Origin of the sequence: Glutamicibacter sp. JL.03c (assembly GCF_025854375.1) — a bacterium.
Classification (GTDB): domain Bacteria; phylum Actinomycetota; class Actinomycetes; order Actinomycetales; family Micrococcaceae; genus Glutamicibacter.
The window spans coordinates 2,812,980-2,868,301 of sequence record NZ_CP107575.1 but is presented as its reverse complement, the minus strand read 5'-3'; the positions used below and the strand labels follow the sequence as shown (position 1 = coordinate 2,868,301).

Annotated in this window: 59 protein-coding genes, 1 tRNA gene and 1 pseudogene (2 of these 61 cut by a window edge); 40 read left to right on the top strand and 21 right to left on the bottom strand. The window is 61.5% G+C overall.

Annotation, left to right across the window (positions count from 1 at the left end):
- From OF385_RS13305 to OF385_RS13255, 11 genes are all read left to right on the top strand, one after another.
- Positions 1–772: the 3' portion of an ABC transporter ATP-binding protein gene (locus tag OF385_RS13305; protein WP_264275786.1), read on the top strand. Its footprint begins 302 nt before the window's first position; only the last 772 of its 1,074 coding nucleotides appear in the window; its start codon lies beyond the left edge, outside the window; the stop codon is at positions 770–772.
- A complete protein-coding gene (locus tag OF385_RS13300) occupies positions 735–1,493 on the top strand; it encodes a sulfite exporter TauE/SafE family protein (protein ID WP_264275785.1) in 759 nt (252 codons plus the stop codon). The genes OF385_RS13305 and OF385_RS13300 overlap by 38 nt, the downstream gene beginning before the upstream one ends.
- 79 nt (positions 1,494–1,572) lie before the next feature.
- Positions 1,573–2,490 (top strand): N-acetylglucosamine kinase, encoded by a 918-nt coding sequence (locus OF385_RS13295; protein ID WP_264275784.1) that lies wholly within the window; start codon positions 1,573–1,575, stop codon positions 2,488–2,490.
- 68 nt (positions 2,491–2,558) lie between these two features.
- Positions 2,559–2,876 carry a non-heme iron oxygenase ferredoxin subunit gene (locus OF385_RS13290; RefSeq protein ID WP_264275783.1) on the top strand — a complete coding sequence of 106 codons (318 nt, stop codon included), beginning with the start codon at positions 2,559–2,561 and terminating at the stop codon, positions 2,874–2,876.
- Positions 2,877–4,016, top strand: a complete 1,140-nt coding sequence (locus OF385_RS13285; protein WP_264275782.1) for an NAD(P)/FAD-dependent oxidoreductase — start codon at positions 2,877–2,879, stop codon at positions 4,014–4,016.
- Complete coding sequence (locus OF385_RS13280; RefSeq protein WP_264275781.1) at positions 4,016–5,272, top strand: MFS transporter; 1,257 nt, start codon at positions 4,016–4,018, stop codon at positions 5,270–5,272. Before OF385_RS13285 ends, OF385_RS13280 begins: the two co-directional genes overlap by 1 nt.
- Complete coding sequence (locus OF385_RS13275) at positions 5,269–5,787, top strand: DedA family protein (protein WP_264275780.1); 519 nt, start codon at positions 5,269–5,271, stop codon at positions 5,785–5,787. The genes OF385_RS13280 and OF385_RS13275 overlap by 4 nt, the downstream gene beginning before the upstream one ends.
- Before the next feature lie 54 nt (positions 5,788–5,841).
- Positions 5,842–6,330: an Lrp/AsnC family transcriptional regulator gene (locus tag OF385_RS13270; protein ID WP_264275779.1), complete on the top strand. Its 489-nt coding sequence runs from the start codon at positions 5,842–5,844 to the stop codon at positions 6,328–6,330.
- A gap of 199 nt (positions 6,331–6,529) precedes the next feature.
- Positions 6,530–6,769, top strand: a complete 240-nt coding sequence (locus OF385_RS13265; protein WP_264275778.1) for a hypothetical protein — start codon at positions 6,530–6,532, stop codon at positions 6,767–6,769.
- A gap of 264 nt (positions 6,770–7,033) precedes the next feature.
- Positions 7,034–7,405, top strand: a complete 372-nt coding sequence (locus OF385_RS13260; RefSeq protein ID WP_264275777.1) for a hypothetical protein — start codon at positions 7,034–7,036, stop codon at positions 7,403–7,405.
- A 165-nt stretch (positions 7,406–7,570) separates the two neighbouring features.
- Positions 7,571–7,759, top strand: coding sequence for a hypothetical protein (locus OF385_RS13255; RefSeq protein ID WP_264275776.1), 189 nt, complete (start codon positions 7,571–7,573; stop codon positions 7,757–7,759).
- On the opposite strand, the gene OF385_RS13250 is transcribed toward OF385_RS13255, so the two are convergent.
- Entirely contained in the window at positions 7,756–7,977 is a 222-nt protein-coding gene (locus OF385_RS13250; RefSeq protein ID WP_264275775.1) for a LapA family protein, read from the bottom strand. The genes OF385_RS13255 and OF385_RS13250 overlap by 4 nt on opposite strands.
- On the bottom strand, positions 7,974–8,627 hold the full coding sequence (locus OF385_RS13245; RefSeq protein ID WP_264275774.1) for a TetR/AcrR family transcriptional regulator: 654 nt from the start codon (positions 8,625–8,627) through the stop codon (positions 7,974–7,976). The genes OF385_RS13250 and OF385_RS13245 overlap by 4 nt, the downstream gene beginning before the upstream one ends.
- Positions 8,628–8,733: 106 nt before the next feature.
- On the opposite strand from OF385_RS13245, the gene OF385_RS13240 reads away from it, so the two are divergent.
- The 5 genes from OF385_RS13240 (at position 8,734) to OF385_RS13220 (ending at position 14,352) form a co-directional block, all read left to right on the top strand.
- Positions 8,734–10,164 (top strand): flavin monoamine oxidase family protein, encoded by a 1,431-nt coding sequence (locus OF385_RS13240; RefSeq protein ID WP_264275773.1) that lies wholly within the window; start codon positions 8,734–8,736, stop codon positions 10,162–10,164.
- Positions 10,165–10,167: 3 nt separating this feature from the next.
- Positions 10,168–11,040 carry a universal stress protein gene (locus OF385_RS13235; RefSeq protein WP_264275772.1) on the top strand — a complete coding sequence of 291 codons (873 nt, stop codon included), beginning with the start codon at positions 10,168–10,170 and terminating at the stop codon, positions 11,038–11,040.
- Between the two features lie 118 nt (positions 11,041–11,158).
- The gene (locus OF385_RS13230; RefSeq protein WP_264275771.1) at positions 11,159–12,682 is read left to right on the top strand and encodes an APC family permease; all 1,524 of its coding nucleotides are present in this window, start codon (positions 11,159–11,161) and stop codon (positions 12,680–12,682) included.
- A 63-nt stretch (positions 12,683–12,745) separates the two neighbouring features.
- Positions 12,746–13,150 (top strand): low molecular weight phosphatase family protein, encoded by a 405-nt coding sequence (locus tag OF385_RS13225; protein ID WP_264275770.1) that lies wholly within the window; start codon positions 12,746–12,748, stop codon positions 13,148–13,150.
- Positions 13,151–13,242: 92 nt separating this feature from the next.
- Entirely contained in the window at positions 13,243–14,352 is a 1,110-nt protein-coding gene (locus OF385_RS13220; protein WP_264275769.1) for an MFS transporter, read from the top strand.
- A gap of 14 nt (positions 14,353–14,366) precedes the next feature.
- On the opposite strand, the gene OF385_RS13215 is transcribed toward OF385_RS13220, so the two are convergent.
- Positions 14,367–14,855 carry an Lrp/AsnC family transcriptional regulator gene (locus OF385_RS13215; protein WP_022876091.1) on the bottom strand — a complete coding sequence of 163 codons (489 nt, stop codon included), beginning with the start codon at positions 14,853–14,855 and terminating at the stop codon, positions 14,367–14,369.
- A gap of 269 nt (positions 14,856–15,124) precedes the next feature.
- On the opposite strand from OF385_RS13215, the gene OF385_RS13210 reads away from it, so the two are divergent.
- Positions 15,125–15,289 (top strand): helix-turn-helix domain-containing protein, encoded by a 165-nt coding sequence (locus OF385_RS13210; RefSeq protein ID WP_413468015.1) that lies wholly within the window; start codon positions 15,125–15,127, stop codon positions 15,287–15,289.
- On the opposite strand, the gene OF385_RS13205 is transcribed toward OF385_RS13210, so the two are convergent.
- Positions 15,286–16,074 carry a MerR family transcriptional regulator gene (locus tag OF385_RS13205; RefSeq protein ID WP_264275768.1) on the bottom strand — a complete coding sequence of 263 codons (789 nt, stop codon included), beginning with the start codon at positions 16,072–16,074 and terminating at the stop codon, positions 15,286–15,288. The two genes, OF385_RS13210 and OF385_RS13205, sit on opposite strands and share 4 nt — an antisense overlap.
- A 570-nt stretch (positions 16,075–16,644) precedes the next feature.
- Here OF385_RS13205 and OF385_RS13200 point away from each other — a divergent pair.
- The 6 genes from OF385_RS13200 to OF385_RS13175 all read left to right on the top strand — a co-directional run bounded on the left by OF385_RS13200 (position 16,645) and on the right by OF385_RS13175 (position 21,932).
- A complete protein-coding gene (locus tag OF385_RS13200) occupies positions 16,645–17,463 on the top strand; it encodes a hypothetical protein (protein WP_264275767.1) in 819 nt (272 codons plus the stop codon).
- A gap of 69 nt (positions 17,464–17,532) precedes the next feature.
- Positions 17,533–18,186, top strand: a complete 654-nt coding sequence (locus OF385_RS13195; protein WP_264275766.1) for a peptidyl-tRNA hydrolase — start codon at positions 17,533–17,535, stop codon at positions 18,184–18,186.
- 87 nt (positions 18,187–18,273) lie between these two features.
- Entirely contained in the window at positions 18,274–19,230 is a 957-nt protein-coding gene (hutG, locus tag OF385_RS13190; protein WP_264275765.1) for a formimidoylglutamase, read from the top strand.
- A 124-nt stretch (positions 19,231–19,354) separates the two neighbouring features.
- Positions 19,355–20,308 (top strand): metal ABC transporter substrate-binding protein, encoded by a 954-nt coding sequence (locus tag OF385_RS13185; protein WP_413468014.1) that lies wholly within the window; start codon positions 19,355–19,357, stop codon positions 20,306–20,308.
- Positions 20,305–21,060 (top strand): metal ABC transporter ATP-binding protein, encoded by a 756-nt coding sequence (locus OF385_RS13180; protein ID WP_264275764.1) that lies wholly within the window; start codon positions 20,305–20,307, stop codon positions 21,058–21,060. Before OF385_RS13185 ends, OF385_RS13180 begins: the two co-directional genes overlap by 4 nt.
- The gene (locus OF385_RS13175) at positions 21,057–21,932 is read left to right on the top strand and encodes a metal ABC transporter permease (protein ID WP_264275763.1); all 876 of its coding nucleotides are present in this window, start codon (positions 21,057–21,059) and stop codon (positions 21,930–21,932) included. Before OF385_RS13180 ends, OF385_RS13175 begins: the two co-directional genes overlap by 4 nt.
- A gap of 55 nt (positions 21,933–21,987) precedes the next feature.
- Here the strand turns inward: OF385_RS13175 and OF385_RS13170 are convergent, their stop codons facing one another.
- Positions 21,988–22,818: an HNH endonuclease family protein gene (locus OF385_RS13170; protein ID WP_264275762.1), complete on the bottom strand. Its 831-nt coding sequence runs from the start codon at positions 22,816–22,818 to the stop codon at positions 21,988–21,990.
- 335 nt (positions 22,819–23,153) lie between these two features.
- Positions 23,154–23,831, bottom strand: coding sequence for a metal-dependent transcriptional regulator (locus tag OF385_RS13165; RefSeq protein WP_264275761.1), 678 nt, complete (start codon positions 23,829–23,831; stop codon positions 23,154–23,156).
- A gap of 264 nt (positions 23,832–24,095) precedes the next feature.
- Between OF385_RS13165 and OF385_RS13160 the strand changes: the two genes are divergently transcribed.
- From OF385_RS13160 to rbsD, 6 genes are all read left to right on the top strand, one after another.
- Positions 24,096–25,130 (top strand): LacI family DNA-binding transcriptional regulator, encoded by a 1,035-nt coding sequence (locus tag OF385_RS13160; RefSeq protein ID WP_264275760.1) that lies wholly within the window; start codon positions 24,096–24,098, stop codon positions 25,128–25,130.
- An 18-nt stretch (positions 25,131–25,148) separates the two neighbouring features.
- Complete coding sequence (locus tag OF385_RS13155; protein WP_264275759.1) at positions 25,149–26,663, top strand: sugar ABC transporter ATP-binding protein; 1,515 nt, start codon at positions 25,149–25,151, stop codon at positions 26,661–26,663.
- Complete coding sequence (locus OF385_RS13150; protein WP_264275758.1) at positions 26,664–27,632, top strand: ABC transporter permease; 969 nt, start codon at positions 26,664–26,666, stop codon at positions 27,630–27,632.
- A 40-nt stretch (positions 27,633–27,672) separates the two neighbouring features.
- Positions 27,673–28,611: a substrate-binding domain-containing protein gene (locus OF385_RS13145; RefSeq protein WP_264275757.1), complete on the top strand. Its 939-nt coding sequence runs from the start codon at positions 27,673–27,675 to the stop codon at positions 28,609–28,611.
- Between the two features lie 75 nt (positions 28,612–28,686).
- Positions 28,687–29,589, top strand: a complete 903-nt coding sequence (locus tag OF385_RS13140; RefSeq protein WP_264275756.1) for a ribokinase — start codon at positions 28,687–28,689, stop codon at positions 29,587–29,589.
- A gap of 35 nt (positions 29,590–29,624) precedes the next feature.
- Positions 29,625–30,008: a D-ribose pyranase gene (gene rbsD, locus OF385_RS13135; RefSeq protein ID WP_264275755.1), complete on the top strand. Its 384-nt coding sequence runs from the start codon at positions 29,625–29,627 to the stop codon at positions 30,006–30,008.
- A gap of 10 nt (positions 30,009–30,018) precedes the next feature.
- Here rbsD and OF385_RS13130 read toward each other — a convergent pair whose 3' ends face one another.
- Positions 30,019–31,014, bottom strand: coding sequence for a carbohydrate kinase family protein (locus OF385_RS13130; protein WP_264275754.1), 996 nt, complete (start codon positions 31,012–31,014; stop codon positions 30,019–30,021).
- A gap of 25 nt (positions 31,015–31,039) precedes the next feature.
- A pseudogene (locus tag OF385_RS13125) lies at positions 31,040–31,146 on the bottom strand (sugar ABC transporter ATP-binding protein); the annotation flags it as partial.
- 89 nt (positions 31,147–31,235) lie between these two features.
- On the opposite strand from OF385_RS13125, the gene OF385_RS13120 reads away from it, so the two are divergent.
- Together OF385_RS13120 and OF385_RS13115 are read left to right on the top strand one after the other, a co-directional pair.
- Positions 31,236–31,646, top strand: coding sequence for a GH32 C-terminal domain-containing protein (locus OF385_RS13120; RefSeq protein WP_264275753.1), 411 nt, complete (start codon positions 31,236–31,238; stop codon positions 31,644–31,646).
- A 36-nt stretch (positions 31,647–31,682) separates the two neighbouring features.
- On the top strand, positions 31,683–32,495 hold the full coding sequence (locus OF385_RS13115; protein ID WP_264275752.1) for an oxygenase MpaB family protein: 813 nt from the start codon (positions 31,683–31,685) through the stop codon (positions 32,493–32,495).
- Between the two features lie 6 nt (positions 32,496–32,501).
- On the opposite strand, the gene OF385_RS13110 is transcribed toward OF385_RS13115, so the two are convergent.
- Positions 32,502–32,981 carry a DUF6328 family protein gene (locus OF385_RS13110; RefSeq protein WP_264275751.1) on the bottom strand — a complete coding sequence of 160 codons (480 nt, stop codon included), beginning with the start codon at positions 32,979–32,981 and terminating at the stop codon, positions 32,502–32,504.
- A 167-nt stretch (positions 32,982–33,148) separates the two neighbouring features.
- On the opposite strand from OF385_RS13110, the gene OF385_RS13105 reads away from it, so the two are divergent.
- Positions 33,149–33,541: a hypothetical protein gene (locus tag OF385_RS13105; RefSeq protein ID WP_264275750.1), complete on the top strand. Its 393-nt coding sequence runs from the start codon at positions 33,149–33,151 to the stop codon at positions 33,539–33,541.
- 94 nt (positions 33,542–33,635) lie between these two features.
- Here OF385_RS13105 and panD read toward each other — a convergent pair whose 3' ends face one another.
- From panD to OF385_RS13090, 3 genes are all read right to left on the bottom strand, one after another.
- The gene (gene panD / locus OF385_RS13100; RefSeq protein WP_264275749.1) at positions 33,636–34,058 is read right to left on the bottom strand and encodes an aspartate 1-decarboxylase; all 423 of its coding nucleotides are present in this window, start codon (positions 34,056–34,058) and stop codon (positions 33,636–33,638) included.
- 105 nt (positions 34,059–34,163) lie between these two features.
- On the bottom strand, positions 34,164–35,705 hold the full coding sequence (hutH, locus tag OF385_RS13095) for a histidine ammonia-lyase (protein ID WP_264275748.1): 1,542 nt from the start codon (positions 35,703–35,705) through the stop codon (positions 34,164–34,166).
- A 125-nt stretch (positions 35,706–35,830) separates the two neighbouring features.
- The gene (locus OF385_RS13090; RefSeq protein WP_264275747.1) at positions 35,831–36,325 is read right to left on the bottom strand and encodes a DUF3060 domain-containing protein; all 495 of its coding nucleotides are present in this window, start codon (positions 36,323–36,325) and stop codon (positions 35,831–35,833) included.
- An 822-nt stretch (positions 36,326–37,147) separates the two neighbouring features.
- Between OF385_RS13090 and OF385_RS13085 the strand changes: the two genes are divergently transcribed.
- Positions 37,148–37,657: a Dps family protein gene (locus OF385_RS13085; protein WP_264275746.1), complete on the top strand. Its 510-nt coding sequence runs from the start codon at positions 37,148–37,150 to the stop codon at positions 37,655–37,657.
- Positions 37,658–38,143: 486 nt separating this feature from the next.
- Here the strand turns inward: OF385_RS13085 and hutU are convergent, their stop codons facing one another.
- Entirely contained in the window at positions 38,144–39,814 is a 1,671-nt protein-coding gene (gene hutU, locus OF385_RS13080) for a urocanate hydratase (RefSeq protein WP_264275745.1), read from the bottom strand.
- Positions 39,815–40,079: 265 nt separating this feature from the next.
- On the opposite strand from hutU, the gene OF385_RS13075 reads away from it, so the two are divergent.
- Positions 40,080–40,382, top strand: coding sequence for a hypothetical protein (locus OF385_RS13075; RefSeq protein WP_264275744.1), 303 nt, complete (start codon positions 40,080–40,082; stop codon positions 40,380–40,382).
- A 2-nt stretch (positions 40,383–40,384) separates the two neighbouring features.
- Here OF385_RS13075 and OF385_RS13070 read toward each other — a convergent pair whose 3' ends face one another.
- Genes OF385_RS13070 through cobA form a run of 4 tightly spaced genes read right to left on the bottom strand, consistent with a single transcriptional unit; the run spans position 40,385 to position 44,224 of the window.
- The gene (locus tag OF385_RS13070; RefSeq protein ID WP_264275743.1) at positions 40,385–41,158 is read right to left on the bottom strand and encodes an IclR family transcriptional regulator; all 774 of its coding nucleotides are present in this window, start codon (positions 41,156–41,158) and stop codon (positions 40,385–40,387) included.
- A gap of 9 nt (positions 41,159–41,167) precedes the next feature.
- Positions 41,168–42,076, bottom strand: a complete 909-nt coding sequence (locus OF385_RS13065; protein ID WP_264275742.1) for a carbohydrate kinase family protein — start codon at positions 42,074–42,076, stop codon at positions 41,168–41,170.
- 37 nt (positions 42,077–42,113) lie between these two features.
- Positions 42,114–43,214 (bottom strand): uroporphyrinogen-III synthase, encoded by a 1,101-nt coding sequence (locus tag OF385_RS13060; RefSeq protein ID WP_264275741.1) that lies wholly within the window; start codon positions 43,212–43,214, stop codon positions 42,114–42,116.
- Positions 43,214–44,224: a uroporphyrinogen-III C-methyltransferase gene (gene cobA, locus OF385_RS13055; RefSeq protein WP_264275740.1), complete on the bottom strand. Its 1,011-nt coding sequence runs from the start codon at positions 44,222–44,224 to the stop codon at positions 43,214–43,216. Before cobA ends, OF385_RS13060 begins: the two co-directional genes overlap by 1 nt.
- A 296-nt stretch (positions 44,225–44,520) precedes the next feature.
- Between cobA and OF385_RS13050 the strand changes: the two genes are divergently transcribed.
- The gene (locus OF385_RS13050; protein WP_264275739.1) at positions 44,521–45,189 is read left to right on the top strand and encodes an alpha-ketoglutarate-dependent dioxygenase AlkB family protein; all 669 of its coding nucleotides are present in this window, start codon (positions 44,521–44,523) and stop codon (positions 45,187–45,189) included.
- A 2-nt stretch (positions 45,190–45,191) separates the two neighbouring features.
- Here OF385_RS13050 and OF385_RS13045 read toward each other — a convergent pair whose 3' ends face one another.
- Positions 45,192–46,133 carry an endonuclease/exonuclease/phosphatase family protein gene (locus OF385_RS13045; RefSeq protein ID WP_264275738.1) on the bottom strand — a complete coding sequence of 314 codons (942 nt, stop codon included), beginning with the start codon at positions 46,131–46,133 and terminating at the stop codon, positions 45,192–45,194.
- Positions 46,134–46,276: 143 nt separating this feature from the next.
- Here OF385_RS13045 and OF385_RS13040 point away from each other — a divergent pair, with 143 nt between their 5' ends.
- The gene (locus OF385_RS13040; RefSeq protein WP_264275737.1) at positions 46,277–47,503 is read left to right on the top strand and encodes an MFS transporter; all 1,227 of its coding nucleotides are present in this window, start codon (positions 46,277–46,279) and stop codon (positions 47,501–47,503) included.
- A 3-nt stretch (positions 47,504–47,506) separates the two neighbouring features.
- On the opposite strand, the gene OF385_RS13035 is transcribed toward OF385_RS13040, so the two are convergent.
- Complete coding sequence (locus tag OF385_RS13035) at positions 47,507–47,932, bottom strand: VOC family protein (protein ID WP_264275736.1); 426 nt, start codon at positions 47,930–47,932, stop codon at positions 47,507–47,509.
- Positions 47,933–48,124: 192 nt separating this feature from the next.
- On the opposite strand from OF385_RS13035, the gene OF385_RS13030 reads away from it, so the two are divergent.
- Positions 48,125–48,197, top strand: a tRNA-Ala gene (locus OF385_RS13030).
- Between the two features lie 310 nt (positions 48,198–48,507).
- Here OF385_RS13030 and OF385_RS13025 read toward each other — a convergent pair.
- Positions 48,508–50,016 (bottom strand): DUF222 domain-containing protein, encoded by a 1,509-nt coding sequence (locus OF385_RS13025; RefSeq protein WP_264275735.1) that lies wholly within the window; start codon positions 50,014–50,016, stop codon positions 48,508–48,510.
- A 152-nt stretch (positions 50,017–50,168) separates the two neighbouring features.
- Entirely contained in the window at positions 50,169–50,747 is a 579-nt protein-coding gene (locus OF385_RS13020; protein WP_264277934.1) for a GntR family transcriptional regulator, read from the bottom strand.
- A gap of 207 nt (positions 50,748–50,954) precedes the next feature.
- On the opposite strand from OF385_RS13020, the gene OF385_RS13015 reads away from it, so the two are divergent.
- The 3 genes in view from OF385_RS13015 to OF385_RS13005 are tightly spaced (at most 11 nt apart) and all read left to right on the top strand, a layout consistent with a single transcriptional unit that may run on beyond the window.
- On the top strand, positions 50,955–52,172 hold the full coding sequence (locus tag OF385_RS13015) for a sarcosine oxidase subunit beta family protein (protein WP_264275734.1): 1,218 nt from the start codon (positions 50,955–50,957) through the stop codon (positions 52,170–52,172).
- Between the two features lie 11 nt (positions 52,173–52,183).
- The gene (locus OF385_RS13010; protein ID WP_058256911.1) at positions 52,184–52,483 is read left to right on the top strand and encodes a sarcosine oxidase subunit delta; all 300 of its coding nucleotides are present in this window, start codon (positions 52,184–52,186) and stop codon (positions 52,481–52,483) included.
- Positions 52,480–55,322 carry the 5' portion of a sarcosine oxidase subunit alpha family protein gene (locus tag OF385_RS13005; RefSeq protein ID WP_264275733.1) on the top strand. 55 nt of this gene lie beyond the right edge of the window, so only the first 2,843 of its 2,898 coding nucleotides appear in the window; it begins with the start codon at positions 52,480–52,482; its stop codon lies beyond the right edge, outside the window. Before OF385_RS13010 ends, OF385_RS13005 begins: the two co-directional genes overlap by 4 nt.

The following is a 55,322-nucleotide window of genomic DNA, read 5'->3' as shown; positions in this document are numbered from 1 at the left end:
CTTCCAGGACCCGTTCGCCTCGCTGAACGCGCGGATGACCGCGGGGCAGATCATCACCGAGCCCTTTGCCACGCATAAGGACCTGTACCCCGGGTCGGCGGCCCGCAACCAGCGGCTGGGCGAGCTGATGGACCTGGTCGGGCTGCGGCGCACCGATGCGGCCAAATCACCGCAGGAATTCTCCGGCGGCCAGCGCCAGCGCATCGGCATCGCCCGGGCGCTGGCACTGAATCCGGATTTGATCATCCTCGACGAGCCGGTCTCGGCGCTGGACCTCTCGGTGCAGGCCCAGGTCCTGAACCTGCTCAATGAGCTGCAGCAGCGGCTGGGCGTGTCCTACATCTTCATCTCCCATGATCTGTCGGTAGTCCGCCACGTCACCGACCGGGTGGCCGTGATGTACCTGGGCCGCATCATCGAGACCGGCACCACCGAGCAGGTCTTCGACGCGCCCATGCACCCCTACACCGCCTCGCTCATGTCCGCCTCCCCGAAATTGGATCCTGCTCAGCGTCCCGCCGAGCGCATCGTCCTGGCCGGCGAGCTGCCTTCGCCGCTGGATCCGCCTTCCGGCTGCCGGTTCCGCACCCGCTGCTGGAAAGCCCAGCCGATTTGCTCGGCACAGCAGCCCGGCGAGCAGGTGCGCGGGCAGGACGGGGCGATCAGCCTGGGCATGCCCGGCCGGGCCGGGGAGGCGGACCTGCAAAGCGCGCTATGCCACTTCCCGGTGGCCAATGCACGGGAGGCGGGCCTGGTTCCGGCCGGAGCCTAGCGTGTCGCCGGCCGAGTACGCGATCCTGGCCTTAACGCTGTGCGCGGCGGCCGGACTGCAGGGATCCATTGGATTTGGCGCTGGCCTGGTCGCGGCGCCGGTGGTGGGGATCGTGCAGCCCTCGCTGCTGCCGGCGTTCGTGATCTGCCTCGGCGCGGTCATCGGGCTGCTGTCGGTGCTCCGGGAGCGCGCCAGCGTCGACGTCCCGGGGGCCGGCTGGGCACTGGCCGGGAGGATACCGGGCAGCCTGCTGGGCACGTGGCTGGTGGTCATCCTGCCGCTGGAACTGCTGACCTGGGCTGTGGCGTTGAGCGTGCTCGGCGCCGTTGCGGCCTCATTCATCGGCTGGAAACCGGTCGCCCATCGGCGCGCCCTGCTGGCCGCCGGGGCCCTCTCGGGAATCATGGGCACCGCGACCTCCATCGGCGGCGCCCCCATGGCACTGGTCCTGCAAGGCCAGGAGCCGGCGCGCGTGCGCGGCACGCTCAGCGCCTTCTTCCTGGCCGGCTCCGTCATCTCCCTGCTCATGCTGGCCCTCGCGGGGCAGGTGCGCGCCGAGGTGCTGGCCACCCTGGCCGCCTTGTGCCCGATGGTGCTCGCGGGCTTCCTGCTCTCCGGGTGGATCAACCGTGCCATCGATGCCCGCCGCCAGCGGATGCTGGCCCTGGGATTTTCGGTGCTCGGCTCGCTGGTATTGATCGCCGGTCTGCTGCTGCCCTAGCAGGGGGGATAATCTGGGATCCGGCAGCCGGCATGCTCGTGGCAGCGGGCTGGGACATCAAGGAGCGGGGAGCGGGAGCATGCAATTGCCAATGATGGCCGTGGATGGCGGCCAAACCGGGACGAAAATCCGTGCTGTGGACGAGAGCGGGAGCAGCCGCGAAGTCACCGGGCCGGGGATCCGCACCGATGAGCCGCTGCTTGCCCAGGTGGCCGGCGCGGTGCGCCAGGCGATGGAATCCACTTCGCTCGCCCCGCGGGTGATCGCCGTTGGGCTCTCCGGGCTGACGCGGGCGCAGCACGATGCGGCCGCGCTGCGAGATGAGCTGGCGGTGGCCGGGGTCCAGCGGGTGCTGCTGGCCCACGATTCGCTGACCTCCTATCTCGGCGCGCTGGGCAGCGGTCCCGGCGCAGTGATTGCTGCTGGCACCGGCGTGGTCGCCCTGGGTGTGGGCCGCGAGGCCGTGGCCCGGGTCGATGGCTGGGGCCACATCATGGGGGATGCCGGCAGCGGGTACTGGATCGGGCGCCGGGCGCTGGACGCGGTGATGCGCGCCCATGACGGACGCGGAGCGGACACCTTGCTCAGCGGCGCCGTGCGCGAGCACTGGCCAGAGCTCGATGAAGCCTATATCCAGCTGCAGTCCTCGCCCGGCATGGTCAGCGAGGTGGCCTCCCTGGCGCGGGCGGTGGCCCGCTGGGCCGGCAGCGACCGGATTGCCGCGCAGATCAGCCGCGATGCGGCCCGGGAGCTGGCTTTCAGCGCGGTCACCGCGGCGCACCGCGCCCACGCGGCAGAAGATGGCTCGTGCCGGATCGCCGCGATGGGCGGGGTGTTCGGCAACCAGGTGCTGCGCGCGGAGTTCGCTCGCCAGCTGCAGGCGTTGGATCCATCCGTGGACCTGGTCCCGGCGGCCGGCAGCGGACTGGACGGGGCGCAGCTGCTCGCCTCGCTGACCACAGACCATGCGCTGTGGCCGATGATCCGCGTGAGCTAGCTGGCAATGCGCGGTCCGTGGATCAATGACAAGATAGGAAGGATGATGCCAAGCAATAAGGAGTGATCTTGAGCTATCGAGTCGGTTCCGCGGAACTAGTTCCCCAGGGAGAATCGTTGCTGGTCAGCGCCAGTGACAGCGGTGCAAGCGAAGACATTGCGATTTTCCATGCCGAGGACGGCAACTTCTACGCCTTGCAAGATGAGTGCCCCCACGAGGTTGCCTCGCTGTCTGAAGGATGGATCGAGGACTGCTCGGTGGAATGCCCGCTGCACTCGTCGACCTTCGACCTGAAGACCGGCCGGGTCCAGTGCCTGCCGGCGACCGTGGACGCGCGCAGCTACCCGGTGAATGTGGTGGACGGATTCCTGGAGCTCGACTTCTAGATGCCTTCGGTCCATATCATCGGCGGCGGCGTGGCCGGCTACACGCTGGCGAGGGAACTGGTGCGCCAGCACTACGCCGGCACCATCATCATCAGCGAGCCCCAGGGCCTGCCCTATGACCGGCCGCCGCTGAGCAAATCGCTGCAGATCGAGCCCTTCGTCCCGGCCGCCTGGTACGCCGAGCACGGCATCGAGCTGCGGCAGGAGAAGATCGCGCAGCTGCCCTTGCCTGCCGCACCGGACGACTGGGTCGTGCTGGCCACCGGCACCACCCCGGAGCTGCTGGAGGTTCCCGGAGCAGGGCATGCGCGCACGCTGCACACCGCAGCGGATGCCGCCGCGCTGGCCCAGGCACTGGATGACTCGATGTTCGGGCTGGAAGTCCTGGTCATCGGGGCGGGGCTGATCGGAGCAGAATTCGCTTCCACTGCCAGCATGCTCGGCGCGCAGGTGACCCTCGTATCCAACTCCGAGGCCCCGCTGGCGCCGGTCCTCGGCCACGAGCTCGCCGCGCAATTGCATGCAGATCATGGACAGCGGGGGATCAGGACCATCACCGGAACCGTGGAACGCATTGCAGCGGACCACGTCCTGGTTGATGGCCAGCGCCTCGAGGCCGAGGTGATCCTCAGCGCGATCGGGGTGCGCCCGGACACCGCGCTGGCCTCCGCCCTGGGGCTCGAGGTGGATGACGGAATCCTTGTCGATGCCCAGCAACGCGCGCTGGGCCACCGCCAGGTCCTGGCCATCGGCGATGCCGCCCGGCACCAGGGCGCTCGCCGAACAGTGCACTGGGAAGCGGCGATGGAAGATGCCGCCCAGGCGGCGGCCACGATCCTGGGGGCCGCCCCGGTGCAGCGTTCGGTGCCCTGGTTCTGGACGGACCGACACGAGATGCATGTGGAAACCGTGGGGGACTTCCGCCAGGCGGCTTCCACCGTGCTGCGGCGCAACCGCCGCGGCAAGCTCCAAGCCGTATTCGGCCTGGATGCCCACGGCGTGCTGGTGGCAGCCAGCATGGTTGACGGGGGCCTGATGGCCAAGGCTGTCAAGCGCCTGGTCGCGCGGGGCTCCGCACCGAGCATCGAGCACCTGGAAGACCCGAGCGTGGGTCCTCGCGAACTAGGACGGAGCGATTGATGAACACCGCTGAACCAGCGAAGCTCCCACTGGCGCTGCAGGCGCCCACCCTACGGGTCAGCCGCGGCTGGATCGCCGCCGTGGTCACCGTCCATATCGGCATCAACGTCGGGTTCTTCGCGCCGATCCAGGTACTGCTTGGGCTGCATGCCGAGCAGCTTGATGCCAGCCAGAAGGGGGCCATCCTCTCGCTGGTCACCGGGGTGGGCGCCGCGGTCTCGCTGGTGGCGAACCCGCTCTTTGGCGCCCTGAGCGACCGGAGCACCTCAAGGTTCGGGCGCCGCATTCCATGGGTGTTCTGCGGAACCATCTGCGGCGCGCTGGCGCTGCTGCTGATGTCCACCGCGCATACCGTTGGGCTTCTGGTCCTTGGCTGGGCGCTGATGCAGGCCGCGGGAAATGCCGCGGTGGCAGCCATTTTCGCGGCGATACCGGATCGAGTGCCCGTCGAGCAGCGCGGAGTGGTCGGCGGACTCGTCGCCTTGGGCCAGACCTGCGGCTCGCTGATCGGTGCCGTGATCGGCATGGTGGCCGCGGGCAATCTGGTGTTCGGGTATGCGCTCGTTGCCTTGGCCGTGGCACTATGCGCGGTGCCCTTCGTGCTGATGCGCCAGGACACCCCTTTGCCCAAGGGCGCACTGGAACCGCTCACGCCCCTGCAATTCGCACGCAGTTTCTGGATCAATCCGCTCAAGCACAAGGACTTCGGGTGGGCGTGGCTGACCCGATTCCTGCTGTACCTCGGAAGCCAACTGTGCCTGGTGTATCTCCTGTACTTCCTGCAGGATGCCATCGGCCATCCTGAACCCGCCCAGGGCGTGCTGGTGCTGACGGCGATCTATGCCTTCTGTGTCATCTTCTCCTCCGTCATCTCCGGCAAGCTCTCGGACCGGGACGGGCGCCGCAAGAAGTACGTCATCATCTCCTCGGTGATTGTTGCCGCGGCCGCTGGCGTGATGGCCATGTCCTCGACCTTCACCATGGCCATTATCGCCGCGGTGCTCCTGGGGCTTGGATTCGGGGCCTACCTTGCCGTGGATTTCGCGTTGCTCACCCAGGTGCTGCCGACCGCTGATTCGCGAGGCAAGGATCTGGGCATGATCAATATCGCCAATTCCCTGCCCCAGGTAGTGGCACCACTCGTCGCGTGGCTGGCAGTGACCTGGCTTGGCGGCTATCCCACCCTGTTCCTGTGCTCGGTGGCGGTGAGCTTGCTAGGGGCGGTGCTGGTGCGCAAGATCAAGAGCGTGCCATGATCATCGCCGAGTCCATTTCCTGGCTGATCAACGATGCGCCGTTTGGCGTGACGTTCATCTTCTTCTTCCTTGGGGCCTTTGCCAGGGGCAACGCCACCTATTGGGTGGGCCGCGGACTCGCCAAGGGCGTGGAGCACACCCGGTTCCAGAAGCATCTGCATGGGCCGGTCTACCGCAGGGCGCAGAAATTCATTGGACGTTGGGGCCTCTTCGCCATCCCGCTGAGCTTCCTCACGCTCGGAATCCAGAGTGCGGTCAACGCTTCGGCAGGGATCAGCCGCATGCCGTTGCGCCGCTACCTCCCGGCCGTGGCCGTGGGCGCGCTGCTATGGTCCACTATTTACACCACAGTGGGGCTAGCCGTATTTTATGCCTGGCTGGCTTTGGATTGGCCATGGGTTGCAGGCGGTCTGGCGCTGATCGGCGTGGTCGTGTTGATCGTCTTGCGGCGGCGGGCCCGCACGCGGTCTGCCCAAGAATCAGCGCCCCCGGAATCATCCGAAATCAATTGCTAGGCGGTCGTATGATGATTTCAGCGATCCACGGAATCAGAGAGCAGGTGCGGCGACATGTCGTTGAATCTATCGAAGCGCGAGAACCGCACCGTGCAACTCGATGAGATTGATCGCAGGCTCCTGGCATTGCTCAGCAAGAATTCTCGGCGGACCAATAATTCGCTGGCTGAAGAGCTGGGGATTGCGGCCTCGACATGCCTGGCGCGCTTGAACGCCCTGCGCGACTCCGGGGTGATCACCCGGTTCACCATCGAGGTGGACCCACAGGTTCTCGGCCGCGAGCTCGAAGCCCTGATCTTCGTGAAGATCCGCCCGGGAGCCCGCCATCTCATGGCCAATTTTGCCAGCGAGATGAAAACCAAACCTGGAGTTCGACAGCTGTTTTTCCTCGGCGGCGCCGATGACTTTGTCCTGCATGTGGCAGTGCGCAACTCGGCTGACGTCCGCCAATTCGTCCTGGATAACCTCTCGGCGAACCCGGCGGTCGCGACAACTCAGACGTCGCTGGTCTTCGAACATGGGCAGGGGCACGGGGAGTTCTAGCTTCATCCAGTACTTGGCCTCGATGACCCTTTTGTCGTAGGAGTCAGCGATACCTGTGGGCGCTCTTCGAAGAAATATGCTAAACTTGTTGTTCTTCTCTTAGCAATACTGCGGTCCCTCGGCCGTCGGACGAAGTTCTCCGGCTAAACGAGCGGGCCAAATGCAGCAGCGACTGAAAAATGGGGAGGCCGAGAAGATTATGACTCTGGAAACTACGATTCTGACTGCAGTGGTGACTCTGATTGTCTTGGCGATCGTGAGCGTCTTCATGGTGATCCGCTACAAGAAAGACCACCAAGCCGAAATTCGCCAAGCCCTGGTAGCCAAGGCCTACCGGCGCGGTGTCGCTTCACCCGAAGATCTGTCGAACCATGATCTGGGCATTCAAATCCGCGAGGCCAAGCGACAGCAAAAGAACAACGACTTGAAGACCGCATAAGCGATTTCAAGACCGGCGAAAAATACCCGAGGGAACTCATGCCCTCGGGTTTTTTCTTGCCGGAAACGATTATGGGCCAGCATGGCGAATTTGTTCTCGGCTATGTCCCCGGTCACCTGAAAAGTCGATTTTGCCCCAGAATCATGCGGATTGCATCACAGGAGCATGTGTGGTTCTCGACAAAAGGGTTACGGGGATAAAACGTTTCAGAAATCATTGATAGTGCTGGAAAGACGTGATGGAAATTAACTAGGAGCACAAGCAATGGCAACGATCCCGCTCGGTGAAGATATTCTCTTGGCCCGCCATGGCGCCAACATCGTGAAGCTTCGCCAGGATCGCAGGAACCGAGCCACCATTGCGATCCTCCGCGACGGCCAGACCGACTCCGCATCAAATCTGCTGACCCTTCCTGCTCGTGCCTTGACCCCAGCTGCCAGCTTCAGCCAGGGCGCAGCCAAGTACCTCAACGATGAAGCTGAAGTCAGTCGCGGAGAAGTGCGTTCGCTGGTCAAGATCTCGCTTGGCTTCAGCGCTGCCATGGGCATTGTATTCGGCGGCCTGGTCTTGGCCCTGTACAAGGTGGGCGGCAACGAAGCGCTCCAGTCATTGGCCTACATGGGTGGCGTCCAGTAGCTGCCCGCTGCACCCTCCGATAGCGAGAATCCAAGGCTCCTTGGGCGCTCGCTATTTTTCTATCTGATCCCACTGAATTTTCACGACGGCGCGCTCTCGGCAACTCTCGATTTTCGTCGTGCTCGGGCATAGGATGGCGGCAACCGGAAGAACTAGGAGCGGGCCATGCGTTTTGTTTTGGAAGTCAATTTTGATACCGAGAACATGCAGCTCAAGCCGATGGAGGAGCTTCAACGCATTTTGAGCGACTGGTCGCAGCGCGTGGCCATGTACCCGCTGGAACCCGGCGCCCAGGAGGATGTCTACGACTCGCAGAATGAAGAAGTCGGCGAGTGGGCCATTTTGGAAGACTAGTCTCTCCGTTTTGAGAACCAGCCAATGGCGTAGCCTGCCGCCAGGGTCACCAGCAGGACCAGCCACAGCGGCGCAGCTGTGTGGATGAGGAAGAACTCCACGCGCACGTAGGTCAGATTCTGCAAGATGAAAACCAGCGCTACGATCACCAGGGCGATGGCTGCCCACTGCCGGGGAATCAAAGCGAAGCGCCGCGGCTTGCGTTCCTTTCCACTCATGACGCGCTGCCGGTGCTCAGCAGGCCGGCAATCATGGCCGAAAGTCCTCGCTGGAAGGAATCGTCGCTGGTGTTCAGCTGGGTTTTCCGTTGCGCGGCCACCGCCTGGGTGAAGTGCGGGGTGAGGTCCTTGTGATTTGTCGTATCAAAAATATCGTGCGGTGCCGCGGTGTCCATCGCGGAGCCGAAGATGAATGACTCCAAGGCAACGATGCTTGGAATGATCTCGTTTTCAGCCAGGCCGTAGTCCTTCAGAGCCTCGGCGACCCGCTCGTACATGCTCAGGGTGCGCGGGGAATCCGAGACCGGAAGCACTGCGATGATCGGGATCAATGGGATATGTCGGGCGAACACATCGCGGTAGCTCGTCGCCCACTGGACCAGGGCTTCGGTCAGTGGCTCAGTATCAAAAATTGTGGTGTCGATATCGGTCATGACCAATTCCTGGATCCACTGCATCAAGTCATGTTTTGAGTCCACATGGTTATACAAAGCCGACGGGGAAACACCCAGCGACTTGGCCAGACGTTGCATGGTCAGGTGCTCGTACCCGCTGTCGGAAACCAGTTCTAGCGCGTTCGCGGTGATGCGTTCGCGAGTGAGTACCGCTTTGCGCGGTCTTCCAGCGCGCCGGGTGCCCGATTCGGTCATGCGTTTCACTTCCTGACGTGGGTTGCTTCACAAGTCGATGTTCTTCCCCTATGCTATATGACAAGTAAATGAACTGAATTCATTTTATTGTTTGAGGGAGCTGTTCATGGAACATCTGGAACGCGACGTAGTAGTCATCGGTGCCGGCCCATCGGGTCTGACCGCAGCCTACGAGCTGAACAAGGCAGGCAAATCCGTTGCCGTGCTCGAAGCCCGCGACCGCGTCGGCGGACGCACCTGGACCGACGTCATGGACGGGGCCACCATCGAAATCGGAGGCCAATGGATCAGCCCTGACCAGACCGGCCTGTACTCGCTGATCGAAGAGCTGGGCATCGAGACCTTCGAGCGCTACAAGCAAGGCAAGAGCGTCTACCGCACCGAAGCCGGCGAATCGATCATCTACGAGGGCGACGACTTCCCGGTGGCAGAGTCCACCGTGGCCGAAATGAACAAGCTGATCGAGCTGATGAACCAGCTGGCAGCTCAAATGAACCCGGACAAGCCATGGGAGCACCCGCGCGCGGCGGAACTGGACACCATCTCCTTCCATCACTTCCTGCGCAGCAACTCCGATGACGAGACCGCCTGCAACAACATCGGCCTGTTCATCGCCGGCGGCATGCTCACCAAGCCAGCCCATGCCTTCTCCGCGTTGCAGGCAGTGCTCATGGCCTCGTCAGCAGGCTCCTTCGACAACCTGGTCGATGAAGACTTCATCCTTGACCGCCGCATGAAGACCTCCATGCAGGGCGTCTCCATCGAGGTCTCCAAGCGCCTGCCAGAAGGCTCGGTGTACCTGAACAACCCAGTGCTGAAGCTGGAATGGAGCGAAGAAGGAGTTGTGGCCCACGGCAGCGATGTCACCGTGAAGGCCAAGAAGGTTGTTCTTGCGGTGCCGCCGAACCTGTACAGCCGCATCAGCTACTTCCCGCCGTTGCCGCGGTGGCAGCAGATCACCCACCAGCACCAGTCCATGGGCCTTGTCATCAAGGTGCACGCGGTCTACGACACCCCGTTCTGGCGCGAAGAAGGGCTCTCGGGGACCTGCTTTGGTCCGAACCACCTGGTCCAGGAAGTCTACGACAACACCTTCGACGGGGAAGAGACCGGCACCCTGGTCGGCTTCATTTCCGACGTGGAAGCCGACAAGGTCTGGTCGCTGGCATCGGACGAAGAGCGCAAGGACGTCGTGCTCAAGGCCATGGCCGAGTTCCTGGGCGAGAAGACCCTGGATCCCAAGGTCTTCTACCTTTCGGACTTCGGCTCCGAAGAGTGGACCCGAGGAGCCTACGCCACCAGCTACGACCTGGGCGGACTGCACCGTTTCGGCCCGACCCAGAACGATAATGTCGGCCCGATCTTCTTCAGCTCCTCGGATTTGGCGGGCGAAGGCTTCCAGCATGTTGACGGCGCAGTGCGCATGGGCCGCCGCTCCGCGGCGCGCATCATCGCAGAGCTCGATGGCACCAGCTACGACGAAAACTACGACGGCGTGCAGACCCTGACCGCGGTCGACGACAAGATCAGCGCGTAGACCATGAAACTGCTCGTAGGCTACACCGCGGATGAGCGGGGCGCCGAGGCCATCGAATTGGCCAGCGCACTGGTGTCGGGATACCCCGAAGGGTCCTTGCGGATCGCCATCGTGCTGCCTGCAGCTGCACCGTTCAACGCGGTCTACCCGGGCGGGGACCACGGATACTCCAGTATCCTCTCCGCCCAGGTCGACCAGTGGGCTGAACACGCACTGGCCTTGGTTCCAGCCGGGATCAAGGCCAGCGTAGTGGCCCGCTCGCTGCCCTCGATAGCCGAAGGGCTGATCGCCCTCGCCCAGGAACACCAGGCTGATGGCATTGTGCTCGGCGGACGCAAACGCCACCGCGCCGGATTCTTCCTGCCCGGCGCGATTGCCAACGCGCTGCTGCACTCCTCGCCGGTCCCGGTCTACATGTCCTCGCCCGCGGCAATGGAGACCCTGAGGTCAGCGGACGGCAAGCTGACGAGGATCACCGCATTCGTAGGGGATCGCCCCGGAGCGAAGGGTGTCATCGAGCATTCTGCGCGGCTGGCTGCCGGCGGTGCAGTGCCCCTGCGCGTGGTGACGCTGGTCTTGCCCTTCGACGTCCAGGATCCGGAACGAGACCTGCAGGCGCACGTGGAAAGCACCAGCGCGGAACTGCGCGAACTGGCTGGTTCCATGGATCTCGAGGCCAGCATCGACGTGGTGGTGGGACGCAGCCTGGATGAAGCCGCCGGGCAACTCTCCTGGCAGGCCGGCGACCTGGCCCTGTTCGGGTCGGCCAGGCTGGCAGCTGACCGCCGGCTCTTCATCGGTCCCAAGGCGCAACGCATCCTCGGCAAGCTCTCTGTGCCCCTCGGAGTCATTGCGCATCCTGGACCGCGCAACTAGCCACGCCAGCGGACACCCGCTGGCGGCACCCCTCACTGTTCAACCGTACTGATGGAAAGGTGGCGCGGTACTTCTGACCGACGCACTATCGCCTCACTCAAGCTAAAGGTTTACCAACATGTCGCACGACCTGAGCCAGGATGCCCATCCTGCCGCCGCCGCAAGCGGGTTGCACGAAAAAGGCCTGTCCAAGGGCACCGTCGGTGTTCTCGGGCTGATTGTCATAGGCATCTCCTGCATCGCCCCGGCCTATACCCTGACCGCCGGGCTCGGCGCCACCGTGGCAGAGGTCGGCACCAGCCTCCCGGCCATCTTGATTGCCGGGTTCATCCCCATGCTCCTCGTGGCCCTTGGCTACCGGGAGCTGAACAATTCCATGCCCGATTCGGGAACCTCGTTCACCTGGGCCACCCGCGCTTTCGGCCCCATGATCGGATGGATGGGCGGCTGGGGACTGATCGCCGCCACGGTGATCGTGCTCTCCAACCTGGCGGCCGTCGCTGTGGACTTCTTCTACATCTTGCTGGCCCAAGTCACCGGCCAGCCGGCGATCGCGGAGCTGACCGAGAACCTGTGGATCAACATCCCCACTACGCTCGTGTTCATCGCTGCCGCCGCCTACATTTCCTACCGCGGCATGAACGCCACGAAGATCTTCCAATATGTGCTGGTCGGCTTCCAAGTTGGCGTCCTGCTGCTGTTCTCCATCATGGCGTTCACCTCCAGCACACCTTATGATCCGACCCCCATCACCTGGGAGATGTTCAACCCTGCGGGAGTCGAGACGTTCACGTCCTTCGCCGCTGGCATCTCCTTGTCAATTTTCGTCTTCTGGGGCTGGGACGTGACCCTGACCATGAATGAGGAAACCACAGATCCCAACAAGGTTCCCGGTCGTGGCTCGACATGGACCGTGCTGATCATTATCGCCCTGTATCTGGCCGTTGCCACCGCCGTGCTGTATTTCGCGGGAGTTGGGACGACCGGGCTCGGCGCGGGAAATCCGGAGAATCAGGAATCCATCTTCGCCGTCCTGGCCGGACCCGTCATGGGACCCCTGGCCATGCTGATGTCGCTTGCGATCATGTCCTCCTCAGCGGCCTCGCTGCAGTCGACGATGGTTTCACCAGCCCGCACCTTGTTGGCCATGGGATACTACAAGGCCTTGCCGAGCCGATTTGCGAAGATCTCCCCGAGGTTCATGTCCCCGTCCGTGGCGACGGTCGTGTCTGCCGGCGCAGCGGCGGGATTCTACGTGGTGACCCGGTTGCTCTCGGAAAACGCGCTGTGGGATACCATCACAGCTTTGGGACTCATGATTTGCTTCTACTACGGCCTGACCGCCCTGGCCTGCGTCTGGTATTTCCGTGGCGAGCTGTTCAACAGCGCCAGGAACTTCTTCTTCAGATTCCTGGCACCACTTCTCGGAGGTGTCATCCTGCTGGTGATGTTTTTCGTTACGGCGGTTGATTCGCTGGATCCAGGCTATGGCTCGGGATCTGAAATCGGTGGCATCGGGATGGTGTTCATCCTGGGCGTCGGAGTACTGCTCCTGGGCGTCGCCGTGATGATCTACATGCGCATCACCCAGCCTGCCTTCTTCAAGGGGGAAACCATCAAGACCTATAAGGTGCTGAAGTAATCAGTCGATGATTTCCCAGTCGTGAACCACCCGTGAGCCCATCACGGGTGGTTCAATAGGTTCATGGCTAACTCGGTACTTTTCATTTGCTCTCGCAATGCCGGCAAATCGCAGATGGCTGCCGCATTGATGGACTATATTTCTGGCGGAAAGATCACCAGCTACTCCGCGGGGACCAATCCGGGCTCGGGGATCAATCAGGAATCGGTGGCCTCTCTGGCACAGGCCGGGGCAGATATGTCTGGCGGGACGCCCAAAGGAATCGACCCGAAGGTCGTCCAAGGAGTCGACCGGGTCATCATCCTCGGCACCGATGCCCATCCGCAGCTGGGCCCGTCGGTCAACGTCGAACGCTGGGTCACCTACGAACCAAGCGAAGACGGCATCACCGGTGCCGAACGCATGAATATCATCAGGGATGAGATCGCCGAGAAAGTGCGTGGTCTTTTCCACGAGTTGGAGCAGTAGCCATTTCACGACGACCCCTGTTCACCGGCACCGCTCCGTGGTGGTTGCCGGGCATCTGCCTGGTGCTCACCGGCTGGTGCGCTAACCAATACGTGTCCCTGATCAACTGGTATCAGCAGTTCCGCGACCTGAGTGAATTCGAAGCCATGCTGGTCATGGGCAGCTACCTGGTGGGCATGATTCCTGCGCTGGCCTTCGGTGGACCGTTGGCCGACCGCTTCGGACGCAAGCCCTTCTCCTTGATCGCCCTGGCCAGTTCCATCCTCGGATCATTGGTCATGGCTGCCGGGGCGCTGAATGTTGCCGGACTTTATGCAGGCCGAGCCTTCACCGGGTTCGGAATGGGCCTGGCGATGGTGGCTATCACCAGCTGGGTGAAGCTGCTGAGCCCCGGCGCCGCCGGCGCAACCCGGGCGGCCCTGTGCACATCGTTGGGGTTCGCGGTCGGGCCAATTATTTCCGGGGCCATCGTCGGTGCAAGCGCGCATCCAGAAATCGCCTACGCGGTACATGCTGTGACCACGATTGCTTGGCTGATCTTGATTGCAGTGGCCGCAGGGGAACCGCGAGTGGCGTTCGCCGGTCCTGCCGGGGCAGGCAGCCCGACGACGCCCGAGAATCGACGACGCTTCAATCGAATTGTTCTGCCGTCCGCGCCGTGGGTCTTTGGCATGGCGGCTACAGGATTCGCAGTGGTTCCCGCGCTGAGTGACGGCGCCGGAGGATCCAATCTGCTCTACTCCACCGTTGCCGTTGCGGTAACCATGGGCATGGGAACCATCATCCAGCCGTTTGTCCGGAGGTTCAACGACGTTCGAAAGATCTCGTTGCTGATGGCCGGACTGGCGACTGCGCTGGCGGGCTTGCTGCTGATGATGGCTGTCTCCTTGACCGGTTCCGAGGTGATGGGAGTACTCGCCTTTATTCTTTCGGGCGCCGCCAACGGCATCTTGCTGGTGGCGGGGTTGAGCCAGGTGCTGGATCTGGCCGGCTCAGCGGATGTCGGAAAATTAACCGGTCGTTTTTACATGGTGTGTTTCATCGGGTTCACGTTCCCGACGCTCTTCGCCTTGTGGCGTCTGATTGCGCACCCAGAGCTATTCATCGGCATCCTGGCGCTCTTGTGCCTGGGCTCGATGGTGCTGGTTTACCGCAGCCGGACGGAGCTGGGCGGTACCGGGCTCGAAGCGGTCAACGGCTGAGCCAAGAGCTGAAGCTAGTGCTTGTCCTTGCTCAATTTCTTGAGCAGTTCGGTCGTGCGGTACGGAATCACGTCACGCAGGATCATGGACGTGGAGGTCCGCGTGATACCCGGGCAGAGGCGGATCTCTTCGCTGACGCGGTAGAGGTCATCCGGATCGGTGGCCGAGACGCGGATCAACAGGTCGGTGTCGCCAGCTGGAGCCACGCATTCGAGCACCTCGGGAATCTGGCGCAGGGCGGCAATGGCATCGTTCAAGGCTGCCTGGTTGAGCTCTGCGCTCACGAAGGCGCTGACGCCGCGACCCATGGATGAAGGCAGGATGCGGGCAGTGTTCGGGCGTAACGCGCCCGAATGCGCCAAGCGCTCCAAACGGGTTTGCACGGTGCCCCGAGCCAATCCCAGCTGCTGCGCGAGCATCATGATCGGCACGCGCGGATCAGCATCCAGGGCCAGGAGGATACGTCGGTCGGTTTCATCGAGCTGATACGTATCCGAATTCATGTGCTGGTCTCCTGTGACAGGTTGTGGTGCGCGTGCGTAAGTACCTTCTACAGATTTTAGTCAATATGACCAGTTGAGCCCAAATGTGTTGCGCGGACTGACCGATATTGTTGCAAACAAGCCGGAAACGGCAGCTCCGCCGCCTGTCAGTACGCGATTCCTCGTCTCTTATCCACAAAACCGTGCTCTGGCAATCATTCGAGGGCCAATCACAGTACCCTGTTCCTATGAGGTTTTTGCGGTTGGAAGATGTGGCTGAGGAGCTGAATGTGAAGCTTCCTCAAGTTCGCGCTCTGGTCAAAAGCGGGGAGCTGCCGGCCATCCAAATTGGAGGGCGTGGCATGTGGCGTGTGGAGCGAGTGGAACTGGAAAACTACATCCAGCAACGGTACGCCCAAGCACGTGAAGAGATCGCTAACGACTCGCAATCCTAAAGGTCCATGACTTTCTGCACATAGACCTTAAGCGAATCGCTGACGAACTGCGCGTGGCCACCGTAGTTCTTGGCGAATCGTTCATCCGTGACATACATGTCAGCCAGGGACGTGACATAGGTGCTGCCTTGTTCCGGAATGCCGGACTCTAGTGGGGTCCCGGGAATCGAACTCAGCCACTGCACATGCCGCGCGGCTAGCGATTGGGCCACCTCGCTCTCAGGTCGAACATTCGCCTGGCCGGCGCTGATCCAGGCTTCGTTCAATTCGCGGACCTGCTGGAAGAAGCCGGCTTGTTCTTCCGGGCTCTTGCCGCGCCACCACTTGTTCGAGGTCTGGTAGGCCTTGGCGCCCCAGCGTTCGGTGACTTCGTCCTTGTATTGCTCGTTGAAGCCGTCAAAGCTTGTTTCGGGTTTCATTCTTTCTCCGTTCTCTATTGCGGTAATGGTGCGTTCGAGCGCTGTGATCTGTCGATCGATCGTCTTGCGCTGTGTTTGCAGTTGCTGGATATGCTCGGTCAGCGCTTGGAGTTCGTCGCGTTGTTCTTCGAGAATTTCGGCGATGCTCTCCAGCTTCAGACCCATGTCCCGGAGCAACAAGATTCGTTGCAACCGCACCAGCTGATCTTGGGTGTAGAAGCGATACCCGTTTTGGGCAACGTGCCCCGGTGTCAGTAGCCCGATGTGGTCGTAGTGGCGCAGGGTGCGGCTACTGACCCCGGCCGCCCTGGATACGTAGGAAATCGAGTATTCCGCTATCCCCGGGCCCTGTGCTGAGTTGTTCATGATTCTCACGCTACAGGTTGACGCAACGTCAAGGTCAAGAGGTGAAATTTTCACCCCAAGGCTAGATGTGTGATTCAGCTCTCATGGCAAAATGACGAATATTCGGAGAGCATTTTTCAGCGAATTGATCATATTGAATAGTGGATGCATCGTCTGTTGCGCAAGATGAATCATGTGCTGTTCAATGAATTCAGACGACGTTGGAAGGGCTACCGCCGGACCAGCCACGACCTAGAGCGCATGCAGACCATCCGAACCTGTATCGCTGGACAAGCTTTGGCCACCCACGCCAAGCCATGGTGAAAGCGCATATCTTAATGGCTCGTGAGCAACTCCCCGGTGGAGTGCTCACGAGCCATTGCTTTTGGGCCAGATTTGCCGCAAAGCATGTGGTGTCGACGTTTCTACTAGTGGAGAGCTGGTTTTAGAGTCGATTGGTGCACACTGTTGGCACTTAACTGTCCGTTCACGGCGCTCTCTCGATCCAATTTCACAGATATACCTCGTGCCCTTCGGGCGGCCTCGGGCCGACTCTGGAACAATGAGCGCGTAGGCAGAAGAAGGAGCAACGTGGGTTCAATGAGGCGCGTCTGGCAAAACTGGTGGATGCAAATTGCTGGCGGCATGCTGATCGCGATTATCGCGGTGCTGCCCTGGCTCTGGATCGGAGAAGAAGACCGTTCAATCTTGCCGCTATCCAGCAATGATGCCCTCGGCCTGATCGTGGTTTTCACCCTGACCTCGCTGCTTGGCAGCTGGTTTGTTCGCAGCGTTGGACGTGGCAGAACCGGTTTTACTGTCGTGAGTGCCGTGGGTTTGTTCCTTGGCATGCTCGGGCTGGGAGCCCAAGGCATTTATGCCACAAATCCGGCGGCCTTCAGCGGGAAACTCACGCAAGCATCGGTGACTGAGCTGTGGGTCTTTGGCGCGCTACTGGTACTGAGCCAAGCTTGGTATTTTCTCAGTGCGAAAGTGCGCCTGCCTGTTGCAACGCTCTTTTACGCAACGATGACCGTCAGCGTCAGCTACTGGTTGCAGATCGTCGCATCGCTGGTTGCCGGAGCACAGTCCTACTACATCTACCTCTGGTACGCGGGCCCTTTGGTCTTGGGACTGATTCTTGGATTCGTCGGCTTCCTGCGGGCTTCGAATCTGATCTTCTGGGTCCTCGCCCTGGCGATTCAATGGGTCATGCCAGCGGTGGTCGAAAGCGCGGCGCGAGTGATCCAGTCGGATGCCGGATTTGCCCAGGGACTCAGGGCCTTCGGGACTGGGTTCGGCACCGCGATCACGGAAGTTGCTTGGCAAACGCCGCTTCTTGTCAGCTTGGCAACCGCGATGCTGACCAGCGTCATCATCGTGATCGTGCGCAAGGTGCGTCGACACTGATTCGGAACGGTGAAGCGCAGGCCTGCTCTTGTGGTGATCCCGCGGGCATGCCACAACTAGAATGAACTTATGGATGAACTGCACGAACGCGATCCCGGAGAACTAGTCCAGCCCATTATTCTGCGCATCGATAAGGAAGATCCCTCGACTGAAGATGAGGGACTGTCGGCGGTCTCGCGCGCCGCGATCATCGCCTACCTGCAAGATCCGCAAAACCCGGACTGGCAGCAGTGGGCCTCCCAGGCCTTCGCCAAATCCGTGCGTCGTGCCAACCCCAAGATGTTTGCCAAGGTCCTGGAAATGTTTCCGGACCAGATGGTCAGCGAGGTAGGCAAAGCCCAGGCAGTTGGCCTGCCACCACTTCCCGCGGCAAGTCTCCCCAAGCTCATCGCCAAGCTGCAAGTCTCTGGAACGGAACTTCCGAAGAGCGGGGAAGTGTTGAATGCGACGGTGAATATCGCTGTGAATGATTCACTGAAAATGTCCACGGGCAAGGCCGCCGCGCAGTGTGCCCATGCACTCTTTGCCTGGCTGACGGAATCCGATGGCCAAGGCATTGAAGCGTGGTTGAAAGACCACGCGCCAGTGGGCATTCGTCACTTATCCCGCGAGGACTTTGACGCCCTCTCGCAACGAGCCAGCGGCCCGGTCATCCAAGATGCTGGTCGTACGGAAATCGAACCGGGATCCACCACGGCGTTTGTCTTCATTCAGCAAAACTAGCCAGTCAAGCAGGTGCTGTCCGGAATGCCGGACAGCACCTGCTCTTTTCTTGTAGACCGGGCAGACCGGATCTGCTGTGCTGGATTCATGGGAGACGAGGGAAAAGCGGCAAGGATTCGGACCGATCAGAAGGCGCAGCAATGGTCAGGCCGGGTGGATGGCTCAGGCGCACAGCATTTGCGGTGGCATCAGCTGATCACTGAGCAGAAATCTGGAAATCTGAATGATGCGGTGGCGCTGATCGGATTCCGTTCTGATGCTGGGGTGCTGCGCAACCTAGGGCGCATTGGCGCGTTGGACGGGCCTGCGGCATTGCGTTCCGCGCTGAGCCCTATGTCTATCCATAAGCACCGAACACTGGTGGATCTCGGGGACATTGTTGTCGACGGTGACCAACTGGAACCCGGCCAGGAACGACTGGCTGGTGCCGTGGCGCAGGCGCTGTCCTCCGGCTCCCTGCCCATCATTCTCGGCGGCGGGCATGAGACCGCCTATGGAACAGGCCTGGGTTTGATCCGGCACTTGGCCGATGATCGGGGCACGAGGATTGGAATCCTCAATTTGGATGCGCACTTTGATTTGCGTGATGAAAGCCGGCGGACCAGCGGCACCCCATTTCTCGACCTGTACCAAGAAATGCAGGGGCAGGATCGAGAATTCCACTACGCGGTGCTGGGGATTTCGCGCCCCGGCAATACCGCCGTGCTGTTTGAGAAAGCTGAAGAACTTGGTGTGCCCTACCTGCTTGACGAGAACTGCCAACCCGAGCCGATCCGGCATTTTGTTCATGCGTTCCTTGAACGCATTGACGTTCTGTATCTGACTATCGATCTGGATGTATTGCCCGCGAGCGTAGCGCCCGGAGTGAGCGCCCCGGCAGGCTTCGGCGTCCCCTTTGAACGGATTCTGGCGGTATGCAGGCAGGTGGTGGCCAGTGGGAAACTCGTTGTTGCCGACGTTGTCGAGCTGAATCCCCGCTTTGACATCGACTCGCGTACAGCACGCAGCGCGGCCCGCCTGATTTATGAAATTTCCGTGGGATAGACGCGACGAAAAATTGATTGTTTGACCCCTCGAACATTATCCTGTGAGTGAGCGAAGATCACCGCTCTCGCTGTCCTGCAATGAAGTAGAGGCAGTGACGCGAAGTTCAGGATTCGAGGCATGAGTGAAAACGACGACTGGTCGACGCAAGCCAGCCGCCTGGCTGGCACTACTCGTAGTGCCGTGGCTCCTGCTTGCCACAGCATGCACGCCAGCAAATAATTCAATGCTAGCGGGCGCCCAGCCGAATGACCCTCGCCCGGTGGTGCTCACGACGTTCACGGTACTGCAGGACATCGCGCAAAACGTCGCTGGCGGACATCTTCGGGTGGAATCCATCACCCGGCGCGGCGCCGAGATCCACGGCTATGAACCGACTCCGGATGATCTGCGCCGAGCCTCTCATGCGGAACTCATCCTGGACAACGGGCTGAACCTCGAAGCGTGGTTTGCGCAGTTCGTCCAAGAGAATTCCGCACCGCACATCACGGTCAGCGAAGATGTCGAACCTATCGGAATCGTGCAGGGTGAAGGCGCCGGAAAGCCCAATCCGCACGCCTGGATGAGCCCGCAGAATGTGCAGCGCTACGTCGACACCATCGCCCAGGCTTTCGCTGAACTGGACCCGGAACACGCATCTGACTATCGCAACAACGCCAAGGCCTACCAAAGCAAGCTTCAAAAAGTGCAAGATGACCTGGACTCGGCCCTCGCAGATATCCCGCAGCAACAACGAGTGCTGGTGACTTGCGAAGGAGCATTCAGCTACCTTGCCAGAGACGCTGGCTTGAAAGAGAAATACCTTTGGGCAGTGAACGCCGAATCACAAGCCACCCCGCGCAAGGTAGCTTCGGCCATCGATTATGTCCGCGATCACGACGTGCCGGCGGTCTTCTGCGAGTCGACCGTCTCGGACGCTGCCATGCAACGAGTCGTCGAGTCGACCGACGCGAGCTTCGGTGGAACGCTGTATGTGGACTCCCTTTCAGAAGCAGATGGCCCGGTGCCCAGCTATTTGGAACTCATCACCCACGACACGGAACAAATCGCCCGGGCATTGAAAGGACAAGCATCATGAACGTGAAGCACAATGTCGACTTGGCCATCGACGTCACCGGCGCCACCGTGCATTACGGACAGGTGCTCGCCCTCGACCACGCTTCCTTGCAATTGGCGCAGGGCACTGTGTGCGGGTTGGTGGGCATGAATGGCTCCGGGAAATCGACGCTTTTCAAAACCATCATGGGACAAATCAAACCCGACACCGGACGGGTCAAGATCAGCGGCACAGACCCATTGCAGGCGCGCAAAAGCGGCAAGCTTGCATATGTTCCGCAGAGCGAAGCCGTTGATTGGAATTTCCCCATCTCGGTCCGCGACGTGGTGATGACCGGCCGCTATGGGCAGATGGGATGGACCCGCCGAGCCAGGAAAATCGACCACGAGGCAGTGAATGAAGCCTTGGAGCGGGTCGAGCTCACCGATTTCGCTGATCGGCAGATCGGGCAGCTCTCCGGGGGGCAGAAGAAACGCGCTTTTGTAGCCCGCTGCATAGCCCAGGGAGCTAGCATCATGCTGCTCGATGAACCCTTCGCCGGTGTGGACAAGCGCAGCGAAGCGACCATTACCAAGCTCCTGCGCGAGATCGCCGATGAGGGCGGGAGCGTGCTGATTTCCACTCATGACCTGCAGGCTTTGCCGGAGTTGGCCGACGAAGCGGTATTGCTGATGCGCAAGGTGCTGATACATGGTCCGCCAGAACTCGTGCTGCGAGCAGAAAACCTAGCGCTGGCCTTCGGGCTGGACCCGATGAAACGAGAAGCATCATGAACGTGATTGAATTGCTCGCCGAACCGCTGAGCTACACCTTCATGATCCGCGCCCTGTCGGTCACGATCATCGCTTCGGTGCTGTGCGCGCTGCTCTCCTGCTGGCTCGTGCTGATCGGCTGGTCGCTGATGGGCGATGCCGTCTCCCATGCGGTGCTTCCCGGTGTGGTCCTGGCCTACATTGTCGGGGCGCCCTTTGCCTTGGGCGCTCTCATTTTCGGGTTCCTGGCGGTGGCGCTGATCGGGGGAGTTCGGGACACCACCAAGCTGAAGGAAGACGCTGCCATCGGCATTGTCTTCACCACGCTGTTCTCCTTTGGCTTGGTGCTCATCTCGGTGACGCCTAGCCATATCGATTTGAACCACATCATCTTCGGCAATCTGCTTGGGGTTTCTTCGGCCGACTTGTGGCAGGTGTTGATTCTTGGCGCGGTGACCTTCGCAATTCTCATTATTAAACGCAAGGATTTCACCCTCTACGCCTTTGACCAGACTCATGCTCATGCGCTGGGCATGAACCCTCGAATCATCGGTGCAGTGCTTCTGGGGCTGCTCGCCATGACCTCCGTGGTCGCGCTGCAGGCCGTGGGCGTGATTCTCGTGGTCGCGATGCTGATCATCCCTGGGGCAACGGCTTTCTTGCTGACCGACAAGTTCTCGAAAATGCTTGTCATCGCCCCGGCGCTCGCCGCTGGGGCCGGCATGCTCGGGGTGTACACCAGCTATTTCCTGGATACTTCCACGGGCGGCATGGTCGTGCTCGCGCAAGGCTTGATCTTCACGCTGGTCTACCTCTTCAGCCCCCGTCAAGGGCTGGTAGCGACGCGAATCGCAGCCAGCGGGCGGCGCAAATCATTGGCGGGCCTCCGGTAGGACCAGAGACAAGATGGGTGGAAGTCGCAGACTTCCACCCATTAGGTTCGCAGCATCATGCGCGCCAGCGAAGCTTGCCGTTGGCATCGTATTTGCAGGTGTAAACCTTGCCGGACTTGGCTTTGCCGGACTTTCCCTTATCGGCCTTCTTGCAGTAGGAGCCGGGGTGCACGGTGCCCTTGACGGTCGATGGCGACTTCTTCGGTGCGGCCTTCTTCTGGTTGCCTGCGGGCTTGATCGCGGTAACTTTCGCGCCCTTCTGATTGCGGCAGGTGTTCAGGACCTTGGTCATGGCGTTCTTTTCAGCCTTGGTGACCGACAGTGCGTACTTCTTCTTGACGCTGATTTGGGTGGCCACGTACTGGCAACGGAAACCCTTGTTATTGGGGAGCCACTCGGCAGCGTTCTTCTCGCCCTTTTTGCGGTTGGCAGACGCGTCAGCAGCGATCAGATTCAGTGGATCATTGGCCAGCGCTTGGCGCTGTGACGACGAGAGCTTCTGAGCGCCGGAGATCCAGGAATTCTTCAGGGCCACCACGTGGTCGATGTCGACGCTACCGGACTTGACCTTCCAGTTGATCTTCTTGCCGGTGTACTTGTCGTGCAAAGTCCCCGAAGCAACGGTGCACTTTTTGTGATCCTTGAACTTGACCTTGGACATGTCTCGGGACAGGGTGTCCTGGCGCTCATCGCACTTGTCGCGATCAAAATCTTTCCAACCATTGCCGAATTTCTTGTTCCGGTTGTATCCAGTCGCAGGGGCCTTGCCCTTGACCGGAAGTGACTTGAGCATGCTCAGGGCCTTGGGCCCATTGAGTTTCGGTCCCGGGTTCACTCTCCTTGATTTGGTCGAAGCCAGGTCAATGTCCAGATCTGGGGTGGTCAACGATGGCTCCACAGCTGATTCTGAAACTGCCGTAGCTGGGGCAGGGGATTCCGGTGCGACGCTGCAACCGGTCAGAATCAATACCGCTGCGCAAAGCAGAGCAAAGACTTTCCTAGGCAAGATGAGAACTTTCGTGGGGGAGCGGACGCGAGTGATCGCCAAAACACACTCGTGAAGCATCAAGTATGGAAACTTGAACATTCCAGTATGTGTGGCTGATACTCACTCTAATCCACAATCCGACGAATAAGCTCCCGGATCGTTAAGGGTGGTGCTACTGCCCATGCCGTGCTGCTCGCGCAGCGGGAATCGAGGATGCTAGCCTGAGCGAATGGTCAGTTTCTAGGGGAGACCCAGACCGCGTTGCTTGCCCGCGAACCAAGGCGCAGGGTCGACTTTTTCCCTGCCACGCGCACGTTGATGGTCTCGGAAAAATCATCGGCGGATGTCACGCCCAGCTCGACGCCAACTTGTATGCCTTGGTCTGAAAAATACTGGAGTAGTTGCGAATCGTCGTCGGCGATGCGCTCAACGACAACGTTGCTTCCATCGGCGGCATCACTCAGATTGATTGCGTCGGGAACACTAATGCGTCCTTCTGCGGTTGGAATCGGGTCGCCGTGGGGATCGCGTGCGGGATGATCGAGGAGGCTGTCGATGCGCTGGATCATGAAGTCTGAAACTGCATGTTCAAGATTCTCGGCCTCATCGTGGACCTGGTCCCAGCGGTAGCCCAGCATCTGCACCAAAAAGGTTTCTATGAGGCGATGGCGCCTGACCATGGTTATCGCGTAGCCGCGGCCAAGATCGGTGAGGGTCACGGCACCGTAAGGAGCATGGTCCAGCAACCCCTGCTGGCGCAGCTTGCTCAGTGCACCGGAAACGGTGGAGAGCTTCATTCCCGCCTTGGTTGCAATGACGCTGGCAGTCACCGGCTCGCTGGACCACTCGTTGAGCCCATAGATGATCTTGAGATAGTTTTGCGCACTATCTGAGAGCTGATTAACCGACACATTTTCTATCTTAGCGATCGCAAGTCCTGCGTTAAGGAAACCGCTGAAGAGTCCTTGGAAACGAGGTGTCATTAAAGCTGAATTATTTCGTGTTCTGGCTGACGTTTCACGGGAAGCCTCAAGTCAAAGGTGGGAGCGATGTTTGCGCGGATGCGTTCTATGGCGGTACGCGACCCTGCGGTGTTGACAATTTTTTCGTACTCGTGGAAACTGTGTAATCGATTCCATGGAATCGATTACACGTAAGCAAGGGGGCTTATCGGGATGAATGCCGTCACCATTAAAGACGTGGCACTGGCCGCCGGAGTATCTTCGGCCACTGCCTCGCGCGTTCTTTCCGGACACTCTGCCACTTCGGCTGATTCCCGCGAAAAAGTGGAAGCGGCAGCCAAGAGCCTAGGCTTCGTTCCCAACGCCCAGGCCCGCTCACTTCGCTCCACAAAAACCGACACCATCGCCTTGCTGATTTCCGATGTCCGCAACCCCTACTTCTCGGATCTCGCCCACGCGGTGGAACAGCAAGCTCATGAAGTCGGGATGATGACCTTCATTGGCAACGCCAATGAAGACACCCAGCAGCAAGACCAGTTCCTCGCCGCCATGCTTTCGCGCCGAGTCGACGGCCTCATCGTGGTCCCTCAAGGACTGGACGAGGATGCAGACCATCCCAGCGAAATGCTGCAACGCATCATCTCTTCGAAAACCCCCATGGTTTTTGTGGACCGCACGCTGCCCCAGCTGGATATACCATCCATATCAGCGGCCAGCGCCCAGGCCCTCGATGAGGCCATCGGAGAGCTGAAGGCACTGGGCCACCGTCACATCGCATTCCTGGGCGGACCTGCCCACGCATCGACCGCGCGCGAACGCCACCGAGCCTTCGACGCAGCCCTGGCGTCCAACGGCTTGGAGACCGACGAGAAATTGCACTTCGCCGGCGACTTCAAAGCCGCCTCCGGTGCCCAAGGCGCCCGATGGCTGCTGGAACATGATCTGCAACCCACCGCCGTGATCATCGCCGACGCGCCAATGGCTATCGGCGCGCTCACCGTCTGGCGAGAAGCCGGAGTCAAGGTGGGCTCCGAGTTATCGGTGATCGCCTTTGACGAAGTGGACGCAATGCTCATGCACCACCCGCCGATCGCTACGATCAGCCACGACCTGCGCGCCATGGGCCGCGCAGCAGTCACCGCACTCCAAGCAGTGATGGCTGGCAACGAGCCAGAACCCCAAGAATTCATCAGCCAATTCACCGCTCGGGCATCCCTTGCCCAAGCCCCGGAGACCACCGGCGCCTAGGTGATGGAAGGAACAAGAATGAGTAACGACGCTCTGCTGGTCCTCGACAAGGTCTGCAAGTCCTTCGGCCCGGTACAGGTCATCGACAATGTCACCGTTGAAGTGCATGCAGGAAAAGTCTCGGTACTGCTCGGCGAAAACGGTGCCGGAAAATCCACCCTGATCAAGATGGTCGCCGGTGTCCACGAACCCGACGCCGGACAGATCCTGTTCAAGGGACAGCCCGTGCGGATCCGGGACACCAAGACTTCCGAAGCCCTGGGCATCGCCACGATCCACCAGGAATTGAACCTGGTCCCGTCGATGACCATTGCCGAGAACATCACCTTGGGCCGCGTGCCGCGCAAGTTCGGCGTCATCAACCGCCGTGCCATGCGCAAGATCGCCCGCGAAGCCTTGGCCAAGCTGGAACTGGAACTCGACGTGAACACCCCGGTAGGGGATCTCGGCCTGGCCCAGCAGCAGCTGGTGGAGATCGCCAAGGCCTTGAGCCTTGAAGCCCGCGTTTTGATCCTGGACGAACCTACCGCGGCATTGACCACCACCGAGATCGAGCACCTGTTCAAAGTGGTGAACCAGCTGAAGAGCCAAGGCGTGGGCATGGTCTTCATCAGCCACCACCTCGATGAGATCGCAGCCATCGGCGACTTCGTGAACGTGCTGCGCGATGGAAAATTCATCGCCACCGTTCCGGCTGACACCGACGAAAACGAGCTGGTCCGCCTCATGGTCGGCCGCGACATCGATGCCCAATTCCCGCGCGTGGCCAGCGAACCGGGCAGCGAGCCGTTGCTGAGCGTCGAGAACCTCAGCGATGACCGGCTGAAGAACGTTTCCCTTCAGGTCCGACCGGGCGAGGTTGTCGCGCTGGCCGGGCTCATGGGAGCTGGACGCACCGAGCTGATCCGCGCCATCGCCGGAGCGGACAAGTACAATTCGGGCACCGTGAAGGTCGCTGGCAAGAAGCTGGCCAGCTTCGACGTCGCGGCAGCCACCCGCGCGGGCATTGGCCATGTGCCCGAAGACCGCAAGACCCAGGGCCTGGTCCTGGACGCATCGGTGGCCGAGAACATCGGCTACGCCACCTTGGCGGCAACCTCGAAGAACGGGCTGGTGGACCGCAAGGGCCAGAAGGCCCGGGCGCAGAAAGTGGCAGAACGCCTGCGGATCCGGATGAGCAGCATCGACGCGCCGATCAGGTCGCTGTCCGGAGGCAACCAGCAGAAGGCAGTGTTCGGGCGATGGTTCACCGCAGGAGCCAAGGTGCTGCTGCTCGACGAACCGACCCGCGGCGTCGACGTCGGCGCCAAGGTTGAAATCTACGAACTGATCAACGAAGTCACCGCCTCCGGAGGCTGCGTCCTGATGGCCTCCAGCGAACTGCCTGAAGTATTGGGCATGTCAGACCGCGTCGTGGTGATGAGCCAGGGACGCATCGCCGGGGAACTGGCCACCAATCAAGCAACCCAGGACGCCATCATGGCCCTGGCCATCAGCAATGTGCATCGTGAAGAAGAAATGGGAATCAAGTAAATGAGCAGCGTAGCTACTGCCCCGAAGAAGGGCTTCGACTTCAAGGTATTTCTGGCCAATAACGGCGCGCTGGTTGGCCTGGTCATCCTCTGCCTGGCGCTATTCATCGCCACGCCGCGCTTCTTGACCGGACCGAACCTGCTGAATATCGGCATCCAGGTCTCCACCATCGCGGTGATGGCCTTCGGCATGACCTTCGTGATCGTGGCCGCTGGCATCGACCTCTCGGTAGGTTCCGTGGCAGCCCTTTCCGCCATGGGCTCCTCCTACGCGGTCACCACCGCGGGGCTGCCCGATGGCCTGTCCATTCCGGTGGGCCTGGCCATTGGCGCCCTGTCGGGCTGGGTGACCGGAGCGATGAGCGCCTACGGCAAGCTGCCGACTTTCATCGCTTCGCTGGCGATGCTCACCGTGGTGCGTGGCCTGACCCTGGTCATCTCAGATGGCCGCCCGATTTCCACCAGCTCATCGGTATCCTGGCTGGGTGATGACCTGGGCCCGATCCCGATGCCGATCATCATCCTGCTGGTCTCCGGGCTGCTCGCGGCCTTTGTGCTCAACCGCACCGTCATCGGCAAGAACGCCTTCGCCGTGGGCGGCAACACGGAAGCCGCGCGCCTTTCGGGCATCCCGGTCAAGCGCGTGCTGGTCACGGTCTTCGTGATCTCCGGGCTGTTCGCAGCGCTCTCGGGCATGATCCTGGCCGGCCGACTGGATTCGGCCCAGCCAACCCTGGCCTCCGGGTACGAACTGGATGCCATCGCGGCCGTGGTCATCGGCGGCGCCTCGCTTTCCGGCGGCGTCGGACGCATCTCCGGCACCTTGATCGGCGCGCTGGTGCTGGCCGTCATCCGCAACGGGCTGAACCTGCTCTCGGTCTCCGCCTTCTGGCAGCAGGTCGTCATCGGCGCGGTCATCGCAATCGCCGTCGGCTTCGACGTGCTGCGCCGCAAGAACGTCAAGCACTAGTTCCTTCCACCAACCACCCTTGTTCAAAGGAGAACACCCCATGAAAAAACTGATTCGCACCACTGCAGCCATCACCCTGTCCCTCGGCCTCGCCGCGTCGATGGCCGCCTGCAACCGCGGCGAGAGCGCCGCCGACGGCGCCTCGGTGACCCTGGCCGTATCGACCCTGAACAACCCGTTCTTCGTAGATCTGCGTGATGGCGCCCAGAAGGAAGCCGACGCCCAGGGCCTCGACCTGTCGGTCGTTGACGCGCAGAATGACTCCGCCACCCAGGCCAACCAGCTGGCTACCGCCGCGACCAACGGCTCGGCCGGCGTGATCATCAATGCCGTCGACACCGAAACCGCGGAAGCCGGCCTGGCCCCAGTGGTGAAGGCCGAGCTGCCGATCGTCGCAGTGGACCGTGCCGTGGGCAATACCAAGATCGCTTCCTTCGTGGCCTCGGATAACGTGGCCGGTGGCGAGCAGGCAGCCAAGGCGCTGGCCGAATCCATCGACGGCAAGGGCAAGATCATCGTGCTCGAAGGCGTGCCGGGCGCGTCGGCAACCAACGAACGCGGCGAAGGCTTCACCAAGGGCCTGAAGGAATTCAAGGACATCGAGGTTGTCTCCCAGCAGACCGCGAACTTCGACCGCGCCGAAGCCCTGGACGTCGTGACGAACCTGATGCAGTCCAACCCGGACGCCGTGGGCGTGCTGGCCATGAACGACGAGATGGCCTTGGGCGCCATCCAGGCCCTGGGCGACAAGGCCGGCAAGGACGTCAAGGTTGTCGGCTTCGACGGCACCGATGACGGATTCAAGGCAGTAGAGGCCGGCACCATGGTGGCCACCATCGCGCAGAACCCAGCCGAACTGGGCAAGCAGTCGGTGCAGATCCTGTCGAAGTCCATCAAGGGCGAAGAGGTCGAGGCCAACGTGCAGGTTGCCGTGGACACCGTGGATGAGAAGAACGTCGCCGAGTACGCAGGCGAATAATCTTCATTTAGCAGTAGCATTTCAAGGTACCGGGACCCACTGGCCGCCGGGAGAAGAGAACTAGAAGGACTAACTATGCAGCAGGATATCCAGGTCACCATCGTGGGCTCAAGCAACGTGGACATCACCGCGTTGATGGCACGTCTGCCCGGACCAGGAGAAACCGTGCTGGCAGATTCCTACCAGCTCTCACCCGGCGGCAAGGGCGCCAACCAGGCCTTGGCCGCGCAGCTAGCTGGTGCAGCTACCGAATTCATCGGGGCCGTGGGCCAGGATTCGCATTCCGAGGTGGCGCTCGGCCAGCTCGATGAAGAGGGCGTGAAGCTCGACCGAGTGGCACGCACCGTCGAACCAACCGGCGTGGCGATCATCCAAGTCGACTCCGGCGCGGAGAACTCTATCGCCGTGGTGTCCGGCGCCAACTCGACGGTCACCGGCGAAGCCGTCAAGGCCGCCGGTTGTATTGAGGGAATTCTCGTGCTGCAGGGCGAAATCCCTGCCTCGGGCATCACGGCGGCGATGGATGCTGCCCCCGATCGCATCGTGCTGAATTTGGCGCCGGTCATCGAATTGGACCGCAACTACCTGCTCAAAGCCAACCCGCTGGTGGTCAACGAACACGAAGCAGCGCTGATCCTGGCTCAGCTTGAAGGCAGCGAGAGCATCTCCACCGAGGCTGAACCGGTCATCGCCCAGAAGCTGATGGATCACGGACTGGCTTCCCTGGTCATCACGCTCGGCGCCAACGGCTGCCTGGTCGCCGAGCAGGGCTTGGAGATCCAGCAGCTGCCGGCAGTAAAGGTCAAAGCCGTGGACACCACCGGTGCCGGCGACGCGTTTACCGGTGCCGTGGCGGCCCGCTTGGCACAAGGCGACAAGCTGGCCGAAGCCGCAGCGTTCGCCGGAAAGTTCGCCGCGTTGACGGTGCAGGCCCATGGTGCCCAGGCTTCCTACCCGCGTTCGCTTGAGAACCTCTAAGACAATTCACCAAGCAAGATTTGAAAGAAGCCTTCGTGCTGAAATCCGAAATTCTCAACGCGCCCCTATTAGGTGCGTTAGCCACCTGCGGCCACACCGATACTGTGGTCATCGCCGACTGCGGCCTGCCGATTCCGGAAGGACCCGCGGTTTTCGACTTGGCGCTGGTTCAGGGGCTGCTCAGCTTCGAGCAGGTGCTCGATGTGTTGACCCGCAATATGGTGATCGAGCACAGCACCTTGGCTGCCGAAGCAAAGGGCGGCACTGTCCATAAGCTTTGCGAGGGCAAGGGGCTGGAACCGGGATTCATCTCCCATGAAGAGCTCAAGTTGGAATTGCCGGCCGCCAAGATCATCGTTCGCACCGGCGAATCGACGCCCTACGCGAACGTGATCCTGCATTGCGGAGTGGCTTTCTGAGCCCATGCGGCTATTGAGCTGCCGGTTCCTGTTCTCCCCGCAATGCCGTCAGTTCTTCCAGGGTGGGCGGCATTGCGCCTGAACGGCGTACAGCTATTGCTCCTGCTGCTACTGCGCTGCGTCCCAGGTTTTCGAGCTGCACGGTCGTCAGGTTTGCCGTTCCAAGATCGAGCAGGCCACGAATCAGGGCCGACATGAACGAATCGCCGGCACCAATCGTGTCGGCCACCTCGCTTGCCACTGCAGGGATTTCGATGCTCTCGGTACCGGTAGTCAGTTCCGCACCGTCGCCGCCACGGGGCAGGACTACCAGTTGCGGGCCAAGCTCAAGAATCGTGGTGGCTACCTGCGCCATGCTGTTCTCCGGATACAGCCAGTGGGCATCTTCGTCGCTGAGCTTCACGACCTCGCACAAGGCGGCGGTACGTTTAAAGGTCGCCAGTGCCTGATCGTGTTCGCCCACCAAGGCCGGACGGATATTCGGATCATAGCTCACCAATGCGCGGCCCTTGGCTTGGGCCAGGAGAGAAGCTACCGATGAGGCGCCAGGCTCGAGGATCGTGGCGATGGAGCCGGCATGCACGATCTTCGGCATGGGATCCGATGCGCATGGCGCGAAGTCCCGGTTGATATCGAACTCGTAGCGGGCTGAACCATCGGCAGCCAGCACCGCGGTCGCCGTAGCGGTGCGTGTCAGGTTCAAGCACCCGGGCAGCAACTCGACGTTGGCGGTGCCCCGATGATCCTGGATCATCGGGCCGAACTCGTCATCGCCCAGCGCAGTGAGCATTCCAGCCTCCACTCCGAGCCCTCCCAGCCCAAAGGCCATATTGGCTGGGGAGCCGCCCGCATGGGCAAGCTTGCCTTGTTCGGTCGCGACAATATCGATCGGGGCTTCGCCGATGACCAGGATCTCGTGGCGTTCATCCGGGATCTCTTTGCTGTGCGAAATATGGCGGAGAAATGGGCACTGGGCACGTTGTGTTCTTCCGTGTCCAGTGCCCATTATTGGTGCTGGGCGTCAGCCAGTCTCAGGCGGTGGCGGCACCGGTCATGATCGCTACCGCATCGGTCATGCTGTGCGACTGCGGCGTGATGGTGGCGGGCACTTGCCCAGGCGCTGGTGAAACAGGTCGGCAAACTGGGTGGCAACCGAACTACCTGGAAACCAACAAGTCCATTCCCGAGGGAACCCGCACACTGCCACAGCGAGCAGCTGGATCCATCGTGCAGGTCGACGTGGTCCTTGACCCGGGCACCGCCACGACCTCGGGCCTCACCGTTCATGGCGATGCCAACAGCTCCGCGGTGCTCGGCTACGATGCGGACAGCAAGAAGGTCCATGCCGACCGCAGCAACTCGGGCAGTGCCGGATTCCACCCTGCTTTTGCCTCGGTTGAGGAGATGCCGGTCAAGTTGAATGGCAGCGGGGAGCTGGCCCTGCGGGTCTACCTCGACCGTTCCCCGGTAGAAGTCTTTGCCCAGAATGGCCAGCGAACCTTGACCGACAAGGTCTTCCCCAATGCAGGGGCCGACCAGCTTGGGGTCTTCGGCAACAAAGTAGGGCAGCAGCGACAGCAAACATGGTGGATGCTCTCACGTCGCACGGGGCGTGCGAGTATCCACCATGATGCTTAAAGCGGCGGCACAGCCTGAACATCTAGAATCGAGAGCATGGGCCCGAACGCAGGAAAAACTGATGAAACAAGCGCTTTCTCCCGCGTTGCCCCAGAAGCAGGATTGCTGCTCGGGGCCGGGCGAGCGATATTGATGCAGCTGGCCCACCCCCAAATCGGCACGGCAATCGCCCAGCACTCAGACTTCGCCAGCAACCCGCTGCGCCGCCTCATTCATACGCTTGGCTACATCTATGCCTTGAGCAATGGCACTGCCGAGCAGCAACGCACGATGATTGATTACGTCAACAAGGCTCACCAGGATGTCCGGGGAACCCGCAACGAAGTCTCGGGGACCCCGGCCTATTCGGCGCTGGATCCCCGACTCCAACTGTGGGTTGCCGCCACGCTTTTCGACTCGGCACGTGTCATCGCGGAGCAGATCTTGGGCAGCGACCTTGCTCACGATGAAGAGCTGTATCAGCATTATTCGCTGCTGGGGGATGCCCTGCAGATGCCGGCTGGCTATTGGCCCGCAACCTTGCACGACTTCGATCTCTATCTGGAAAAGACGCTGGCCACGGTGGGAGTCACCGATCAAACCCGCCGGCTTGCCGAAGAACTTTTTACCGCGCCCAAAGCACCGTGGTGGATTCGCGCGGGCTTGCCGCTGATGCGTGATGTCACTCTTGCCCAGCTGCCGGAAGTGGTGCGCAAGGCGTTCGGGTTTGAACTGGGCGAGAAGGTCCTCCGGCGCAACAACAGGACAATTGCTTTTGTACGCTTCGCCACCCGTTGGCTGCCCCGAGCGATCAGGCACCTTCCGATGAAGCTAATGCTCAAGCATGTGGATCGGATGAACCACAGCTAGCGCAGATTAGTCAGCATCTTTAGCCAGTTCCGGACGCAAGATGCGTGGCAGTGCCACCAGCAGGAACAGGGTGACGACGACTAGCCCGCCGCCAACAGATGCGCCCAGCTGCCAGCCGAACAGCACCTGCAGGACAAACCAGACGCAGCCAGAGACCAGCAGGCCAACGCCGATGCCCACTATTTTCAGCACGGCGTGCCCTAGGCTGACGGTCTGTTCTTTGAGCCGTTGGCCGAAGAAAAATCGGTGAACTGCGACCGGGGTGATCAGCAGGAGGATCAGCAGTGTCGCCGCGACCAAAAGCACAACGTAGATCATCTCTTCTGTCCGAGTGAGCATGTTGAATCGAGCTTGGAAAGGGAGCACGACCAGGAAGGCTGCAAGGATCTGCACACCGGTTTGCATGACGCGCATTTCTTGGAGCAGTTCGTTCCACTGACGGTGCGCGGCACCATCGCTGGTGTCCGGATGGGACCGTGTATTCATCGGAAAACCCCTGACAATGACTCGGTGGGCAGTGGCTTGCTACTGATCACTTGAACTATGCCAACACCAGGCGCAACAGGCAATAACCGGAGAGTTGGCACGTCCAAAATGTCGGAGGCACAGCCTACATTGGGCACAGCTGGTTGGATAGAAAGGCGGCGATGAAGATGGCACCAGAAACCGGTTCAGAAGAAAGCCTTCCCGAATGGATGGTTTCCTCCCAGACCTCCGTGGATACTTGGAATATGCCCAGCCGAGGCATCAAATGGTGCGATTGCGGAGAGGACCATGAGCTGACCGAAGACTTCGTCTTCAGCACTTTGATCGATATCGGCCTGCAGCCTACTCGCATGCTGACTCACCCCGAATTGATCGAGCTGACCGCAGCGGTATGGAACTACGAAGACGTCTGCCGCTTCTTCGAACTGGCGGTGGAAGAATCCGCCACAGCCGTACACGGAGGTGTCGACGAGCTCTACCCGCTTTGGCATACCCTGCAGATTGTCGGATACTTCTCCAAGACCTGGCAGGGATGTCCCGAAGCGGACTGCCAGCTTTAGAATCTCGACTAGCCCATGGATGCACAACGGCTTCAGGCAATCAAAAACCAATGCCGTGAAGCCGTTTAACAATCAAGCTGTTCCGCGTTGCTGGTTAGTTGCCGCGCAGATGTGCGAACGGGGGAGTCTGCACGTCCGCGGCGACAGCCTCGGCAGGATCATCACCAAGGTGGATGATGCGGTTGTCGGCATCCACATGAACCACGCTAGGGACGTAACTGCGAGCCTCGGCATCTTCCATCTGCGCATAGCTGATCAAGATGACCAGATCACCAGGATGAACCAGGTGTGCTGCTGCGCCGTTGATACCAATGACACCGCTGCCGGGCTCGCCTGCGATGGTGTACGTCTCCAAACGTGCACCGTTGGTGATGTCCACGATGCTCACCAGTTCTCCGGGCAAGATGTCCGATGCGGCCAGCAGATCGGAGTCGACGGTCACTGAGCCGACATAGTGCAGATCGGCTTGGGTAACGGTAGCCCGATGGATCTTGGACTTGAACATGGTTCGTTGCATAAGAAGTTTCTTTCACAAGAGGTAGGGAGTTTCCCGGTAAACAAGTTTACGCTTCTTGTTTCTGGGAAACTTCTCCTCGACGGAAATCATTGCCACAGCCCGTTGCTATGCAGGAAGGTGCTCTTCAAGCACTCGATGGACTTTGCCGCTGGCCAGCAATTCGTACGCGGCTTCCAACTCGGCGGACAGGAAACGGTCTTCGCCAGGACCTGCCACCTTGCTGCGCAGCAATTCGAGGACGGCTCCGGTAGCTGCACCAGGCTGAAGCGGGGCACGGAGGTCAAGCGCGCGAGAAGCGATCAGCATTTCAATCGCGAGGATACGGCGCAGGTTGGCCACGGAAGTCCGCAACTTGCGGGCCGCGTGCCAACCGAGGGAGACGTGGTCTTCCTGCATCGCCGAGGACGGAATGGAATCGACGCTGGCTGGCACAGCGAGGCGCTTGTTCTCCGCGACCAGCCCGGCCTGGGTGTACTGGGCAATCATCATGCCCGAATCCACTCCGGGATCATCAGCGAGGAAAGCCGGAAGGTCGCGCGAGCGTGCAGGATCAAGCATCCGGTCCGTGCGTCGCTCGGCGATGGAGCCCAAGTCGGCGACGGCAATGGCCAAGAAGTCCAAAACGTAGGCCACGGGGGCTCCGTGGAAGTTTCCGTTCGAGGTGACTTCGCCACTGGGAAGGACGACAGGATTGTCGATGGCTGCTGCCAGCTCGCGGGTAGCGACCAGACGAGCGTGGGCGATGGTGTCGCGCACGGCGCCGGTGACCTGCGGCGAGCAACGCAGTGAGTAGGCATCCTGTACTCGTCCATCACCCTCGCGGTGGGAATTCACAATGGGGGATTCAGCAAGGAGCGCATACATATTCGCTGCGCTGCGGCCTTGGCCTGGGTGTGGGCGCAAGGGCTCGTGGAGCTCTGGCCGGAACACCTGCGCGGTCCCCATCTGGGCTTCGACGCTCATGGCCGCGGTGGCATCGGCAATATCGGCGAGTTCTTCCAGATCGGCCAGGGCCATCAGCAATTGCCCGAGCATTCCGTCGGTGCCGTTGACCAGTGCCAGTCCTTCCTTTTCCGCCAATTCCACCGGGGTGATGCCGGCTTCTGCGAGAAGTTCGGGCACTGGGCGCTGGACGCCTTGGCGGTCGGTGGCTTCGCCTTCACCCATCAGCACCAGGGCGCAGTGCGAGAGCGGGGCGAGATCACCGGAGCATCCCAACGACCCGTATTCACGCACGACCGGGGTGATACCCGCGTTCAGCAGTGCAACCATGGTTTCCAGTACGACGGGGCGAACGCCGGTGCGGCCTGATGCCAGGGTCTTGGCCCGCAGGAACATCAATGCGCGAACGACTTCTCGTTCCACGGGTTCGCCCATTCCCGCAGCATGCGAACGGATAAGCGAACGCTGGAGCTTCGCACGGTCTTCAGGGGCGATATGGCGGGTGGCCAGAGCGCCAAAGCCAGTCGAGATTCCATACACCGGAGTATCCGCCGAGGCCAGGGCATCAATGTGGGCGCGGACTGAAGCCAGCTGTTCAAGTACTTGCGTTGAAATGCTGATCTGGGCTTCATGGCGGGCAACAGCGATAACGTCGTCCGCGCTGGCGCCGCTAAGGCCGAGGGTTACTTGAGGGGCAGAAGCCATGGCAATCAAATCCAATCACTACGGAACAAAGAAGTATCTAACTACTATTGTTCGACAGCGAGGATGTTCTGACGGCCGATCACAGGGTGTAGTGTCCGAAATGCCGGACACTATAGAGCGCCTGGTTAGTAGCCCAGCTCCACGCCGTCCAATGCATCGGAACCGAGGCGGTTCGACTGTCCGGTGTCTTCTGTCGTAGCATTATCATTTCGCCAGGCCACCGAATTGCCCACTCCGCTGACGCTGGCTTGCTCTACGTTGTTAACGGCTACGATATTGCCGGTACCGGAGATCGAAAGATCTTTGATGCGCCCGCCGATGATCATGTTTCCAGTTCCGGTAATCTCCACCTGCTGGCAATTGCCGATGAGCTTGAGAATCTCGCCATCGCCGCTGATATTCATCTTGCCGGTGCACTTTTTCTCAGTGGCTTTGGATTCAATGGTCCGGAAGGTCTGATCGTAGGAATTTTCGGCGGTCTCCTTCGGCACGGTCCCAGTACCGGTGGCCTCACCGTCAGGGTTCTTGGCGCTCGGGGTGACAGTGCCTTCGATCGGGGTAGCGCTTTGGGCAGGCGCGGACGCAGAACTCTGCTCATCGTTGGAGGACTCGATGCTCACACACCCTGCAAGAGCGAGAACCAGAAGGCCGGTCGAGAGTGCTAGCCCGCAGCTTTTGGCAAGGCGAGAATACATGATCATCCTGTCGTGTCGGCAAATTGTCCCCAGGCTCGTGTGAACCTACCTACCATTCTCCTGCGGAGCGAAGCCGAATGCACGGCGGGTTGAAATTTTTGGCCGAGATGGCCGCTCCTAGGCGCATATCATCTAGTCAGGTTGCTCTGGAGTTGCGCCCGAAACAGGCCTACCCTGTTGCTATCGGCTACACCGTGCGCCAGCGCGCACACTGAGGAGGCAATGTGGGCTCAAAGGTCAGAGGACTCGCAAGCAAGCGATAGATGAAGATGCGACTCGCTGCAGTCTTGCCGGTTCATCCATGGTTGAAGAATCGCTGGAGTGAAAGATGCCAAAGAAATCTCTCGGACTAGGTCTCGTTGTTGGCGGCGGACTCATCGTCGCCTTGTTTCTGCTGTTCATGCTTGTCACGCCTGGCAATGATGCACAAGCAATGACTCCAATGTGGCTTGGTATCATTTGGGGCGGCCTAGCAATGTGCTGGGGAGTATTCAGGTTGATAGTCGGCCCGTCTTCGTTGGACCACCCGCACGGTGGCACCGACGCAGGTGCATAAGAAACGCTGGCGAGTACCGAGGTACTCGCCAGCGTTGCGTAACCTTTACGTCGAATATCCGCAGTCTGAACACTTCCTGCAAGTCGAAGAGCCTGATTCGCCTTGGGACGAGCACGGGCGTAGCGTGCGTAGAAGTGGCATCGGAAATCAACAGATGCCAGCCACGTCAACTTCAATGCAAGGGAGATGCCATGACGGACATCAAGAACACCACCGCGAAGAAAACGACGAAAGAAAACGCAGAGCGCGGTTTCATTGCATCACAGACTCTTCGGGACGCTCTGCAATCAGTGCTCGTCCAGCTGCTGGATCTGCAGCTTGTCGGTAAGCAGATCCATTGGAATGTCGTAGGCCCAAATTTCCGGGATCTGCATCAGAACCTGGACGAAATCGTTGGCATTGCTCGAAAGGGATCGGATGAAATTGCCGAGCGCATGCGGGCGTTGCACGCCACGCCTGACGGGTTAGCTTCGACGATCAGCGAGTTTACAAACCTAGAACAGCCGGTTACAACCGAGATTTTGACGACGGATGCCGTGGACATGGTGGTGAAGGCGATCCAGAGCACTGTCGGAGTTATCCGCAGCGTCCATGATCCTGTCGACGAAGAAGATCCCACAACTGCTGATATCTTGCACCAGTACATTGCCGACTTGGAGCAACAGGCTTGGTTCATCAGTGCTGAAACTCGTCGACCGTAAACGGGCATTGAGTGCGCAGATCCTGCATGACCAACCCTGAAAGCAGAGAAATCGCTGTTCCCCACGTGAAGAGGAGGAACAGCGATTTCTCTGCTTGGCCCTTATTCTGTAGCGGATCAAACTGCTGGACTTGGGGCGGCTGCTATGGGCAATGGTCAGTCTTGGCGTGGAAGACTAGAAGCCTTTGTTTTGCCCCCGACCGCCGAAACCCTGCCCTTCGCTGTCGTCGCCGCCGAAGGAGTCCTGGCCAGGCGGCTCGTAGCTTCCTCCGTGGGCCGGTTGTTCCCGACTTGACCCACGCTATGCAGGCGGAAAATGACCTAAACGGCTTAGCCAGAAGCTCCGAGGTAGTTGCCATGCCACGTTGAGATTGGGTATACGACACCCAAGTCAGAGAAGATTTTCGCTCGTTCATGAGTCAAATCAAGGGGTTCGCGTGCCTTGCCGGCTGTTGAACAGGAATGACACGCGAACCACAAGAGATGGCTACTTGCCTTTCATCGGAATACGCACGGATCGCTCCGCGGCCACTTCCTCAGCACGCTCGTAGCCGGCATCTACGTGCCGGATGACTCCCATGCCGGGATCGTTAGTCAGCAGGGCTTCAAGCTTGGCCGCGGCCAGCTCGCTGCCGTCAGCCAGCGATACCTGACCCGCATGGATGGAGCGGCCCATTCCGACTCCGCCACCGTGGTGAATCGAAACCCATGAAGCACCCGAACTTGCCGCAGTCAGCGCGTTAAGCAACGGCCAGTCGGCGACAGCGTCACTGCCGTCCTTCATGGCTTCAGTCTCCCGGTAAGGCGAAGCGACAGATCCGGAATCCAGGTGATCGCGTCCGATGACAATTGGTGCCGATACCTTGCCCTCGGCGACCAGCTGGTTGAAGAGCAAGCCGGCCTTGTGGCGCTCGCCGTAGCCCAGCCAGCAAATTCGCGCAGGCAGGCCTTCGAACTCAACATGTTCCTCAGCCGCATCAAGCCAGCGGCGCAAGTGCTCGTTTTCCGGGAAGAGTTCCTTGAGCGCTTGGTCGGTGACCTTGATGTCCTCGGGGTCGCCTGAGAGCGCAACCCAGCGGAACGGACCGAGGCCCTCGCAGAAGAGCGGACGGATATATGCGGGGACAAATCCGGGGAATTCAAAGGCACGGGTGAAGCCGCCCTTGCGTGCTTCATCGCGAATCGAGTTTCCGTAATCGAAGACTTCGGCGCCGGCATCCTGGAAGCCGACCATCGCCTCAACATGGGCGGCCATGGCTGACTGCGCTTTTTTGGTGAAGCCCACCGGATCCGCAGCTGCTTCGGCCTGCCATTGCTCCACAGAGTATTCAGGTGGCAGGTAGCTCAGTGGATCGTGGGCACTGGTTTGGTCGGTAACGATATCGATGGAGAATTCTCCGGCCTCATGGCGCTTGAGCAATGCCGGGAAAATCTCTGCTGCATTGCCGACATAGCCAACGGAAAGCGGCCGGTTCTCTGCTTTGGCTGCAAGAACTTTTTCCAACGCTGCATCGAGATCCAACTCAACTTCGTCCAGATATCGCTTGGACGCGCGGCGACGCAGCCGGGACTCGTCGACGTCAACAATCAGCACAGCTCCGCCGTTGAGCGTGACGGCCAGTGGTTGGGCGCCGCCCATGCCGCCGCATCCACCGGTGAGGGTGAGGGTTCCGGCCAGGGAGCCGTTGAATCTCTTGGCTGCGATGGCGGCGAAGGTTTCGTAGGTGCCCTGAAGGATGCCTTGCGTGCCTATGTAGATCCACGAGCCAGCTGTCATCTGCCCGTACATCATCAGGCCCTCGGCTTCCAGCTTCCGGAAATGCTCCCAGTTGGCCCAGTCGCCCACCAAGTTGGAGTTCGCGATCAGCACTCGGGGCGCCCATTTGTTCGTGGTGAACACGCCAACTGGCTTGCCGGATTGGACCAAAAGCGTTTCGTTGTCTTCCAGGTCCTTGAGCGTATCGACGATGGCATCAAAAGCCTCCCAAGAGCGCGCGGCTTTGCCGGTGCCACCGTATACCACGAGGTCCTCGGGTCGCTCAGCCACCTCGGGGTCGAGATTATTCATGAGCATGCGCAAGGGTGCTTCGGTGGCCCATGACTTGGCATTCAAGGTGGTGCCCCGTGGGGCGCGAACAACGCGGGCTTCGTGGCTCATGTTCTTTCCTAACGATGTAACGTAGCTAACTATTTAAATCATTGGCCATGAGTCCAAGCCTGGGTACCGCACTACCAGCAGTCCTGTCCGGTATTTCAGATTAGGTTCTGTTCTGTGGCACCCGTTGCGCTAGTTCGAGGCGAAAAGCTCCAATGCGCGAGCTTCGATTGGCTGCGTGACCAGAGCCTGATGGTTGGCAATTGCGCTGGCACCGCGCAATGCTCTGTCCTCCCAGTTGCGGGACATGCGGCGCTGTAATTGCTGCGTGGAGCAGGGCATTGCCCCGCTCGTCTTGATGACCAATTCCGCGGACCGGATCCACCAGGTGGATTGCAAGGACACTCAGATGCATGCGCGCAATGGCCGCTTTGGAATCCTTGGTTCCCATCTCGCCAGGGGCGACCCGCGATGCCGAGGGGGTCGCGTCTTGACCGGGCACGGGAATTTCGAGCGGGAAGGCGCTGGAATGGAGCGCCTGCACGGAGCGAAGCAAGCCGTTGGCTGCATCCGGGAGCTGCTGTTCAAGAGCCCGGGCGCATCCTTCGACGATGACGTTTCGAACCAGTAGTCCTACTGCGAACGCCGCCCCTGGATCCTCGCGGTGATCTGCTCTGCGCTCCAGCGGATCTGCGTCAGCACGGCGTCCCACCGCTCTTCGGGCACCCGATCGGCCAAGAAGGTCACCGCCACGGCGGCCACCGGCCAGTGGTTGGCATCCCGGATTTCCACTGCCAAGGAGTGGAAGTCCTCGGTGACATCCCCGCGCTCCACCGCATAACCACGCTGGGTACACTGCTCGAGCTCGCGGCGCAACTGCGAATAGCTGGTGATCGACGAGTGTTCCACGCGATCCGAAAAACTGGCAGCCGTCGGGTACAGCGCCCTGACCTGCGACTTGGGCAGGGCCGCCAAAATAGCTCGGCCCGAGGCGGTCAGGTGCGAAGGCAGACGCACGCCGACATCGGTGACCAGCGAGGGACGGCCCTTGGCGCGTTCCTCCACGATGTACAGCACATCCGATCCGTGAAGGATCGCCAGGTGGGCGCTTTCGCCGACCTTGTCCACCAGCTGCGCGATCAGCGGCGCGCCGAGGCGGGCCAGGGGTTCCTGGCGCGTGTAGGCGCTGGAAAGCTCGAAAGCCGCGACCCCCAAACCATAGGACTTGTCCTCTGGGTAATGGGTGATAAATCCCCGCTCGCTCATCACCGTGAGCAGCTGGTAGACGCTGGATCGCGGCAATTCCAGCAGGGTGGCGATCATCGCCGCCGGGGTAGGGGAATTCCTGCTGGCCAGAAGGCGCAGAATCCGCAGGGTGTTATCGGCTGCCGGAACCTTGCTGCCCATGGATCCTCCCTAGCGTCCTGCCGCAGCCATGAATTCATCAAGCTCGCTCAAGCTCGGGGGATTGGCGCCAGTGCGGGCTACGGTCATTCCGGCGCACGCGGCGGCGATCTGCAAGTCGGCCTCCAATTCGGCGCGGTCGATCCTGCTGCCATCGATCAGGCTCTGGGCCAATTCCGAGACGAGGATCGCGTGCAAGAGACCGGCCATGAAGGCGTCGCCCGCGCCGACCGTATCGACGGTCGGCACCGAGAGCGAGGGAACCGCCACTTCGCAGCCGCGCGTGTGCGCCTCGGCGCCGCGGGCGCCAAAGGTCATCACGGCCAAGGAGGCTCCACGGCCGAGGATATGTCCCAGGACCCGGTCGGTATCCCACCCCGGGTACAACCACATCGCATCTTCATCGCTGAGCTTGACCACGTGGGACAGCGAGCACAGCTTCTCGATGGTTCCCAATGCCTGTGCCCGGTCCTCAACCAGCGCCGGGCGAAGATTCGGATCATAGCTGCGCAGCTGATCCTGCGGCGCGGCGGCAAAAACCTCAAGGATCCTCTCGGCGCTGGGCGAGCGGAAGGCTGCGATCGACCCGGTATGCAGCAGCTTTGCATCGCTGGCGCTCAGGTGCTGCAGGGCGCAGTTCAGCTCGAACTCATAGCTGGCGTTGGAAGAGCTATCAAGCACCACCGTGGCCGTCGAGGTCGGCGCATCGCTCTGCGAGCCTTCGGCCAGCCGTACCTTGGAGCCGCGCAGGTGCTCCGCGATCAGTTCGCCGTGCACGTCGGTGCCAAGATCGGTGGCCAGCGTGACCTCATGGCCGAGCCGGCCCAAGCCAACCGCGACATTCAGCGGGGAACCGCCGGGGTGGGCCACGGAATTGACGATGTCGACCAATGCCTCGCCGGCAACCTGAATTGAAACCATGGTCACGATCCTACGTAACCGGAGGCGAAAAAGCCCGCTAGACGTTCAGCCGGTAGCCCCGCTTGATCACGGTGGTGATGATTTCCGGCTGGGGCAGGGCCCGGCGCAGCCGGCTGAGCGTCATATCCAGCGCATGCCGGGAGCTGACTTCGGGCAGGGCGGCACCCAGCTCGTCGCGGGAGAGCACGCTGCCGCCGGCCTCGATCAGCGCGCGCACCAATTCGGCCTGGCCCGGGGTCAGCTCGCAGTTCTGGTCTTCGATGGACAGCGTCCGGCCGCGCAATTGCACCTGCCCGTGCACGGTCTGCGCCTGCAAGGTCCCCAGCGAGCCGAGGTGCTCGACCAGCTGCCCGATCATCGCACCCATGCGGTGGCGTTCGGGAACCAGAGGGACAATGCCGGCATCTTCCAGCGGGGAAGCGGTCACTGGCCCAACGGTGGCCACGGCCACGCGCTCGGCCAGGGAACGCTGCAGGGCCGGAAGCCGGTTGCGCGCGGTGGCGGCGGCAAAGAGAGCATGGACGCTCGGGGCGCTGGTGAAGGTCACCGCGTCGAAGTGCGCCGCGCATAGCCCTTCAACCAGGGCGGAAATCCCGGCGTCGCTGCTGGTGTCCTGCCAGCGGTACGGTTCGACCTTGATCACGCGCTTGGCTCCGAGCTCGCGCAGCTGCTGCGGCATGCCATGATCCGAATCGGCGTGCAGCTGCAGGGCGACGGTCGCCCCGGCCAGTTTGTCCTTGAGCATTTCCAGCAGCGAGGAGCTGCGCCCATCCTTGGCCACCCCGGCCGGCTCCAGGCCCTGGGCCCGGACCGAACCGTGGGCCTTGGAACCGCGGACGTAGAGCTCTGACTGGCTGAAAGCGGTAATCAGATCGTCGCCGATCCCGGCCGCCTCGGCAGTATCCAGCCAGCGCCGCAGGCCATAGGCGGTGGTGATCACCACGACCTGGGGCCGCGCCTCGATCAGCTTCCGGGTCTGGGCCAGCAGCTGCTGCTCGTCATCCAGCGGGGCCAGGCGCAGCAATGGGGTGTGGGTGACCTCGGCGCCACGCCGCTCGAAGGCTTCGATCAGTTCTGCTGAGCGTCGATCGCTGGTCACGGCGATGCGGAATCCGGCCAAGGGCTTGGCGATATTCATCAGGCGTTCTCCAAAATAGGTTCGGCGCTCGTGTGCGGCGCCGCGTTCAGCAGTGACTGCGGCAGGTCTGCCACCTCGCCGATAACGATCACTGCGGGGTTTGAATGGGAGCGAGCCGCTGCGGCCAGCTTGGACAGCGGGGCATGGGAGGTGCTCTGCACCTGCGTGGTCCCCGACTGCACGATGGCACACGGCATATCCGCGGGCATGCCCACCTGCAGCAGCCCCGAAACGGTCTGCTCGATGGTGCCCATGCCCATCAGGATCACGATCGTGCCGCCGAGCTTGGCCAGGTGCTCCAGCTGGCCGGTGGTCAGCGGGTCATGCCCCGAGAGAACGGTGAACATGGTGTTCACGCCGCGGGCGGTCACCGGAATCCCGGCGGCGGCCGGCACGGTGATGCAGGAACTGAGCCCCGGAATGACGCTCACCGGGATCTTCGCCGCGGTAGCGGCCGCGACCTCTTCGAACCCGCGGCCGAAAACAAAGGGATCCCCGCCCTTCAGACGCACCACCTTGGCGCCGGCCTGGGCGGCTTCGATCATCATCGCCTCGATCTGGCGCTGGGTCAGCTTGTGGTGCCCGGGCAGCTTGCCGGCGTCGATGATCTTCGCATGCGGAGCCAGCACCGACAGGTGCTCGCTGGGGCCAAGCCGATCGGCGAACACCACCTGGGCTTCGGCCAGGGCGCGCACCCCGCGCAGGGTCATCAGGTCCAGGGCGCCCGGTCCGCCGCCGAGCAAGGTGATCGACCCGGTGGCAGTCGACGGGGCGGCGCGCAGCACCGGCACCTTCGCGGCGGCAACTACCTGCTCGAAACGCTGCGGGTCGGGATCGCAGATCACCAGCAATCCTGCCTGGCCAAGCTGCTCCAGAGCCCGGGGCGCATCCTCGGCGAACAGCAGCGTGCAGCCTTCGGCGCGGAAGCGCTCGGCGGTGGTGCTGCTGGCGGATCGGCTGCCTGCGATCAGCACCATGCATTGGGAAAGCGCGAGGTCGATGCCGATCATGACTGCCTCGATCCTTGCCTGTTTTTCCTGAATGACATGGGATGCTCCTTGGAATGTGTGGGTTCTTCCAAGAGTAGGGCCCCCGCTTTTCCCGTAGGTATCGCAAATGTTTCCAGCGGAATAACTCGGTTTCGGGCCAAAGGTTAACCTTCTTGAAATCTTCGAGTCGGCGGGATGAAACACAAGGACCATAACGTAGGTAGTGTTGCAAGGCACTGGGCCGGCAACCTGCCAAATTCAGTGAGCGGATACGCAGGAGCTTGCCGACCGATGCCTGCAACGGGCACGCTGGGTGCATGGAATCGCTTTTTGATGACAGCGCCTTGGCCCGCACCGGGGGACAAGTGCGTCCCGGAGTGTGGCATCTGCCCGGCTGGCTATCCCCGGCCGCGCAGGATTGGATCGTCGCACGTTTTTTCCAGTGGGGGCACGGACCCGTCCCGCCCCACCAAACGCACATCAATGGTTATCCCATGAGTGTGCAATCACTGAGTTTGGGCTGGCATTGGAGCCCGAACCGATATTCAAAAACCGCCGACGACCTCGGCGGTGCACCGGTAGCACCGATGGAACAATGGCTGGTGCGTCTGGGCCAGCAAGCTGTGGCTGAAGCCACCGGCGATGCCCAGCGCGCCGCAAGCTACCTCCCGGACGCCGCCATCGTGAATTTCTACGACCATCAAGCCACCATGGGCATGCATCAGGATGCCGAAGAGCGCATCAACGCCCCGGTGGTTTCACTGTCGATCGGCGACTCGGCCACCTTCCGCCTAGGCAATACCGAGAACCGGAACAGGCCATGGCAGGACCTGTACCTGGCCTCCGGGGACCTGTTCATCTTCGATGGGCCGGCCCGCTTCGCCTACCACGGGGTCACGAAAATCCACCCCGGCACCGCGCCAGCCGGCTGCCAATTGGGCGCCGGGCGGATCAACATCACTCTGCGCCAGACCGGGCTGGGCTGAACCTAGCTGCCCAGATCGATGGTGGCCTGCAGGGCATAGTGGTCCGAGTCGCCAATCTCCGCACGCTGCAGGTTCGCCGACTCCACCCCGCGCAGCATCACGTGATCGATCCCCAATACCGGGAAGGGCGAACGCGGCCAGGTCATCGCCAGACCCCAGTCGCTGTACTGCGCTTCATCCAGCGCTTGAGCGACCGGGGCGAAATGCCGGTCGGTGCTGGTGGCGTTGAAATCCCCGGCGGCCACGATCTTGGCCGAGTCATCGGACTGCACATAGTTGGCCAGCGAGGCGAGCATCGCATCGCGCTCATCGTGCCCGGTGGGACGGGCCGAGGCGGCATGCACCGCATAGAGCCGCACGTCCCCCTGATCGGTGCTCACGTCAACGCGCAGCGCCCGGTTCCAGCCCAGGCCCAGATCCAGCGGCTGGGCATTCTTCAACGGGTACGCGCTCCATACGCCCACGGTGCTCACCATGTACTTATACGGGTGGGACTGGGCCAGTTCCGCGCTGATCTGGTCTTCCTGCCCCTCGCCGATCTCCTGCAAGGTGATCACCTGCGCCCCGGAATCAGCCAGTTCGCGTGCTGCCTGCACCCCGGCGGACTCGTGGACATTCTGCGTGGCCAATTCAAGCGCCGCCTCGGGAGCGCGCTGGGTGTGCGGAATGAAGCTGCTGCCAAAAAGCACCGCCCAGACCACCACCGGGACCAAAAGCCCGATGAAGCTGGCGCGCCCGCGCACCACCAGCGCGATCAGGAACAGCGCCGGGATCCCCAGCCCCGCCCACGGCGCGAGGTTATCCACGACCAGGCCAAGGCCGAAGACGTCGGGGATCTGCTGATGGAATACCATCAGCCCCGCCAGCGCTATGCAGAGCAGGACAAAGAAGATCCTCGCGATAATCAGCGAGGCCGAGAGGCGTTGGGGCGATGCATGAGACATAGGACTTAAACAGTGGCACAAAATACTGTGGGATTCGTAATTTTCAGCTGGAGAAGTGCCCCGGCGGTTCGCCACAGTCACTACGATGGAAATAGAGCGCCAAGGATGCCGCGATCACGCACCTGCCTAGAATTGAGAACTGAATGACTGCCTACCTCTCCGGCGGAAAATTATTATTGGCGATCCTGGCTCTGGCCATGGGCGGCTTCGGCATCGGCGTTACCGAATTTTCGATGATGGGGCTGCTCCAGGAAGGCGCCCTCGACCTCGATGTCAGCAACTCCCAGATGGGACTGATGATCAGCGCCTACGCCATTGGCGTGGTGGTCGGCGCTCCGGTGCTCACCGCGATGGCTGCCAAGATCCCGCGCAAGCGCGCGGTGCAGCTGCTAATCCTCTTCTTCACCCTGGCCAACCTGTCCTCGGCCTTCGCCCCCGACTACAACACCATGCTGATTACCCGCTTCCTTGCCGGGCTGCCCCATGGCGCGTACTTCGGACTGGCCGGCGTGCTGGCCGGAAGCCTGGTGCCCGGAACCATGCGCGGGCGCGCCATCGCTTGGGTGATGCTGGGCCTGTCGGTGGCCAACGTCGGCGGCGTCCCGCTGGTCACGATGCTCGGCCAGCAGGCCGGCTGGCGATCCATGTTCTACATCGTCGCGTTCATCGGCTTGCTGACCGCCGTATTGATTACGCTGTTTGTTCCATGGCGCAAGGCCGAACCAGGTGCCAGCGTCCGCCGCGAACTCACCGCGTTGAAAAGCCCGCAGGTGTGGCTGGCCATGGCCACCGGCATCGTCGGTTTCGGCGGGTTCTTCGCGGTGTATTCCTACATTTCCCCGACGCTGACCGAGGAATCCGGGCTGCGGATCACGCTCGTTCCGATCGCTCTGGCCCTGTATGGGCTGGGCATGGTGGTTGGTTCGCTGATCGGCGGACGCCTGGCGGACTGGTCGGTCTTCGGCGCGATCAAGCTCTCCAGCGTTTTGATGGCCGCGACCATGCTGGTTTTCGCTGCGGTGGCCAGCTGGGTGATTCCGACCATGATCATGGTCTTCGTTCTGGGCGCCGTGGGATCGCTGCTCATTCCAAGCCTGCAGACCCTGCTGATGGACTCGGCTCCGCATGCCCAGTCCTTGGCCGCTTCCTTGAACCACTCGGCGCTGAACGTTGCCAACGCCTTGGGCGCCGCCCTGGGTGCTGCCGTGATTTCCGCTGGCTTTGGCTACCGCGCGCCATCAGTGGTGGGCGCAGCCCTGGCCGTGCTGGGCCTGCTGATCGCAATGATTACCCAGGCGCGAGCCAAGAAGGTCGGTCTGCTCGTGGGCCGCGAGGCCATCGCGGCCCACGAACACACCGTGGTCGACTAGCTGCTAGCCCTGCACGGCGGAGATGTTGAACATCCACACCACGCCGAACTTGTCGCGAAGCTGGCCGAAGGAGTCGCCCCACGGGGCCTTCTCCAACGGCACCTCGATGGCCGCGCCGGCCGACAGCGCCTCCCACCACTTGGTCAGGACTGCGTTGTCGGCCTCATCGGTGGCATCGCTGCTCAGTGCGACCGCGCCATTGCTGGTGACGGTCATTTCCGGTGTGCTGTCCGAGGCCATCAGGTGGATGCCGCGTTCCAGAAACAACGATGAGTGCATGATCAGGTCTGCGGTGGCAGGATTGCCATCGTTCATGCCTTCCTGGAAGGTCATCATCGATAGCTCGCCGCCGAGCGCTGCATTGTAGAATTCCATGGCTTCGCGGGCATCACCGGCGAAGCGAAGGTATGGGGTCAATCCAATGGCCATGAGGTCGCGCCTTTCACTCAAGATTCAGGGGAACCGATCGGCCCCGAATCCATTCTTACCACCGCCGCCGGACAATTAGAATAGTGTGGATGTGATCAGCGTCTCGGATAGGCGATTTGGTATTTCCCCAACTCCTCCGGTAGAGTTTTATCTCGGTTCAGCGGTAGAAATACCGGCGAGACCAGCTCTTTTGGGGGTATGGCGCAGTTGGTAGCGCGTCTGCATGGCATGCAGAAGGTCAGGGGTTCGAATCCCCTTACCTCCACAAAATCGAATAAAAGCCTCCCGGTCAGTGATCGGGAGGTTTTCGTTTTCTGCGGATACTGATCCCTGTGCATCAGGCACAGGCTGGTTAATGATTTGGATTGCCGGAACTCACGCATTTTCTTTTAGCATGCGGAATCTTCTTGGAGACCGTCGCTACAGGCAATCTGCCATGCCGTTTGAATATGTAAGTTCTTCACGATGCCGCCATCAGGAAGTATGCGCAAGGATTCCGGCCGTGGCACACCGTACCTGGGCGTCTAATGCTACCAATCGTGTCGTGTTTCCTTGTGGGTGGTTCATCAGCGCTATCAGGCGGGCTTATCCTCGATATCCGGTGGTTTTTCATCGCCGTTGCACGGACTGCTCCCCGTGTCCGGCGGCCGGTTGAGCCATTCTTCGAAAGAGCGCACCCAGTCAGCTTCACTCATGCACTGCGGATAGGGTTTATGCGCAAACCCCGTCGCTGGCGGCGCCGTGGATCGATACACCGTTCCCATTCCGGTGTTGATCAACATGGAATGCGGCCCGTGCTTAATGACAATTTCCTGCCAGCCCGGGGTTTCTTTGGCCTGATTGCACAGCTTGCACCGGCCATCGGAATTAGTCACACACGTATGCCCACCTAAATAGGCCTGGGTGACATGATCAATCTCTTCAATCAACCCATCGCAGAATGGCGTGCGGCAATGCCGGTCGCGCATCTTGATGAACTTCTTCATTTTCTCAGGGAAGATCCGCGCTTTGGAGTCCATCGCGATCAAGTCTTTATCCCCTGGAGCCGTATATAACCTGATCAGTTCAATGGTGGCTTCCATGGTCTCGACAAAAGCGGGGGATCGGGTGGCGGCCATCTCGGCCAGGGTCATATTGTTCAGGATCTCCTGACCCGCAACTAGTTCACGAGCGTACTGTGGCGCAATGGCGCCATAACCTTCAAGGTTGGCCGGAACCCGGTCGCCGAGGAATAGGGTTTTATCGGTCATGACCAATCCCAGAGTGATAGTGACCGGTATTTTTGCTTCCGGGTGGGTGCAAAAACTTGCGAAGTAGTCCGCTTCGATCTGCGCCCTCGTGCGGGGATCACCTTTTGCTTTGAGGCTGCGAGCTTTGGCCTTCATATCGTTTTTCATCGCTAGTCCGGCAGTGATGGGAATGTTCCCGTTGACGCGCATCATCCCTGTCGCGGCATTCGGCGTGAACTTGATGAAGCGCTTTTCCTCTGCGGTCTTCTGTTCCTTGCACTGTTGATCCGAGGCATAGGCGAGTGTGAAGTCTTTGATCCTGTCGCTGATTTTCTTGTTCCCGAGATTCTCAAGCATTTTCGGGTTCTTCGCGTACAGGTCATCAAACTCAGCGCGACGTTCCGCTTTGACGGAACGCAGCGGAGTGAGGATGGCCCGCATTTGATCTTCGGTGAATTCACCGCGGCTGTACGCTGCGGCCAGGTGCGGAGTGCTTTCAAAGAGAATCCGGCAGTTCTCCAGATATGTACCGTAGCCATGGGAGTCGGTACGCCGGGCCAGGGCAATAGCCGCGGCAGCCCCGCGGTTCTGTTGCTTGAGTGCCTTGCTGCGGGGGTTGTTCTCAGTATTGGTGCGGACCAGGTCGATTTCCAGTTGATGGGAGAGAGCTGCCTGATGGTAGCGCAGGGACGAGATCGTGGATTCGATGTCGGCGATGGCGGTGGCGCACTCGTTTTTGCTGCCGTGTTCTTCAATTGATGTCAGATCAGTTTCCAACGCTGTGACCACGGCTGTGAATCTGCCGTGGTTCGGTGGGTCGGACCGGCCCCACGAAGTGGCTATTTTTTCGGACATATTCCAATTTTATGCCATCAACTCGTAGACACATTCGATTATCCGGCTGCAGGTGGATAACTTTTAAGGCAAGCAATATTACATGTCAGAAGCTGATTAGACGTGTCTTGGGCAGGGTGGCCGGGGGTGCGAGCGAGTGATTTGGCGCGGAGCTAGAGCACGGCGCGCACCGAAGCTTCGAAACTGGCGATGTGCTCGCGGGCCAGGGTGCTGGCAGTTTCGGGATCCTGGTTGAGGACCGCTTCGAGGAGCGCCTGGTGTTCGGCAATATGGGCGTCAATGCTCGGGAGGTGATCCAGAGTGAGGCACCAGATTCGGGTGGCGAGGTTGTCGAGCCGAATCAGGGTCTCTTCCAGATGATGGTTGGCGGCGGCCTGGTAGATCAGGCGGTGCACGGCCAGATCGTTCTCCATGAGGCTGCGCCGGGTCTCGTCGCCGGTGAAGGCGGTGATGGTGTGCAGGGTCTGCTCGATTTCGCCGCGGACGGATCCGCCGCCCAGGGCGGCGGCCCGATCGGCTGCCAGGGGTTCGAGGGCGAGGCGCATCTCGGTGATGGCGGCGAGCTCGGTGATGTCCACGCGCGTGGCGAAGGTTCCCCGTCGCGGGTAGGAGTGGACCAGATGGTCGACCTCGAGCCGCTTGAGCGCTTCGCGCAGCGGGGTGCGGCCGATATTGAGTTCCTGGACCAGCTGGGCCTCGTTGATCGGTTCGCCCGGGGCGATGTCCATCATGATCAGGCGATCGCGCAGTATCCGGTATGCGCGATCGGAAAGGGATTCGTTCACTGAAGTCCTCCCGCGGTGCGTAGTATCCAAGTAATTTTCGTCAACCCATTGACCGGGTTTCCAGTTCTATCATACAGTGAATCGCAGATTGATATATCAGTTGTCGGCAATTCATACATTGCGCGCGGTACTGTCGAAGATTGGAGATTCATTGTGGCTGATCTGCTGCCTGAGCACCCGGAGTTCCTGTGGGCGAATCCGGACCCCAAGAAGTCCTACGACGTCGTGATCGTCGGCGGTGGCGGCCACGGCCTGGCTACCGCGTACTTCCTCGCGAAAAACCACGGCATCACCAATGTCGCAGTCCTGGAAAAGGGATGGCTGGCCGGCGGGAACATGGCCCGCAACACCACCATCATCCGCTCGAACTACCTGTGGGATGAATCGGCCGGCATCTACGAGAAGTCGCTGAAGCTCTGGGAGCAGCTGCCCGAGGACCTGGACTACGACTTCCTGTTCTCCCAGCGCGGCGTGCTCAACCTGGCCCACACGCTGGGCGACGTGCGCGAATCGGTGCGCCGCGTGGAGGCGAACAAGCTCAACGGCGTGGACGCTGAATGGCTCGACCCCTCCCAGGTCAAGGAAGCCTGCCCGATCATCAACACCAGCGACAACATCCGCTACCCGGTCATGGGCGCCACCTGGCAGCCGCGCGCCGGCATCGCCAAGCACGACCACGTGGCCTGGGCCTTCGCCCGCAAGGCCAACGAGATGGGCGTGGACATCATCCAGAACTGCGAAGTCACCGGGTTCATCAAGGATGGCGAGAAGGTCACCGGCGTGAAGACCACGCGCGGCACCATCAACGCCGGCAAGGTGGCGCTGGCAGGTGCCGGGCACTCCTCGGTGCTGGCCGAGATGGCCGGAATCGAACTGCCGATCCAGTCCCACCCGCTGCAGGCACTGGTCTCCGAGCTGTTCGAACCGGTCCACCCGACGGTGGTCATGTCCAACCACATCCACGTCTACGTCTCCCAGGCCCACAAGGGCGAACTGGTGATGGGCGCCGGGATCGACAGCTACAACGGCTATGGCCAGCGCGGCGCCTTCCACGTGATCGAAGAGCAGATGGCCGCGGCCGTGGAGCTCTTCCCGATCTTCGCCCGGGCGCACGTGCTGCGTACCTGGGGAGGCATCGTGGACACCACCTTGGACGCCTCGCCGATCATTTCCAAGACCCCGATCCAGAACCTGTACGTGAACTGCGGCTGGGGCACCGGCGGGTTCAAGGGCACCCCGGGCGCCGGCTTCACCCTGGCGCACACCATCGCCCACGACGAGGCGCACCCGCTGAATGCCCCCTTCAGCCTGGAGCGCTTCGAAACCGGCCACCTGATCGACGAACACGGCGCCGCAGCCGTCGCACACTAGGAGCAGCCATCATGATGCTAATCGACTGCCCGCACTGCGGGCCACGCAACGAAAACGAATTCAGCTACGGCGGCGAAGCCCACGTGGCCTACCCGGAAAATCCGGCGGAACTCACCGACAAGGAATGGTCCCGCTACCTGTTCTACCGGGGCAACAAGAAAGGCATTTTTGCCGAGCGCTGGGTCCACGCCGGCGGCTGCCGCAAGTGGTTCAACGCCCTGCGCGACACCGTCAGCTACGAATTCCTGGCCGTCTACGGCGCCGGCGAGGCGCAACCGCAGATCGACACACTTCAAGGAGGCACCCGATGAGCAAGCCACAGCGACTGGCGCCAGAACTGCGCTCCCGCGCCCGGATCGACAGCGATCAGCCTCTGGCCCTGAGCATCGACGGGCACCAGCTTTCCGCCTTCCGCGGCGACACCATCGCCAGCGCCATGCTGGCCAACCAGATCCGCCAGTGCGGCCCCTCGCTCTACCTCAAGCGCCCGCGCGGCATCTTGGCAGCCGGCGTGGAAGAGCCCAATGCGCTGATTACCGTGGCCGCCCGCCATGCCGGCGAGGTTGACGAGTCGATGCTGCCGGCCACCACCGTCTCGGTGACCGAGGGTGTTTCGGCGAGCCTGCTCTCCGGGCTGGGCGTGCTGGATCCGGACACCGATCCGGCCTACTACGACCACGTGCACGTGCACACCGACGTCCTGGTGGTCGGCGCCGGCCCGGCCGGCCTGGCCGCGGCCCGCGAAGCCTCGCGCTCCGGCGCCCGGGTGATGCTGCTCGACGAGCGTCCGGAAGCCGGGGGCACCCTGCTGGATACCGCCGGCGAGCAGATCGACGGGATGGATTCCACCAAGTGGATCGAATCGGTGGTGGGCGAACTGGAGCAGGCCGGGGAAACCACCCACCTGCAGCGCACCACGGTGTTCGGCTCCTACGACGCGAACTACCTGGTCGCCGTCCAGCGCCGCACCGCGCACCTTGATGCGGCGGCCGCCCCGGGTGTCTCGCGCGAACGCATCTGGCACATCCGTGCCGGCCAGGTGGTGCTGGCCACCGGCGCCCACGAGCGACCCGTGGTCTTCGAGAACAACGACCGCCCGGGCATCATGCTCGCCGGCGCCGTGCGCAGCTACCTGAACCGCTACGGGGTGCGCGCGGGCGAGAAGATCGCCGTCTTCACCACCAACGACTCCGCCTATGAGCTGGTCAGCGAGCTCTCCGCCTCCGGATCGGTGGTAGCGGTGATCGATGCGCGTCGCAGCATTTCCGCCGTGGCCGCCCAGGCCGTGGCCGACGGCGTCCAGGTGATCTCCGGATCCGCCGTGGTGGACACCGAGGCCAACGAGTCCGGGGAGCTTTCGGCGATTGTCGTGGCCGAGCTGGATGAGCGGCGCGAGCTGGGCGAAATATCGCGGATCGAGGCCGACGTGCTGGCCGTGGCCGGCGGCTTCAACCCCGTGGTGCACCTGCACTCCCAGCGCCAGGGCAAGCTGGACTGGGACACCGCCATCCACGCCTTCGTGCCTGCTGATGCGGTCGCCAACCAGCACCTGGCCGGTGCGCTGACCGGGCGGCTGGATACCGCCAGCGCCCTGTCCACCGGTGCCGCCACCGGAGCGGCGGCAGCCACCGCCGCCGGCTACAGCACCATCGCGCGGGTTCCCGAGGCGCTGCCGGTTCCCGCCGGAGAAACCCGCCCGGTGTGGCTGGTGCCTTCGCGCTTCGGCGATGACGCGGCGAACTACAAGTTCCACTTCGTCGACCTGCAGCGCGACCAAACCGTGGCCGACGTGCTGCGCGCCACCGGGGCCGGGATGCAGTCGGTGGAGCACATCAAGCGGTACACCTCGATCTCCACCGCCAACGACCAGGGCAAGACCAGTGGCGTGGCAGCGATCGGCGTGATCGCCGCGGTGCTGGGCATCGAGAACCCGGCACAGGTGGGCACCACCACCTTCCGCGCCCCCTACACCCCGGTGGCCTTCGCGGCCCTGGCCGGGCGCAACCGCGGAGACCAGCTGGACCCGGCGCGCATCACCGCCATGCACTCCTGGCACCTGGAGCACGGGGCCGAATTCGAGGATGTCGGGCAGTGGAAGCGCCCGTGGTACTACCCGCAGGCCGGGGAGGACATGGACGCGGCGGTCTACCGCGAAGCCAAGGCCGTGCGCGAATCGGTCGGCATGCTCGATGCGACCACGCTGGGCAAGATCGAGATCCGCGGGGCGGATGCGGCCGAGTTCCTGAACCGCATCTACACCAACGGCTACACCAAGCTGAAGGTCGGCATGGGCCGCTACGGCGTGATGTGCAAGGCCGACGGCATGATCTTCGACGACGGCGTGACCCTGCGCCTGGCCGAGGACCGCTTCCTGATGCACACCACCACCGGCAATGCGGCCACCGTGCTGGATTGGCTGGAGGAATGGCTGCAGACCGAATGGCCGGAGCTGGATGTCACCTGCACCTCGGTGACCGAGCAGCTGGCCACCGTGGCAGTGGTCGGACCCAAGTCCCGCGCGGTGATCGCCAAGGTCGCCTCCACCGTGGACGTGTCCAACGAGGCCTTCAAGTTCATGGCCTTCCAGGACGTGGTGCTGGATTCCGGGATCGAAGCGCGCATCTCGCGCATCTCGTTCTCCGGTGAGCTGGCCTTCGAAATCGCGATCCCGGCCTGGCACGGGCTGAAGGTCTGGGAGGATGTATACGCGGCCGGGCAGGAATTCAACATCACCCCGTACGGCACCGAAACCATGCACGTGCTGCGCGCCGAAAAGGGCTTCATCATCGTCGGCCAGGACACCGACGGCACGGTGACCCCGCAGGATGCCGGCATGGACTGGGTCCTCTCCAAGGTCAAGGATTTCGTGGGCAACCGCTCCTACACCCGAGTCGATAACCAGCGCGAAGACCGCAAGCACCTGGTCTCGGTGCTGCCGGTGGACAAGTCGCTGCTTTTGCCTGAAGGGGCGGCGCTGGTTTCGGTGGAAGAACTGGCCGCCGACGGCATCACCCCGATGGACGGGTGGGTCACCAGCTCGTACAACTCGGCAGCCCTGGGCCGGACCTTCGGCCTGGCACTGATCAAGAATGGGCGCAACCGCATTGGTGAAACCCTGCGCACCCCGATCAACGGCCAGCTGGCCGAGGT

Bases quoted from the DNA above. Each gene is read 5' to 3' on its own strand.
- OF385_RS13215 (WP_022876091.1), bottom strand. From the start codon at position 14,855: ATGAATTCGGATACGTATCAGCTCGATGAAACCGACCGACGTATCCTC.
- OF385_RS13050 (WP_264275739.1), top strand. From the start codon at position 44,521: ATGGAATCGCTTTTTGATGACAGCGCCTTGGCCCGCACCGGGGGACAA.
- OF385_RS13020 (WP_264277934.1), bottom strand. From the start codon at position 50,747: ATGATGGACATCGCCCCGGGCGAACCGATCAACGAGGCCCAGCTGGTC.
- OF385_RS13065 (WP_264275742.1), bottom strand. From the start codon at position 42,076: ATGGTTTCAATTCAGGTTGCCGGCGAGGCATTGGTCGACATCGTCAAT.
- OF385_RS13265 (WP_264275778.1), top strand. From the start codon at position 6,530: ATGACTCTGGAAACTACGATTCTGACTGCAGTGGTGACTCTGATTGTC.
- OF385_RS13245 (WP_264275774.1), bottom strand. From the start codon at position 8,627: ATGACCGAATCGGGCACCCGGCGCGCTGGAAGACCGCGCAAAGCGGTA.
- OF385_RS13060 (WP_264275741.1), bottom strand. From the start codon at position 43,214: ATGAATATCGCCAAGCCCTTGGCCGGATTCCGCATCGCCGTGACCAGC.
- OF385_RS13145 (WP_264275757.1), top strand. From the start codon at position 27,673: ATGAAAAAACTGATTCGCACCACTGCAGCCATCACCCTGTCCCTCGGC.
- hutU (WP_264275745.1), bottom strand. From the start codon at position 39,814: ATGAGCCACGAAGCCCGCGTTGTTCGCGCCCCACGGGGCACCACCTTG.
- panD (WP_264275749.1), bottom strand. From the start codon at position 34,058: ATGCAACGAACCATGTTCAAGTCCAAGATCCATCGGGCTACCGTTACC.
- OF385_RS13180 (WP_264275764.1), top strand. From the start codon at position 20,305: ATGAACGTGAAGCACAATGTCGACTTGGCCATCGACGTCACCGGCGCC.
- OF385_RS13130 (WP_264275754.1), bottom strand. From the start codon at position 31,014: ATGGGCACTGGACACGGAAGAACACAACGTGCCCAGTGCCCATTTCTC.
- OF385_RS13235 (WP_264275772.1), top strand. From the start codon at position 10,168: ATGAAACTGCTCGTAGGCTACACCGCGGATGAGCGGGGCGCCGAGGCC.
- OF385_RS13150 (WP_264275758.1), top strand. From the start codon at position 26,664: ATGAGCAGCGTAGCTACTGCCCCGAAGAAGGGCTTCGACTTCAAGGTA.
- OF385_RS13250 (WP_264275775.1), bottom strand. From the start codon at position 7,977: ATGAGTGGAAAGGAACGCAAGCCGCGGCGCTTCGCTTTGATTCCCCGG.
- OF385_RS13040 (WP_264275737.1), top strand. From the start codon at position 46,277: ATGACTGCCTACCTCTCCGGCGGAAAATTATTATTGGCGATCCTGGCT.
- hutG (WP_264275765.1), top strand. From the start codon at position 18,274: ATGGGAGACGAGGGAAAAGCGGCAAGGATTCGGACCGATCAGAAGGCG.
- OF385_RS13205 (WP_264275768.1), bottom strand. From the start codon at position 16,074: ATGAACAACTCAGCACAGGGCCCGGGGATAGCGGAATACTCGATTTCC.
- OF385_RS13110 (WP_264275751.1), bottom strand. From the start codon at position 32,981: ATGAATACACGGTCCCATCCGGACACCAGCGATGGTGCCGCGCACCGT.
- OF385_RS13280 (WP_264275781.1), top strand. From the start codon at position 4,016: ATGAACACCGCTGAACCAGCGAAGCTCCCACTGGCGCTGCAGGCGCCC.
- OF385_RS13225 (WP_264275770.1), top strand. From the start codon at position 12,746: ATGGCTAACTCGGTACTTTTCATTTGCTCTCGCAATGCCGGCAAATCG.
- OF385_RS13175 (WP_264275763.1), top strand. From the start codon at position 21,057: ATGAACGTGATTGAATTGCTCGCCGAACCGCTGAGCTACACCTTCATG.
- OF385_RS13270 (WP_264275779.1), top strand. From the start codon at position 5,842: ATGTCGTTGAATCTATCGAAGCGCGAGAACCGCACCGTGCAACTCGAT.
- OF385_RS13085 (WP_264275746.1), top strand. From the start codon at position 37,148: ATGACGGACATCAAGAACACCACCGCGAAGAAAACGACGAAAGAAAAC.
- OF385_RS13255 (WP_264275776.1), top strand. From the start codon at position 7,571: ATGCGTTTTGTTTTGGAAGTCAATTTTGATACCGAGAACATGCAGCTC.
- OF385_RS13295 (WP_264275784.1), top strand. From the start codon at position 1,573: ATGCAATTGCCAATGATGGCCGTGGATGGCGGCCAAACCGGGACGAAA.
- OF385_RS13115 (WP_264275752.1), top strand. From the start codon at position 31,683: ATGGGCCCGAACGCAGGAAAAACTGATGAAACAAGCGCTTTCTCCCGC.
- OF385_RS13105 (WP_264275750.1), top strand. From the start codon at position 33,149: ATGGCACCAGAAACCGGTTCAGAAGAAAGCCTTCCCGAATGGATGGTT.
- OF385_RS13045 (WP_264275738.1), bottom strand. From the start codon at position 46,133: ATGTCTCATGCATCGCCCCAACGCCTCTCGGCCTCGCTGATTATCGCG.
- OF385_RS13195 (WP_264275766.1), top strand. From the start codon at position 17,533: ATGGATGAACTGCACGAACGCGATCCCGGAGAACTAGTCCAGCCCATT.
- OF385_RS13025 (WP_264275735.1), bottom strand. From the start codon at position 50,016: ATGTCCGAAAAAATAGCCACTTCGTGGGGCCGGTCCGACCCACCGAAC.
- OF385_RS13155 (WP_264275759.1), top strand. From the start codon at position 25,149: ATGAGTAACGACGCTCTGCTGGTCCTCGACAAGGTCTGCAAGTCCTTC.
- hutH (WP_264275748.1), bottom strand. From the start codon at position 35,705: ATGGCTTCTGCCCCTCAAGTAACCCTCGGCCTTAGCGGCGCCAGCGCG.
- OF385_RS13140 (WP_264275756.1), top strand. From the start codon at position 28,687: ATGCAGCAGGATATCCAGGTCACCATCGTGGGCTCAAGCAACGTGGAC.
- OF385_RS13240 (WP_264275773.1), top strand. From the start codon at position 8,734: ATGGAACATCTGGAACGCGACGTAGTAGTCATCGGTGCCGGCCCATCG.
- OF385_RS13275 (WP_264275780.1), top strand. From the start codon at position 5,269: ATGATCATCGCCGAGTCCATTTCCTGGCTGATCAACGATGCGCCGTTT.
- OF385_RS13010 (WP_058256911.1), top strand. From the start codon at position 52,184: ATGATGCTAATCGACTGCCCGCACTGCGGGCCACGCAACGAAAACGAA.
- OF385_RS13035 (WP_264275736.1), bottom strand. From the start codon at position 47,932: ATGGCCATTGGATTGACCCCATACCTTCGCTTCGCCGGTGATGCCCGC.
- OF385_RS13070 (WP_264275743.1), bottom strand. From the start codon at position 41,158: ATGGGCAGCAAGGTTCCGGCAGCCGATAACACCCTGCGGATTCTGCGC.
- OF385_RS13160 (WP_264275760.1), top strand. From the start codon at position 24,096: ATGAATGCCGTCACCATTAAAGACGTGGCACTGGCCGCCGGAGTATCT.
- OF385_RS13285 (WP_264275782.1), top strand. From the start codon at position 2,877: ATGCCTTCGGTCCATATCATCGGCGGCGGCGTGGCCGGCTACACGCTG.
- cobA (WP_264275740.1), bottom strand. From the start codon at position 44,224: ATGATCGGCATCGACCTCGCGCTTTCCCAATGCATGGTGCTGATCGCA.
- OF385_RS13260 (WP_264275777.1), top strand. From the start codon at position 7,034: ATGGCAACGATCCCGCTCGGTGAAGATATTCTCTTGGCCCGCCATGGC.
- OF385_RS13300 (WP_264275785.1), top strand. From the start codon at position 735: ATGCACGGGAGGCGGGCCTGGTTCCGGCCGGAGCCTAGCGTGTCGCCG.
- OF385_RS13230 (WP_264275771.1), top strand. From the start codon at position 11,159: ATGTCGCACGACCTGAGCCAGGATGCCCATCCTGCCGCCGCCGCAAGC.